Raw genomic sequence first — 57,671 nt, 5'->3', positions numbered from 1 at the left:
AAAAGGATATACCGTAAAACCCTTATTATCAAAAGCGACGTCTAAGGGTAAAAAGCTGAAACTTAAATTTGAACAAAAAAAACGTCAAAACGAATACAGCTCTTATGGTCCTGAAGACGATTTTTTCAGTATAGACCTGCCTAATAAGTTATATCCGATTTCTGATATTGGTAAAACCACCTATGTTTCACCTGACTTAGCAAACGGTAGTTTTGTAGTTATTAACCGGATTCCTACTTACTCTTTTTTAAAGAACGATGCCCTGTTTTCGTTAGAAGAAATAGACAAACTCCTTTTTGAAAACATTCCCGGTAAAATATTGGAAAAAAAGTCGATTAAAAACGGTCAGTTCAGAGGGCTTGATATTAAAAACTTGCTGAAAAATGGAGACCACCAACGGTATCAAATCTTTGAAACTCCTTTGGAGCTTGTCATCATAAAAATGGGCGGCGAAGGTGATTATGTTACCAAATTTTCAGGCAACGTTTTCAATAGTTTAAAGTTTAGAACGGATTCTGTTCAGGGATCTAAAGTAATTTCTTCTATATATGAAGATTTTGAGGTTCAGATGCCCGCACTTTATAGCTTTACAAATCGCAGTAGAAGCGGTAATCGTTGGGTTGAAGGTTATGATTCAATTACTGATAATTATTACTTTCTTCGCAGATCTGTTTTGAATGACTTTAATTTTATTGAAGTTGATACTTTTGAATTGAAACAAATACAGAAGCGTTTTTATCAGGATTTAAAACTGAAGCCAGAATATGACTTTTATAAAGGCAGGAGCCTTACCTCATCTGCTGTAATTGACCACAAGACCAAAAAACGTCTATACCTTATGACCACGTTGCGCAGAGGAGAATACTTTCTGTTAGGTATGGTAGGGGAAAACGAAAAAGAGGCATCCTTGTTTTTTGAATCTTTCAAAATAAAGGATAGTAAAGCACAGAAACTTTTTGAAACTGTTGTTGATACTGCTTTGTACTTCACCACCAAAAGCACCGTGAAACCTCCAAAATTTGTGGAAAGCAGCACTAGTTATTACAATGGTGCTCCAAAAACAAAACCATACGACGCGTTTCATAAAAAAACCATTTACAAAAACGACAACGGCGAAGCTGTATCTGTAGAACTAAACAAATCTCATGATTTTTTGATGTTCAGAAATTTAGATTCAGCTTGGGCTTTACGCAAGAAACTATACGCCCATAAAAAGTATGTCATAATTAACGAGGAGACTAAAAGCTCTCCAAAAGGGTATCACGAATTACAAATGACACTTGCCGATACAGCCAGTACACGAGGTGTTTTAGTGAAGAATATTTTGAAAAATGGACTTCTTTACGAATTAAAAGCCGTAGTTGACACCATTGAAAAACCGAGCACCTTCATTACTGAATTCTTTACCAATTTTGTGCCGAAGGATACTGTGATAGGTCGAGATTTGTTTGAAGATAAAGTGCCTGAATTCTTCAAAGCATTAGACACTAATGATAGCATTGCCCTTGATGGATATAGATTTATAAAATTCGAAACCAAACATGCCAATGCTCTTAAGAAGCATATTTCAGAGTTTGATTTAAGTAATGGTGAACGGCAAATTCAGCTACACCTTATACGGGAATTAGCGGAATTAAAAGATATTGACATTACCGAATTCTATAAAAGTTTTTACGCCAAAGCTTATAACAACTCCACCGCACAGGCAGTATTGCTTCAAGAAATTGCCAAAAAATCTGATGAAGCCTCAACAAAGCTATTATTAGAATTAATGGAAACCGATCTACCTCTGCTTTCCAATACGTTTAACATCAGCCTTATTTTTAAACCCTATCGCAAGAACTTAGAATTAGCAAAAAAACTATATCCAAAACTATTGGATTACAGTTCTATTCCCGAATACAAGGAACCTATTTTCTCGTTACTCTCTGAATTGTTGACAAGCAACACTATAAAACCTAAACTATATAAAAAGTATAAAACACAGATTTTAAACGATGCTAAAACGCTCATCAAAAGACAACTTAGCAGAGACCTATCAAATACGCACAATGACTTCTATAACCCTCGTACCAGTAGAACCAACACCTCTTTATTAGAAGACTATGTTACGCTCCTCTACCCTTACATTACGGATAAATCCGTAGAACAATTTTTTAATCAAATTTCACTAGTTGAAGACCCAGGTGTGCAAGCTACTTACCTATCCCAACTTCTGAAAAACGGAAAACCTGTTTCACAACAAAAGTTGACTGCTTTGGCTTCGGATATAAACGGCAGACTACCACTATTCAATAAATTGAAAAAAGCTAATGTTTTAAATCATTTTCCAACAGCATATAATTCACAACAATATTTAGCAGAGGCTCTTCTTTTTGAAGGTTCAAAATATAATGGCCTTAAAGACTCTGTTGTTTTTGCAGCTCAAAAATCGTTACAACTTAAAGAGAAGCAGTACACCGGATACTACTTCAAAAAGCGTAATAAAGAGGATTATGACAAGAATTTCTCTATGTATGTATTGATATTTGAAAATGAAAAGGGATTGCAAACTCACCCTTTTTATGAGAGTGACGCTATGCGTATTGAAGATACGGATAGAGATAAAGATGTTATTGAATACCTCACCGAAGCCTTTGAACTTAAAGACAGAAAACGAGCAGATATTTACAGACCTCATGGCTATGGCATGTATGGCCATCATGGGTTATAAAATTGTATTAAAAAAAAATTAAAGCTAACCCTCACTTTTATGAAACTCAAATACATGTTACTTTTCTTTACAGCGATTTGCTTTTTAATAAGCTGTACAGAAGAAACAGAAATAGAAGAATCTATTGCTAAAGAAAAACCAATTCCTGAAGAACCTAAAGAAGAAGTTTACCTAACGTATAGATTAAATGAACATTCGGACACAACCGAAATAGAATATTGGGTAATTGTTCATAATCAGGATGGCGAACTACTAGATTATAAAAGTATTAAAGAAGATAGCACTTTAACTTTTAGCGCCATTGATACAGCCTTAGTAAATACAGAAAAATTAGTTGTAACAACTTTATCGGTAGCTGAATATGACAACCTATCATCTCACAATTTATACACTTATACAGATATACCAAAAGGATTTAAATGGAATTCTTCAGAGCCTGCGGAAGCAAGCTCAATTTTTATTGAAAAACTGAATACCTACAAATCAAATGAATCAACAAACAATTTGACTTACAAGGCCGGAAACTCCAGTATTACCGTGAACTCGGCTCCTACAATTCTAAAATACCAAGTTTACTCTCCAAAAAGTGGTGTTGTCGATAGTAATTATAACATAATTAATGAAGAGACCTTTTCCATTGAAAACATAGAGTTACTATCTGGTATAAGATATTTATTTTTCATTGGTGATGCTGAGGAATCATTAAAATATCATTTTTTTGAACTAGGCTCAGATTCTCAAGATGTGATTCTGGACTATAATCAATTTAAAGACTATGAATATGTATTAGAAACAACACTACCTGAAAATGCTTATCAATTTAGTACCTCAAACGGATTTGGCACCCCAATAAATCCAAAAATAGCATATGAAACGTCGGTAGAACTTAATTTTGATAACCCTACAGTTTCAAGAATAGGGTATATATCCGGATTTGATAGTTACTCAACTTCTTTCTCTATTAAGTTAGAAAATGATTACATCTATTTCTATTCTAAAAACTTACATCAACTACCTCCAGAGGAAATAAAAATCTTGGAGAGACCCAGTTTTAACATTATTCAAGATGCCTTATATAATTTTGAATTTAATACAGATAGCAATTACATTAGCTCATCAAGTATTTGGAACTCAGAAACACTTTCAACTGAAAATAGACGTAGTACCACCACCTGGAAAATATTTTCTTCAAATAAATCGTCTCATACGGTAGGAAGCTTGCCTGGGGAGGTAAATACTTTATATCCAAATTTGGATTTAGATAATTTAAAGTACTCACAAACTCATCTTATTATACAAGGAAAAACTTATGAATCTACTTTAAAAAACTTATCTAACCCAAATAATTCAACCTCTCCAAAAATTAATGAATCTTTAGTTCTCTACCCTGAACAGGATTAGACTAAGCAATAGTGAAATCTGCAAAAGTCAAGGAATTATTATGTAATTTTATTTATCAATCCAAACCTATACGAATGCTAAAAAGCATCTTATTTATTTTTGTGTTAACCCTTTCGCAATACACTTCTGCCCAGCAAATTACTTGCTCACCAGCAGATAAACAAGCTGTAGAAAACAAGTTGATTACTATTGATGGCTTATTAGAGAATGACTTTGGAAAAACCATAGTGGCTATTGGGAAAACGTTTTTGGATACGCCCTATGTTGCCAAAACTTTAGAGATTGGCGATACAGAAACTTTGGTAATCAACTTACAAGGTTTAGACTGCACAACCTACTTAGAAAATGTCTTGGCTTTTGGGATTATGCTGAAAAATGAAAAGTCAAGCTTTGATGATTTCACGGAGATTCTAGAAAGCATTCGTTATAAAGACGGTGAGCTTGATGGATATGCGTCTCGTCTACATTACTTTTCAGAATGGATTGCCAACAATGAGAAGAAAGGGTTATTAAAAGATATTACTGCTGAAATTGGGGGTAAGGAAATTACCAAGCCCATCAATTTTATGAGTACGCATCGTGACCTTTATCCTTTTTTAAAGGATGACAAGAATTTTGAAAAAGTAAAGGCTTCTGAAAACTACCTCAACAATCAACCCATTTGTATATTAGCTCAAGATGAGATTGCAGCCAATGAACATTTAATTCAAACAGGAGATATCATAGCTTTGACTACATCAATTAACGGATTGGACATAACCCACACCGGAATTGCCACAAGAGAGAAAGATGGCCGCATTCATTTGCTACATGCTTCAACAGGTTCTATGAAAGTAGAAGTCTCCAAAAAACCCCTTGCTGAATACCTAAAGAAAATTAAGAAAAATACGGGTATTATGGTGGCTAGGCCAGTGTAAAAAATATTTCGTTTTATGTTCACACTACCTTCATAGGATTTACGTTATAACCTCTATATAAAGTTAAACAAGATCTATGAAACGTTCTACTCTTCTATCATTTATAATCTGCATTTTATGTTTGAGTTCTTGTAATAATGAAGAAACAACTTCAATTTTAGATGAACCCGAAGATATAAAGCCTAAAAATAATGAAGAAGACATACTCGTCACTTATTTTACTTTAAATGGGGCCGGCTATTCCGCCTATGAAAAAAATTGGTTGCTTATATATAACCAAAATGGAGAACTATTGGACTATCAACAATATAATGCAGGTGACTCAATAACTTTTGAAACTGAAGAATCTAAGCTAAATAACACCACTTCACTGACCATTACTACTTTGAGATATAACGGTGATGGGACAAGTAGCCATTTCAAAATAAGCACCCTTACGGATATTGAGTTGCAAACAGAATGGGATCAAAAGAACGTACCGATGTCAAATAATTCAACATATCTAAACAATTTATCTGGCTACAATAAAACACAGTTAAGTGAATCCAATAAAAGTCAAAATATTAACATATCGATTAACGGATTATTAGGAGTTGAAAGATATTCATTGACATCTAAGGAAAACTATATAATTAAAAGCGAAGATATTTTTCAAGATACTGATAACATAACCATAAATAATGTTCTTCTCAGTACCGATATTGAATATCTATTATCAATTGAAGACGGAGAAGGTGTTTTGAAATATTATAAATTTAGTCCGCAAGAAAACAGTAATTCCATCAATATTAGCTGGGACAACTTTCTTGACTATGATGAAATCCTTACTGTATCATTACCAGACCATAACTTCTTGCATGCAAGCGTTGCAGCCTACGAAACAGAAACATTTGCAGACACGCCTTTACTTTTAACAAATCAATCAAGCGGTGGCCCTTTAGATTCATTGGCTCGTTTTGGGTACATAGATAGTTACCCTTCTTTTGATACGTATTTTACTATTAGAATATCAGAAAATTATGAATACGGATACGAGGAATTGGGTAGTATTCCAAAAACTATTTCTATTTTGGAAAAGCCTGAATTGATTTTTAAAAACACCACCCTAGAAGGTTTTGAATTCCATACAGACATCACCTATTTGAGTCAAATTAATTCATGGGGTTACGTGAAGGTCATACCTGATATCTCAATCAACGACGTTTCCTGGGTCATTCAACAACCTTTTGGATCGAACAGTAAAATCGGAGCTATTCCTCAAGAAATTCTCGAACAATATCCCAGTCTTGATTTAAAAAACCTAACCTTTAAAAGCACCACCCTATACCTTCAAGGTAAAAATTATCAGGAAGTTTTAGATAGTAGTTTGAACAGTAATAATGTTTTCGGTAATGGGGCCTTAAAGTATGAGTGGCTTATTTTTTACAATTCTAAAAGTTAACTGCTCCAAGGAAGAAACAAATACGAATGAATCCATTATGCAAGAATAACTTGAGCAACAAACGTATAAGACTGAAAAACAAACTGCCCAGTTTGTTCTAATCAAAACCTTGCTCCCAACAACAGTTATTCCGTTTTTCACCGAAAGTTTCATAACACTCGCCTACTCCATGATAACTGGTACTTTCAATAACGCTTCATTAGACTGACTACTCGGTCGGTTTTATAGACATTGGCCGATTACAAAATTATCGCCCTAAACAATACATTAACCCACCCAATAAATGGTCTCTAAAATCCGGTTCGTCATAAGATGCGTTGGAATGCCCTCCTCCCGTGTAGAAAGCTCTTCCACCATCATAGGTATGATACCATGAGAATGGATGACTTGCGCCATTTGTTCCGCCGTTGTATGTAGATTCATCCAAAAGTATTAACGGATTGATACCTCTATAGATAGCTTTAAAATTATACCACTCTTCTGTACGCACCCAATTTAATGGTAAGTGAGAAGTAGAACTATGATTGCTATCTATCACATTTAATGTTGCTTCCTGTATATTTGGGTGACCATCAAAATAAGCTCCTACAAGTTCACCGTACCAAGACCAATTATATTCAGTATCTGTTGCGGCATGTACGCCCATGTAACTACCTCCAGATTGAATGTACCTCTCAAAAGCAATTTGCTGAGTCGCATTTAAGACATCACCCGTAGTATTTAGAAATACCACAGTTTTGTATCGACTTAAATTATTAAAAGTGAAATCGGTTGCATCTTCGGTTTGGTCAACTTCAAAATTATTGGCCGCACCTAATGAATTGAAAGTAGATATTCCTTTTTCAATAGAACCATGACGAAATTCAGCAGTTTTGGTGAATATCAGAATCTTATCTACCGTTTGCTCTTCCTCTAATGTAGAGATAGTAAGCGTTTCACTCTGTTGCGATTCGTTTTGAGCGGCGTCCGTAGCTGAAATACTAAAACTATACTCCGTATTTGATTCTAATCCATTTACAACAGAGCTTGTGGCGGTAGCAGCCTTAACTCTTTGTCCGTTTTGGTAAATAATATATTCGGTCACACCTATATTATCCGTTGCGGCACCCCATTGTAAATTGATACTATTTTCTGTAACCTCTCCTGCCATCAAACTAGCTGGAGTAGATGGTGGGAGATCATCTACATACACCTCTGCTTCGGTTGTTAATTCCAAAAGAGGGCTTTGTTTTGATTCATTTTCAGCTTCATCTATAGCAGAAACAGAAAAAGTATATTCCGTTCCAGGTTCTAAGTTTACTGCCTGATATGCAGTTTTAGTTGCCATAGCCAGAAACACGCCGTTCTGTAATACTCGATACCCAGAGACTCCAACATTATCTGTGGATGCTTCCCAATTTAAATCTACAGTAGTTTGGGTAACCTCTCCCACCATTAAACTAGTTGGAATAGATGGTGCGACATCATCTACATACACCTCTGCTTCGGTTGTCAATTCCAAAAGAGCGCTTTGTTTTGATTCATTTTCAGCTTCATCTATAGCAGAAACAGAAAATGCATATTCCATTCCAGGTTCTAAGTTTACTGCCTGATAAGCAGTTTTAGTTGCTATTGCCAGAAACACGCCATTCTGAAATACTCGATACCCAGAGACTCCAACGCTATCCGTGGATGCCTCCCAATTTAAATCGATTGTAGTTTGAGTTATTTCCTCTGAAACCAATTTCTGAGGCACAGTAGGCGCTGTTATGTCCGTGGCTTTTTGTTCTGCTATTTCCACTTCGGTTCTAACCAAAACAGCTTCGCTTTGCTGAGATTCATTTTGAGCTTCATCCGTTGCTGAAACAGAAAATGTATACTCCGTATCGGCCGAAAGATTTTCTACTGAATAGTTCGTTCCTATAGAAGTATCTATTAATTTTTCATCTTGAAAAATCTGATAGTCAACTACGCCTATACTATCAACTGAAGCTTCCCAAGTCAATTTTATGGAAGATGAAGTAAGCGTATCAATCGTTATGCTTTTAGGTACAGTAGGCGCTATGGTATCTTTAAAAACTACCCTTTCACCTAAAGTTGTAAAATTTAAGGGATCGCTCTTATTCGACTTGTTCCCCAAATCATCTGTTACCGTAACCGAGAAACTATATGCTGTATTGGGAGTCAAATTCTCCGCTATATACTCTGGTTTAGTGGTATTTGCTACCAGAACGGTATCTATATAAACAGTATACTCCGAAGCCTGAACGCTATCATTCTCCGCAGACCAAGTAAAACTGGCCATAATAGAACCTAATTCAGCAATCTGTAAATTTTTAGGAGCTCCAAGCGCAATACTATCTGTCTCTACCTCTTCAATAGTGCTAACAAAAAGTGCCTCGCTGCGGATTGATTCGTTTTCGGCTGCGTCTGAAGCGCTCACTCGGAAACCATATTCAGTACCTGCTTCCAAATTTTCTAACAAGTACAACGTATCGGTAACTTTGGCTATGCGTGTAGTATCATTATAAATGGTATATCCCGTGACCCCAACACTATCAGCAGCAGCATTCCAGGCCAACTTTATACTGTTAATCTGAATGTCATTAGCTTTTAAACCTGTAGGTACCGTTGGTGCAATGGTGTCCTGTTCTTGTATATTCACAAGTGGCGTTTCAACTTCTAAAACATTACTTGGTTTTGACTCCTTCCCCGTTAAATCTACTGCTGCAACACTAAATTTATAGCCTTTACCCGCAATCAGGTCAGTTACTTTATATGACTTGGTATTGACATTACCAATCTGAAGAGTATCTTGAAATATCCTATATTCTTTAACTACCGATGCATTGATTTCCAATTGCCATTTTAGTTCAACAGAATTTGTCAAAATCTTACCCAAGGACAACAACGGTGATCGTAAAATTGAACTAAAACCGCCAATACTATCATTTTTGACTATCGTATCCTCTACTATAATTGCTTCTGTAAGGACTTTTATTTGCTCACTGAATTTAGAATTATTCCCAGCAGCATCTGCAGCACGAACTGCGAAAGTATATTCCGTAGCTGGTTTCAAATTCTTTGCCTCATATGTAATAATAGAATCTCTTGCTACCTCTACGCTATCTTGATAAACCGCATATTGCACAACTTTTACGTTGTCTTTTGAAGCTTTCCAAGTAACGGTTATAGATGAATCCGTAACCTGAACGGTTTCTAATTTTTCTGGAGGAAGAGGAGCCTCAACATCTGGCGCAATGGCAACAGTGTCGTCGCTCTTGTCCTTATCACAGGCAATAAAAAATAATAAAATGCACATAAAAAGTGCGGAAAGTGTACCGATAATGGGTCTTTCTTTCATTTTCTAGGGGGACGCTTTAAGTAAATTTCTAATTATAGTTTCTCATCAACAAAATTCAGAAAATTTGTTGATGAAAATCAGCCTTAACACTAAGGTTATTAACAAAATAGCACACATGATAAATCGGTTTATCCAAACTGATAAACTCCATATAATTTAAGCGGAAGAATGATTAATTGTTTGCTAGTGCCATTAGGTACTTTTTAGGAGTCGTACCATATTTCTTCTTAAAAGCAGAAATAAAATGGCTGGCCGTACTATAACCAACTCTTAGACCCACTTCATTTACATTATGCTTTCCTGTTTCCAACATCTTTCGGGCATATTCCATCTTATAATCAAATAAGAAACTAAATACAGAATCGCCATAAATCTGCTTAAAACCTTCTTTTAATTTTTTCAAAGACAGGCCAATTTCCTCAGATAGCTCCGTAAGTGTTGGAGGTTCTGCCATACGAGAAATAATAATTTCCTTAGCCTTACGTATACGGCGTACATTGTCTTCATCTACCAAGAAAGGACATTGCTCTACATCTGCATCATCACTCTTATTGAAATACAAAGAGATGAGTTCATACACTTTACCTTTTATATATAATTCTTTTATAGATGGATGAAGGTTGTAATTCATCATCTGACTTAAAACAACCGCAATTCCTGGGTTCACCCCTTCTTGGGCGTAGTACTTCTTATCTTTATTATCTGCACTCAAAAAAGGAATGTAGTCTGCCTCCCGAGAAAAAAGGGAATGAAATTTACGAATGGTCATAACTACGGAGACCAACCATGAATTTGGCTCTAACTCCAAGTTCATTGGTAAATCTATTTGCGTGTTATAAAGCAACAAAGAATTTTCTTCGGAGACCTCAAGGTTATAACGCCCTTCATTAAAGATAAACTTGGCTTGCCCTTTTAAACAAAAGTGGAATTGTATGTAACTACTATCAATATCACGCACCACATGTTGGGTTTCTAACGTGTCATTTTGAATTTTGAGCACATAAAATCCGTCTTCTATAAGCACCTCTTGAAATGAACCTTGAGCGATATTTTTACCTTCCATACAAAACACGAATTGGTTTGTTTTTATTTAGAAACGTTCTAAATAGATATGCCGTAAAGCGTAGTATTTCCTACAAAAATACTGGTTTTCAACGGATTTACATTCATATGCAACCAAAAAACCCCTCATCGACACTTATTGTTCCTCTAGCGTTATTTTTATTGCCTCAGGCCTCTTATTTTTGCCTGCGCTTGAAAAGCTTTCATGAAAGATTACCACATTTCAAAAAACAACTCATTCTACACCATTGGTCTTAGCTACTTAAAAGCTGACGCCGAAGTACGTGGCAAATTCAGTTTAGATGATGCCGCCATGGAACGTATCATGGTTAAATCTGTAGAATTGGGAATTGACGGTCTTTTAGTGACCTCAACATGCAACCGTACAGAACTGAATGGTTTTGCACAACACCCATTTCAACTCATAAAATTACTTTGCGATAACACATCGGGCTCTGTAGAGGAGTTTCAAGAAGTAGCTTACGTATATAAGAACAATGATGCTATTAGTCATCTTTTTCGCGTAGGCACAGGATTGGATAGTCAGATTTTAGGAGATTTTGAAATCATCAGTCAGTTAAGGGCAAGTTTCAATCGCTCTAAAAGACACGGTATTGCAAATCCATTTATTGAGCGTCTTTGCAATTCTGTAATACAGGCAAGTAAACGTATCAAGAACGAAACGGAAATTTCTTCCGGTGCTACATCAGTGTCTTTTGCTTCTGTACGTTACATTATGGAAAATGTTGCTAATATTTCTGATAAGAACATTTTGTTGTTCGGTACCGGAAAAATTGGTAGAAACACTTGCGAGAACCTTATTAAGCATACCAAGAACACACATATAACCCTTATTAATCGTACGAAGAATAAGGCAGAAAAAATTGCTGGTAAGTTTCATTTGGTGGTTAAAGATTACGGCGACCTTCAAACAGAGATTCGTTCTACAGATGTTTTGATTGTGGCTACAGGTGCACAATCACCTACCATTTCAAAAGAGCTTATCCATACCAAAAAGCCACTTTTAATCTTAGACCTTTCTATACCAAAAAATGTTTCGGAAACGGTAGAGGAACTTGACAATGTTACTTTAGTACATTTAGATCAGCTTTCCAGAATTACCGATGATACATTAGAGCGAAGGAAACAATATATTCCTGAAGCCGAAGTAATTATAGATGAAGTAAAAGGTGATTTCATCCAATGGCTTGAAACTCGTAAATTTGCACCCGTCATTAAAGCTTTAAAAAAGAAGCTTAAAACGATGAAAGACGAAGAAATAGATTATCAATCTAAAAAACTATCGGACTTCAACGAAGAACAGGCAGACGTAATATCAAATAGAATAATTCAAAAAATAACAAAGCAGTTCGCAAATCATCTTAAAGACGACAATGTCGATTCTGACACTAGTCTAGAACTCATTCAAAAAGTCTTTCAACTCGAACTCGACACTCCATGAGCAAGGTCATACGAATTGGTACACGCGATAGCGAATTAGCGCTATGGCAGGCGAACACCGTCAAAAATAAATTAAAAGCTTTAGGTCATAAAGTAAAGGTAATCTCTGTAAAATCTACGGGAGACCTTATTCTTGACAAACCGCTCTACGAAATGGGTATTACCGGTATTTTCACCAAAACCCTAGACGTAGCTATGTTAAACGACGATATTGATATTGCCGTGCATAGTATGAAAGATGTGCCTACTGCCTTACCGCAAGGTATAGTTCAAGCGGCAGTACTTGAGCGAGCCAATTTTCTTGATATTTTGGCTTTCAAAAAGAACGAAGAATTCATGGGTGAAAAGGATGCTGTTATAGCTACAGGAAGCCTTAGAAGAAAAGCACAATGGCTTAATCGTTACCCAACACACACGGTAGTAGATCTTCGTGGCAATATTAATAGCCGCTACCAGAAATTATTGGACAATGATTGGAACGGCGCCATTTTTGCCGCTGCAGGTCTTGAACGCATAGAACTTGAACCTGAAGAAACCGTTGGACTAACTTGGATGGTACCTGCACCTGCACAAGGCGCTATAATGGTTGTTGCCAAAGAAGATGATGAATTTATTCGTGAAGCTTGCGCAGAGCTAAACCACGAGCCAACAGACATATGTACTAAACTAGAACGAGAATTTCTTCGTATTCTAGAAGGAGGTTGTTCAGCACCCATAGGAGCCATAGCTACTATAGATAAAGAGAATGAAGTGACTCTTAAAGGAGTGCTTTTAACTGTAGATGGCAAGAAAAAATTAGAAGCAGAATTTACCGCTCCGTTAGGCAAACACACCTATTTGGCAAAAGACTGTGCAAACAGTATTCTTAGCCGTGGTGGCAAACTTCTTATGACCTACAAAGAAGGTACTTTAGAAAATACCAAAATATTTTCCACTAAGAACCTGACCCCAACTCAAGAAGAACTTTTTGATTCGGAAATTAAGGTGAAATCGGAAGACTTTATTAAAATAAGCTCTAACCGAATTTCTACTATTATCTTGAAGAAAGAAATTCAAAATGTGGTCCTTACCAGCCAAAATGCCGTGGAATCGCTTATTAAAAGCATTTCACCAGAAGAATTAAAATTTACCAATATTTATTGTGTAGGCGGGAAGACCAAGCGCATGATTAAAAAGTATATAGGCCCTGTGAAGCATCAGGAAAAAGATGCTAAAAATTTGGCTAATTATTTGGTTGAGTATATGGAAGGTGCCGAGGTTACTTATTTCTCTAGCAACCTTAGACTGGATGATCTGCCAAACATCTTGGAAGAGAACAAAATTAAGGTTAACGAGATTGAGGCTTATACCACAAAACTTGCACCTGCAGAAGTTGAAGATAGTGTTGAGGGTGTTTTATTTTTCAGCCCATCAACGGTTACCAGCTATTTGCTAAAAAACACACCTAACAAAGTAGCTTATTGTATTGGCGAAACCACTGCAACGGAAGCAAAGAAACATTTTGAAACGGTTCATGTAGCAAAAATGCCAACGGTAGAGAGCGTTATTGAACTTGTTAACCAAACCTACAGTAAGAATTAATTATTTTTACGGTAGAATAATGAACGGACTTCCCTCTTCATGGGAATCAAATTATACCTATGTCACTAAAGAACGACCTTTTTCTTAGAGCCCTAAAGGGCGAAACTGTTGATCGTCCACCCGTTTGGATGATGCGCCAAGCCGGAAGATACCTTCCTGAGTTTATGGAAATCAAAAAGAAATATGATTTCTTTACGCGTTGTCAGACACCGGAATTGGCTTCTGAGATTACGGTTCAACCTATCCGTAGATACGGTATGGATGCCGCAATCCTTTTTAGTGATATACTAGTTATACCTCAAGCGATGAATATTGAGGTACAGATGAAACCTGATTTCGGTCCTTATTTACCGAATCCTATCCGCACGCAGAAAGACCTTGACAGTGTAATTGTTCCTGATGTAGATGTGGCTTTGGGTTATGTTATGGAAGCTATAAAAGCTACCAAAGAAAAGCTGAACGATGAAGTTCCGCTTATTGGTTTTGCCGGTTCTCCATGGACTATTTTATGTTACTGTGTACAAGGGCAAGGCAGCAAGACTTTTGATAAGGCTAAAGAACTTTGCTTTACCCAACCCGTTGTTGCTCACGAACTTTTACAGAAGATTACAGATACTACTATTGCTTATTTAAAAGCAAAGGTAAAAGCAGGCGTGAACGCTATACAAGTTTTTGATTCTTGGGGCGGTATGCTTTCACCAACAGATTACAACGAATTTTCTTGGCAATATATTCAACAAATTATTGATGCCCTTAAGGAGGAAACTCCTGTTATCGTATTCGGTAAAGGTTGTTGGTTTGCTCTAGGTGACATGGCCAAATCAGGTGCCGCTGCTCTTGGTGTAGATTGGACATGTTCAGCAAGAAATGCGCGTTACCTAACCGGCGGAAAAATTACTTTACAAGGTAACTTTGACCCAGCTAGATTATTATCCCCTCCATCGGAAATAAAAAAGATGGTTACCCAAATGATTAATGAATTTGGAAAAGACAGTTATATTGTAAACTTGGGCCACGGTATTCTACCCAACGTTCCGGTTGAAAACGCCAAAGCTTTTATTGACGCGGTTAAAGAATGGAAGCCCGTAAGTTAAACTAAGAAAGTCATGGAAAAGGAAAACAGCTCAATTGCCCGTTTCGAAAACTTTTCCATAGAACCCATACAGGAAAAATACGCTTGGCGCATTTGCGATTTTGTAACTGTAAATGCTGAACGTTTACAGCGCTATTTCCCTAAAACCTTAGCCGATAATCTAACACCTACCCTTTCTCAAATTTTTGTTGAGAAAAAAGTCCGTGAATACCAGAAAAGAGAAGAGTTTCTTTTTGTCCTGAAGGACTATGAAAGTCGCACCGTTATTGGCCTAGCTTATATTAAAGAGCTAGATTGGAACAAAAAACAGGCAGAACTGGCTTATTGTATCGGCTATCAATATGAAGGCAAAGGCATCACCTCATTGGCAATAGATACTTTATCTAAATTTGCTATCCTTGATTTAGGACTTCAAACCCTTCAAATTATTGTTCATAAAACCAATATTGGAAGTGTAAGAATAGCTGAAAAATCTGGATACACCTGGCAAAAAACCCTCCTTAACGAACACACTCCGCCAAATGAAGCTCCTTTAGACATGGAGTTATATGAGCTTTACGCTTAACAAATAGTTATATCCCTAAATAAAATCTAGCAAAAAGGTTTTTGTAGTCCCTATCTCTTCATACCTTCCTTTGTATATCGTAAATTTACAGACTATTTGCACAAAACCATTTCTTTTAATGAAAGACAAATTCTTTAGTTACATAGAAAACCTTCAAGATACTATCACTTCTAAACTCCAAGAGATAGACGGTAAAGCCAAATTTCACGAAGATTTATGGAAAAGACCTGAAGGTGGCGGCGGCCGCACCAGAGTAATAGAAAACGGTGCTGTTTTTGAAAAAGGTGGTGTAAATATATCTGGTGTGCACGGAGCTTTACCAAAAAGTATGCAGACTTATTTTGGTGTTGAAGATGCAGATTTTTATGCCTGCGGCCTAAGTTTGGTTCTTCATCCTAAAAATCCAATGGTACCTACAGTTCATGCCAATTGGCGTTATTTTGAAATGTATGATAAAGAAGGAAACATTGTAGACCAATGGTTTGGCGGTGGTCAAGACCTTACTCCTTATTATTTATTTGATGAAGATGCTACTCATTTTCATACCGTTTGCAAAGCAGCCTGTGACCCACACAATTCAGAATTCTACTCTACCTATAAGAAGAGATGCGATGATTACTTCTGGAACGCTCATAGAAATGAAGCTCGCGGTATAGGCGGACTCTTCTTTGACTATTGCAAGGCTACCGAAGAGATGACCATGCAAAACTGGTATGACTTTGTAACCGAGGTAGGAAACAGCTTTTTAGAGAGTTATGTACCGATTGTTTTAAAAAGAAAAGATTTAAAATACACAAAAGAACAACGAGATTGGCAGGAAGTCCGACGAGGACGCTATGTTGAGTTTAATCTTGTTCATGATAAAGGCACTTTATTCGGTTTGAAAACAAACGGTAGAATTGAGAGTATTCTAATGAGCCTACCGCCCCATGTGCAGTGGCATTACGACCATCACCCCGAAAAAGATACTGAAGAATACCGATTGGTAGAAATTTTAGAAAACCCTAAGAATTGGGTTCAGGCCTTTTAAAGTCCAATTATGTCTAAAAAAGGAAAAGCAAAGAATACGGTCAACAAAGCCAAACATACCAAGCTTTTAAACCGAAAGAAAAATAAATTAAAGTCGGAACAAGAAATGCGCAAATTGCGCTTAAAAGAAATTATAAAACAAAGTCAAAAAACCCCGGACCTACCCCGTGATAATGATTAACACCTCTTTTGCCGTGAATTTGAAAAACCACCTCATATTTAAGTTGGTTTTCGCCCTTGCAATTCTTGCTTTAAGCACTTCTTGTGATTCTAAACGCGCAAAAAGTGATCTAGATATTACCTTTGTCCAAGATACTTTAAACGTAGGCTATACGTATTGGTGGGAAGAATCTGGTCCTTTTATTGGGTATTGCGGTAAAGAATATGCCCTTGTCTTTTCAGGTACCGTCGTAAACTTAGATAAAGCTAACCACGATGCTGCCCCTTTATACATCTCTCAAAAAGGAACTATAGCTCTTGACGAGGTTTACAAAATAAAAGATATGGGTAACAACAGTTACGCAAATCAGAAATATTTTTCCACCGATTGTTTTAGTAATATGGATATTAATGTGGGAGACAAGGTTTTGGTCTTCTGCTATGATTATGAAGGAGGATTGACCATACCGGGAAACAGTTCTATTATAAAAATAAAAAGTTTAGACCATCCTCTAGTAGGCGCTACCAAACGATTTATAGATGCCGATGAAAATCCTGTAGAAATTAAGGAAGACTCTACCTTATGGTCTGCCTATGGCTATCGCAAACAATTAGATCAATTAATTCGTTGCAAAGAAAACAACGAGCGTATCACCTCCAAGTAATTGCTTTTTCAAACACTTCTTTTACCAGATTTGTAATAAGCCGGTAATCCTCAAAATTATCAAGAAAATTCTGCTGATAACTGCGCCACTCAAACCTAAATTTTAGGTTGTGCATTAGTTGAGTCAAGAGTTGGTCTGTTTTCTGTTTTTTAGGAGGATAATAAGTAACTTTGTTTATTCAAAAATAGGCAAAACATGTACCCACTTAAAAGAAACCGCAGATTAAGAACAAATGAGTCCATTAGAGATTTAGTACGTGAAACTATTATATCTCCTAAGGATTTTCTGGTGCCCCTTTTCGTAACAGAAGGCAAGGGTATTAAAGAAGAGATTGCCTCTATGCCTGATTACTATAGGCTAAGCCTTGACTATCTTGGAGCCGAGGTTAAGGAGCTTTGGAATATGGGGTTACATGCCGTACTACTTTTTGTAAAAGTTCCTGAGAACTTAAAAGACAACAAGGGTACCGAAGCTTTAAACGATGATGGATTAATGCAACGCGCCATTAAAACCGTTAAAGATGCCTGTCCCGGAATGTTGGTTATGACAGATGTTGCCATGGACCCTTATTCATCTTTTGGCCATGATGGTATTGTGGAAAACGGACAAATACTTAATGATGAAACTTCGGAATTTTTGGCAGAAATGAGCGTATCTCATGCTTTAGCCGGAGCAGATTTTGTTGCACCAAGCGATATGATGGATGGCCGTATTCTTTCCATCCGTGAAGCATTGGAAGATGAAGGCCTTATAAACACAGGTATCATGAGCTATAGCGCTAAATATGCTAGTGCTTTTTATGGTCCTTTTAGAGATGCTTTGGATTCCGCTCCTGTAGACGTCAAAAATGTACCGAAAGATAAAAAGACCTATCAAATGGATTATGCCAACCGTTTCGAAGCTCTAAAGGAGACCGAAATGGACATTGATGAAGGTGCTGATATTGTTATGGTAAAACCCGGACTTTGTTATTTAGACATCGTACGTGAAATTCGTAATGAAGTTGATGTTCCCGTTGCCGTATATCAAGTAAGTGGAGAATATGCCATGGTTAAGGCTGCTGCCGAGAAAGGATGGTTAGACCATGATGCAGTAGTTATGGAACAACTAACTGCAATGAAGCGCGCGGGCGCCAATATCATCGCTAGTTATTTTGCCAAAGATGCGGTTAGGTTGTTAGGGTAAACAAATTTAAAGAGTTTGCTTGTGAAAATAATTCAACTGTTAATCTTTGTATTTATAGTCCAGCTTGCACAAGCTCAGGAAGGAACTCCATTACCCTTAAATATTGAAGTTAGCGATGCATTAGTTTATGGCAATCCGTTTGAAGTTGGCTTAGATTCGGTTTATATCAAGACTAATGTTGAAGACATAATAACAAACGGTATAAAAAATAATGCTTTTCCTGGAGCACAGGTTTTAGTTGCCAAAAGCGGTAAAATAATATTTCACAAAGCCTATGGATATCACACCTACGACAGTATTCAACCCGTAGCTTTAGAAGATATTTATGACTTAGCTTCAGTAACCAAAGTTACGGCGGCCCTTCCCGCAATAATGAAACTTGTTGACGAAGGAAAACTTAGTTTAGATGTTCCTTTCAGTACCTACTGGAAACCTTGGAAAAGTAAAAAAGACAAACGAGATATTACCCTTCGCGAAATTCTGACGCATCAAGCCGGACTTGAACCCTACATCGTTTTTTTAAATGAGATTTTTAAAAAGAACAAAAAACTTAAAAAGCGTTTTATCAGAACCTCGCCAAACAGACGATTTCAAAATCAGGCATACGACCAGTTATTTGTCAAAAACAAGTTCAATCGAAAAATGTACCGTCTGATTAAACGCTCAGAAGTATCAACTGAAAAAAAATATAAATATTCAGGTCTCGCATTTTTGATTTTTCCTGAACTTATTGAACAACTCACCGGTGATTCTTATGAGTTTTATCTAGAGAAAAATTTCTATTTACCGTTGAATGCACCCACAATGGGTTTCAAGCCTAAAACAAAAGGTTTTTCTAATGCAATCGTACCTACAGAAATGGACACGCTGTTTCGTCACACCTTGACCCAAGGTTGGGTTCATGATGAAAATGCAGCACTTTTAGGTGGTGTATCCGGTAATTCCGGTCTCTTTGCTACCGCAACAGATTTAGCAAAATTGATGCAGATGTACATGCAATTCGGTGTTTACGACGGTAAACGCTACATTTCTGAAGCTACTCTAAAAGAATTTACACGGGTACAGTTTCCCCAAAATGATAACCGCAGGGGCATAGGATTTGATAAACCCTGTTTAGATAATGCAGAGCAACCTTTACCTAAGGCATACCCTGCGCCAGAAGTAGGGGCAAATAGCTTTGGACACAGTGGTTTTACAGGCACCTTCGTTTGGGCAGACCCTAAAAACCAAATGGTATATATTTTTCTTTCAAACCGAGTGAATCCTACTAGGGAAAACAGAAATCTCTATAACCTGAATATTCGACCTGCGGTGCAACAAATATTTTATAAAGCCACATTACCAAGCAAATAAGACCTTAGGATTACACTTTAATTGGTATCTTCGTTTTACTAAAACTCCTACATGGGCTTATTAATTTTTTACGCTTTAATATCAATTTTCATTTCATTTCTCTGTTCTATCTTAGAAGCGGTTCTGCTAAGTATTAGTCCAACTTTCGTGAATCTAAAGAAGAAGGAAGGAAAACCCTATGCTTTAGCCCTTGAGGAACTGAAGAACGATGTAGACAAACCTCTCATCGCTATTTTAACATTGAACACCATTGCCCATACGGTAGGTGCTATTTTGGTAGGGGTACAAGCTAAGGTTGCCTATGCAGAAATGTATGGCTCAACCACCAGTAGTATATTTGGAATCACTTTCACAGCAGATTTAATGGTAGGCGTAGTATCCACCATAATGACCATTCTTATTTTAGTGGCCTCAGAAATTATTCCTAAAACAATTGGAGCTACCTATTGGAGACAATTGGCCAATTTTACGGCAAAAGCCTTAAAAATAATGGTCATTGCTCTAAAATACACTGGACTACTTTGGATTTTACAACTTTTTACAAAATTGGTAGGTGGTAAAGGTCACCATGGTAGCGTCTTAAGTCGTGAAGATTTTACTGCTATGACAGATATTGCCCGTGAGGAAGGCGTTTTTGAAAAATCCGAATCTACTATTATAAAGAATTTATTGCGTTTTGACCAAGTTTTGGTAAAGGATGTAATGACGCCACGAGCAGTGATGAAAATTGCTTCAGAAGGTATAACTATTGCCGAGTTTTTTGCAGCCAATCCTAAAATGCGGTTTTCACGTATTCCAGTTTATGGGGATAAGATGGACCATATTGACGGTTTTGTATTAAAAGATAATATTCTAGAGGAAATGGTGAATAACAATGGAAACATTCCTCTTTCTCAAATAAAACGGGAAATTCTGATTACCGAAAGAAATACGCCAATACCGCGTCTTTTTGATATATTCATTGCCAAAAGAATACACATTGCTCTTGTTGTAGATGAGTATGGATCAGTTAGTGGGTTAGTGACCATGGAAGATGTTATAGAAACTCTTCTAGGGCTCGAAATAATGGATGAGAGCGACAATGTTGCCGATTTACAAGACCTAGCTAGGAAAAATTGGGAAACACGCGCAAAGCGCTCCGGAATACTTGATAAATAGATTTTGAAGAAACGGTTAGTTTCCGAATAGTCTATTAAACGCATTACCTATGGAAACGGCATTTATTCATACACCTCTTGGCGTAGCCAAACTTATAGGAGATAGCAATGGTTTATCTGAAATTAAGGTAACCGATGCTGAAGAAACGATAACTACCAAAATTCCACAAAATCTTAAAATTGCAGCAGAACAATTGCAACAATACTTTGCTGGCACCCGAAATAATTTTGATTTTAATCTAAATCCAAAAGGCACTGATTTTCAAAAACGTGTTTGGGAAGCCTTGCTACTTATTCCTTATGGAAAAACAGTATCCTACATGGACCTTTCCAAAACCTTGGGCGATGTAAAAGCTATTCGTGCCGTTGCAGCAGCAAATGGAAAAAATCCGTTATGGATTGTAGTTCCTTGTCACCGTGTTATTGGAAGTGACGGTTCTTTAACCGGTTATGCAGGTGGTTTACATCGTAAGAAGTGGCTGCTCGACCATGAAAATCCTGTAAAACAGCAATCGCTCTTTTAAAGATTAAAGACTACTTAGTTTGTATGTTTGATTAAAGTTGATTGAAACCCCAATTTTTCTGCGGTTCATCGGTGAAAGTAATTCGTTTAATCGTATTCTATCACCCCGCATTTCATACTGCTAAGAAAGCAACATACGCGTTGGTCGGTTTTGTTTAAACTTTAAAAAATAGACTTTACGTTAGTTGTGGGCACTTTAGATTAAACCAGTATCCTCTAAAATCATATCTACTTGGAGATTTTGAGTATCAAAAAGAACAATTTTTTTTCATATTCTAACTAAGTTCTTTTAGAAACAGAACCACAATTCATCATTAAGAAGAACCGTCTCCTTCGGGTTACCGAAACTATGAGCAAGTGAACGAGGTAATTGCTTCAAGTACACCTATCTATAGGATAAGTTCGTATATTTCAGTAGCTATTAAACTACAATACACTGTGTTATACAAAATTAACCTTGAGCATATTCTTTTTTTGGATATTGAAACCGTTCCTGAAGAAGCGGACTTTGATACATTAAACGATGAAAAGAAAGAACTGTGGGAACAGAAGACACGATACCAGCGTAAGGATGAATTTACTCCTGAAGAGTTTTATGAGCGCGCGGGTATTTGGGCAGAATTTGGTAAGATTGTTTGTATTTCTGTAGGCTACTTCCGAATTAATGGGGAAACGAAAACCTTTAGAACTACCTCCTTTCATGGTGATGAAGCTACACTTTTAAAAGAGTTCAAAAATTTATTAGATGGCCATTTTGGTTCTCCTAAGCATTTACTTTGTGGACATAATGCAAAAGAATTTGATTTTCCCTATATCGCACGTAGAATGATTATTCACGGCATTCAACTACCAAATAAACTCAATCTTTTTGGTAAAAAGCCTTGGGAGATTATGCATTTGGACACGATGGAACTCTGGAAATTTGGTGACTACAAGAATTTTACTTCGCTTAAACTATTAGCAAATATTTTGGGCATTCCTTCCCCCAAACAAGATATTGATGGCAGTATGGTACGCGAGGTCTATTATAAAGAAAATGACCTGGACAGAATTGTAACGTATTGTGAGCTTGATGTAGTTACAACGGCACAAGTATTTTTACGCTTGCGCGGAGATGAGCTATTAGATGATAGAAACATCAAAAGTATCTAGAAGAAATCAAGTATTATATTTCAATTGAATATACACTGGAAAATGATCACTGTATCCACCAATATACTTATTACCAACATATGTTCTGAATGGAGAACCCCTATGTTTGCCTTCAAATTCAGTCAAAAAATGTTCATCAAAAATATTGGCGTGGGCAAAACTATGGGTGCCCTTTTCAAAGTTGAGAAAACTATGGGAAACCATAATCTGATCAAAAAGCATCCATGATCTTTTATAGTTTGCACTACCACGGTTGGGTGTAAGTAATTTTTCCATGGGATTGTACAACGTCTTGGTTTCAATTAAAGAACGTACACTTTTAGATTTTGGCCCGTCATTAAAATCGCCCATAATAATATAATTGGGATTAGGTACCTCCTCTTCAATCTGACCCATAAACTTAATTATAGTCTCCGCCGCAACCATACGCTTATGCTCTGTTGTTGCATTGCCGCTTCTACGCGATGGCCAATGATTTACAAAAATATGTATCTCTTCTTTATTGAGCTTACCCTTTACATATAGAATATCTCGTGTAGTATCCCTTCTCCCATTCTCTTCATAAAGTAGTAGTGCAATTGGCTCTGAATGTAAAACCTCAAAATGCTCTTTATGATAGATTAATCCACAATCTATACCTCTTTCATCAGGAGAATCGTAGTGTACATAATCATATTTGATATTGGCAAGAGGCTCCGTAGCAAGAAGATCTTCCATAACCTGTTGGTTTTCAATCTCTGCCACACCCACAAGTACGGGTGGATTTTGCGTTTCGGAATTCCCGATTTCGGCTATAGTCTTACCCAGTTTGTACAACTTTTTTTTGTACCTTCTTAAGGACCACTTTTTACGTCCTTTTGGAGTAAAATCATCGTCAAGAGTATTTGGGTCGTCTATAGTATCGAATAGATTTTCTAGGTTGTAGAAGCTAATTGTATTTAAACGGCTTCCCTTTTTTTTTCTGAAAAATGAAAAAATCATAAATTTCTCGATTGCGATCTTAAAATTACGAAAATAGCTCGGTCAGTATTGCTTAAATTTGCAATTTAGTTTAGATATGTTAGAAAAGAAGACCATAGAACACGAAAAGGCCGTATTAATCGGTATTATAAACCGTGAACAAAACGAGAACAAAGTTACCGAGTATCTTGATGAGCTTGAGTTTTTGACTTTCACCGCAGGTGGAGAAGTTCTAAAACGCTTTGTACAAAGAATGGATGTTACCAATCCAAAAACGCTTATCGGTTCCGGTAAGATGGAGGAAGTGGAAGCATTCGTAAGAGATAATGATATAGGTTCAGTAATCTTTGATGATGAACTTACACCTGCTCAACAGCGTAATATAGAAAAGATTCTGCGCTGTAAAATCGTAGACCGTACCAGCCTTATTTTGGACATTTTTGCCCAACGCGCCCAGACTAGCTATGCTAGAACGCAAGTAGAATTGGCGCAATATGAGTATTTACTACCTCGCCTAACCGGTTTATGGACTCACCTTGAGCGCCAACGTGGTGGTATTGGTATGCGTGGGCCAGGTGAAACCGAAATTGAAACGGATAGACGTATTGTACGCGATCGTATTTCTCTATTAAAAAAGAAATTACTTAAAATAGACAGGCAAATGGAAACCCAACGCGGCAACCGTGGTGCCTTAGTACGCGTAGCTTTGGTAGGATATACCAACGTAGGCAAGTCTACTTTAATGAATGTTATTAGTAAAAGTGAGGTGTTTGCTGAGAATAAGCTGTTTGCCACACTAGACACAACGGTGCGTAAGGTTGTTATAGGGAATTTACCTTTCCTATTGAGTGACACTGTTGGTTTCATCCGCAAACTTCCTACTCAGTTAGTAGAAAGCTTTAAAAGTACTTTGGATGAAGTCCGCGAAGCAGATTTGTTACTTCACGTAGTTGACATTTCGCATCCTCAGTTTGAAGAGCACATAGAATCAGTAAATAAGATTTTAGGTGAAATAGGTAGTGCTGACAAGAACACTATAATGGTATTCAATAAAATTGACAAATACGAACATGCTGAAATAGACGATGACGATTTAACAACCGAAAGAACCGGAAGACATTTTACCATTGCAGATTGGAAACAGACTTGGATGCAGCGTGTAGGAGATAAAGCACTCTTCATATCTGCATTGAATAAAGAAAACTTAGATGAATTTAGAAAAAGAGTTTATGATGAAGTTAGGGATATTCATGTAACCCGCTTTCCGTACAACAACTTTTTATATCCAGAAAATTTAGACGAGTATTAGTCAATATATTGATGTAGACTTACCGTTCATCGGAGATACCGGACGACTTGTATTTTTCACAACAGACTTGGCTAGATTCACAACAATAATTTAGACGAACGAGTAAACCAATGTAAGTTTACAGTGTAATTAAGTAATAGTCTTGACCCCAAATCGAATCTTGAACTTAACCGAAACAAGTAATGAACCCAAACCCGTTACTTGACTAAAAAAATATTACCAAATTGACCAAACCTACTTGATAAAAAAACCCTCTTACCAGAGGGTTTTTTTATGCTTCATATTTCCCCAAACATCTTTCTTACTGCACTAGATAAACCGTTCATCGGAGATACCGGACCACTTGTATTTTTCACAACAGACTTAGATAGATTCACAACAATTATTTAGACGGACGAGTAAACGAACGTAAGTTTACAGTGTAATTAAGTGATAGTAATGACCCCAAATCGAATCTTGAACTTAACCGAAACAAGTACGAATCCCAAATCCGAACTTGACCTACGAAAAGCTTAAAATTGCGACCCCAAATTGCAATCAAAATTTTACTAGTAAACCTACTTAACAAAAAAGCCCGTTCACACGGGCTTTTTTGTTTTTTTTAAAATCTCACTTCCTTCATAGATTACTTTTTAGAGTGTAGTTCATCGGATATATGTTCGTTTTAACGAGTTACACCACAAATTGAGACAGGTTCACAACAAAAGTTTAGCAATTATATAGTTGCCATCTACATTCGTCTTGTATTTGAAATTTTGTGTTAGTCCCAGAAAATTACTTAATCAAAGGTTTGATTTATTATTTGACTGTATAACCAAGCTTAACGTATCCTACTTAACTAAAAAACGCCCCGATTAATATCGGGGCGTTTTCATTATATAAAGTTTAATTTCTTTCTTAGAAAGCGTAGTTCAGACCAAAAAGGTAAAAACTTTGTAAGCTATTATCCGTGTTATCAAAAGTTGGAATTGGAGTAATTGCAGGAACTGCAGCTAATGCATTAGCTAAAGTTTCTTGGTTGTTGTTTCTCAATCCAAATTCAAAACCTACACCAATTCCTTTCCAAAGTGTGTACCCAAAAGAGTTGGTCCACGTCCAGTTAGACAAGTCACCGCTTTTGTAACTCTGAAAAGTAGAGAAGTTGGTCTTAAAATTAACAGCACCTAATTGCTTTGTATAATCTACTACAATTTTAGCACCTAAAGATGATTCGTAAGCAGCATCATTATCTGCAAATACAAAGTTGTAGTTTAGTGGGTGAATAACAACTACCATATCAGGAATAGGAGTCCAAGTAGCACCAATACCTAAATCCAAATAACCTGGATCATTAAAGTTATTAGCAATAGATGATCTATATTCTCCCAAGGCTGAAATCGCAAAATTTTTGTTCAACTTATAACCATAAAGAGAGTTGATTGTGAAAACATCTGTAGTATTACCAAATCCTTCTTCGTCTGATGGGTTATTTTTGTCATCTAGTTTAACCCATTGCAAATTAACATTAGCAGAGTTTCTCCAGAAGAACTTCTCTCTATCTAAATTAGCAATAGCGTTGATTGTAACCCCAATATTTCCTGCAGAGTTATCTGGCGTTCCTTGTGAATACCAATTGTTGAATTTTGAAAGATTAGCACCAATAGTACCAAAAGCATTTATTTTCCAACCTGGAAAAGCATCAATTTGACCTTGTAGCGCATCAACTCTTCCTTGAATTGCAGCAATAGAATCTTTCTTTGTTGCTTGTTCAGTTTTTAAATCATCTATTGTCTGTCCAAAACTCACCGAGAAGGTAAGTATAGCCAAAGATGTAAGCAGTAATTTTCTCATGGTTATGTGTGTTTATTAATTAGAACCACAAAAGTACTAATTGTCACTTATTTTGAGAATAAAAGTCTACTTTCTTTTATAGAGAGGTACAGAAGAACATGCCTCACCATACATGAGAGATTTTACAACAGGTTGTAACTTTCCTATTATCAATACGTAAGCATTGGGAGGTACCGGTTTATTGCTACATCCTTTAACAATAACCATTTTGTCTTTTAATTCAGAAACATCTAAATCTTTTAGGGTTTCTGTGTATAACAGCGTCTCTAATTGCTCCAAAGAGCCCTGAACACACTTCTTTGCGAAAGGTTGAAGTTTAGTAGCCAATAACATATAAGCCCAACCTGGCACTATAGCCCCAGTGGAACAATGCAAGGCTACATAAGCATCTTCATATTGAGACCAATCATGTTCTGTAGCTTTAGCTCTAAAATCCTTCTCTTTTAGTAAAAAACCCTCTACCAGCCATTCTGAAATATCAAAAAGCACACGCTTTCCTGGAAGATAGTAATCTTCTAAGTTAAATGTAATGAGTTTGCTCTCAGCTACCTTATTAACGATTTCGTCTGACATATTTGGTTTTATAGCAACCCTAATTCTAGTTTGGCTTCTTCGCTCATCAAATCTTGCGTCCATGGTGGGTCAAAAGTAATTTCAACCTCGGCATCTTTCACTAAATCTAAAGACTTCACCTTTTCTTCTACTTCGGCAGGAAGAGATTCCGCCACAGGACAATTTGGAGATGTAAGTGTCATTAAAATTTTGACCTCATTATCTTCGTTTACAAATACGTCGTAAATCAACCCCAATTCATAGATGTCAACAGGGATTTCTGGATCGTAAATTGTCTTAAGTACTATTACTATTTTTTCTCCCAATTCTTGGGTATCTACTACTGTTTCTTCGCTCATGTTCTTGGAATTAATTCTTTAATAATTTAGGACCACCTCAATTACAGGCAATGTCCTAATTTAATTGTGTTTGGTATGCTACCGCATATAATTTCAATTGCTTGATCATGCTTACCAAACCATTTGCACGCGTAGGAGAAAGATGCTCTTTCAAGCCAATTTCATCAATAAAATCGGTGTCTGCATCAATAATATCTTGTGGTTTCTGGTTGCTAAAAGCGCGTATTAAAATAGCAATTATACCTTTCGTTATAATTGCATCGCTATCGGCTGTAAAAACTAACTTATCTTCTTCTAGCTCAGCATGAACCCATACTTTACTTTGGCAACCTTTGATAATATTATCTGCAGTCTTATATTTCTCATTGATGAGCGGGAGACTCTTGCCCAAATCAATCATATATTCATAACGCTGCATCCAATCATCGAACATTGAAAATTCATCTACTATTTCGTCCTGTATTTCCTTTATCTGCATTGTCGCTGTTTTGGGTAAAAATACAATAAGTATCTATGGATTTCAATTCTTTAAGAGAATCATAACGCTTATGGCTATTCTAGCATACCCTTAGCTCTAAGAACGGCCTTAACCAGCACATCTACCTCATCCATAGTGTTATAAAAGCTAAAACTAGCTCTTACCGTACCTGGAATTTTGTAGAAATCCATAATTGGTTGTGCGCAATGGTGACCGGTTCGTACGGCAACACCAAGCTTGTCTAAGATAGAACCTATATCATAAGGGTGAAGCCCCTCTATATTGAAAGAAATAACTGAAGTTTTGTTTTTTGCAGTACCATAAATTTTAAGTCCTTCTATTTTTAGAAGTTCTTGCGTAGCATACTCAAGCAATTCGTGCTCGTATGCTGCAATTGCTTCAAAACCTATTGCGTTCATATAGTCTAGAGCAGCCCCAAAGGCAATACCCCCGCAAATATTTGGCGTACCTGCTTCAAATTTATGAGGAAGATCGGCATAAGTCGTTTTTTCGAAAGTAACCTCAGCAATCATTTCACCACCACCTTGATAAGGAGGTAATTTATTAAGCCACTCTTCTTTTCCGTATAACATACCTTCTCCGGTAGGTCCACACATTTTATGAGCAGACACGGTATAAAAATCTACATCTAGTTTCTGCACATCTGCTTTGATATGAGGCGCAGCTTGTGCACCATCAATTAAAACAGCAGCGCCTACAGCATGTGCTTTATCTATTATTTCTTTGATAGGGTTAATGGTCCCCAATGCATTTGAGATATGATTACAGAATACCAGTTTTGTTTTATTGGAAAGCAACTCATCATAAACATCCATTAACAACTCACCGGCAAGGTTCATTGGAATAACCTTTAAAACAGCACCTGTTCTCTCGGCCAACATTTGCCAAGGCACAATATTGGAATGGTGTTCCATAGCGGAAACCAAAATCTCATCACCTTTTTCAAGCAACGTTGTAAATCCGTTAGCAACGATGTTTATACTGTGGGTTGTTCCAGAAGTAAATATGATTTCATACGAATTTTTCGCATTAAAGTGCTTCTGAATCTTTTGCCGTGCTACCTCATATTTATCAGTTGCTTCTTGGGAAAGCGCATGCACACCACGATGTATATTGGCATTATAGTTTTGATAGTAGTCTACTATAACATCAATAACCTGTTGTGGGGTTTGCGATGTAGCAGCATTGTCTAAGTATACCAAGGGCTTTCCATTAACTTCTCTTTTGAGAATTGGAAAATCTTTACGAATTTCAGTAACGTCTATCATAGTAATATTATTGACTGCAAAGATACCGACTATGCCCTAAATTATAGTAAAAACAAGAAGCTTTCTAAGTAGACCGTATTCTTATTAAAAAAACAAAATCCAAGAGATTTTCTTGGATTTTGTTTTACAGATTGACAACTCACATTAGAACCTAAAACCAACTCCGAATTTTAAATAGCCCAAATTTTGCTTAAACTTATATTTCTGTCCTTCAAACTCTCTATTATCAGTAATCCTTGTATAGTCATACTGAGCTTGAATAAAGAAACGTTTAGTGATGTCGTAAGAAAGCCCTAGATTTAAACTTACACCTCCTAAATTGGTAGATGTTTTATCTGGAGCACCAGGGAAAATTCCCTTATACTTAGATTGAAGAAATGTATAACCTAATCCCACGCTAGGGTGTAGTTTTTGTATTCCTGGAATAGTAAACTCTGCAAATACTTTAGGCTGAATTAACCAATGGGTTTCTTTGATGTCGACTACGGGCTCGGAGTAGTTTTGAGTTTCTTCTTTAAAAATTCCTGCATTAATCCCCGCTCCTATTTTAACAATATTAAAATCTAAAAACCGATACTTTACTCCAACGTCTAAAATACCAGGAGCATCATTTCCCAGCTCATCACCAACGGTTAAGGGGTAGTTTGCTTCCACACTCCATTTCTGGTCTTGGGCAAACAGACCTACAGTTAAGAAGAAGAAGAGAGAAACTGATAAAAAGTAGATTTTTTTCATACGAACATTTATTAATGGGTTATAATTAGTTACAAAACACACTTGCTCCTTATAAGCGATAAATATGGAATCTTAATATTCTATCTTTTTCTAGAACCTGAATCCAACTCCTACTTTTAAGAGACTGATGTGCTCAATGTTTTTTAAAGTTTCTCCTTCTACCTTTATTTTATCAGCAACATTCCTGGTAACGTCCAATTGAGTCTGTACAAAGAATCGTTTAGTTATATCATAGGAAAGTCCCAAATTCAAACTTATTCCCCCTTCTGATTCTGTAATTTTATGAGCACCAGGAAATGGAGGTTCTTGTGGGCCGTAATCAAATAAGCCATCATATTTAGATTGAACAAACGTATACCCTAACCCTATAGAAGGATGCAGCCTTTTTACTCCCGGTATAGCAAATTCTGCAAATACCTTAGGTTGAATTAACCAGTGAGTACCAGTAAAATCATACGATGAAGGGTCACGATAGTCCTTAGTGTCTTCCGTATAAACTCCCGCATTAATACCTGCGCCGATTTTTACAATATTAAAATCTAAAAACCGATATTTTACTCCAAAGTCAATGACACCAGAAGCATCATTTCCTAACCCGACACCGATGGAAATCGGGTAATTCGCTTCCACACTCCATTTCTGGTCTTGGGCAAACAGGCCTACACTTAAGAAGAAGAAGAAGAGAGAAACTGATAAAAAGTAGATTTTTTTCATTTGAATATTTATTAATGGGTTATAATTAGTTACAAAACACACTTGCTACTTGTATGCGAGAAATATGAAATCTTAAGGGTTAATTTTATTTAGAATCGAAAACCAACTCCGAATTTTAAATAGCCCAAATTTCGTTTTACTTTAAGGTCCTGCCCTTCATAATTATAAGTATCTTTTTCCCTTATATAATCATATTGCGCTTGCAAAAAGAAGCGTTTAGTTATATCATATGAAAGTCCTACATTTAAATTTATACCTCCCGAGGATTCGGTATTATCAAAAGACCCTAAATTAAAACTTTCCCCCTCAAATTTAGATTCAATAAACGTGTAGCCCAATCCTACGCTAGGATGAAGTTTTTGTATTCCTGGTATAGTAAACTCAGCAAATACTTTTGGTTGAATTAACCAATTGGTTTCGTCAAAATCCGTGAACACCGGCTTAAAGTCATCACTTATATTCTTTTTGAAAACACCGGCATTTATACCTGCTCCTATTTTTACAATTTTTAAGTCTAAAAATCGATATTTTATTCCAAAATCTAGAAGACCAGGGGCATCATTTCCAATTTCATCACCAACGGAAATAGGATAATTTGCCTCTACACTCCATTTGTAATCTTGAGAAAATAAGCCGGCACTTAAGAAGAAGGCTAAAACTGTTAAAAAGTAATTTTTTTTCATACGAACAACTAATTAATGGTTTATAATTAGTTCGCAAATCTATAGGAAAATTCGGGCAAAAAAATAACGGCACTATTAAAGTGCCGTTAAATAAATTCTATATTTTAAGATAATGTCTTGTTAAAAAAGAGCTTACAATCGCTTATAAATCAAACCCAAGATTAACCCCTAATTTCTTAGCAATCAATTTGTTAATACGTGTTTTTAATTCAGGTATACGTACACTTTCTAAAACGTTATTAGCAAAAGCGTACATTAACAAAGCACGAGCTTCTTTTTTAGGAATCCCACGAGATTGTAGGTAAAATAAAGCATCTTCATCTAACTGACCAATAGTACAACCGTGAGAACATTTTACATCATCTGCAAAAATCTCTAACTGAGGTTTTGAATTGATGCTTGCTTTATCACTAATTAGAATATTATTATTCTTTTGGAAAGCATTTGTCTTTTGAGCAATTTTATCTACGATAATTTTGCCATTAAAAACACCTATAGAGCTATCGCCATAAATTCCTTTATAATCTTGATGACTTTCACAATTTGGCTGCATATGATGCACCAATGTGTAATGATCCACATGCTGTTTTTCCCCTAGAATAGTAACACCATTCATAGTAGAGTCTATATACTCACCGTTTTGATAAAAGTTAAGATTGTTACGTGTCAATTTACCCCCAAAAGAGAAGGTATGAACGTTAACAACACTTTTATCTTTTTGGTCAACGTAGGTGTTATCAATTAATGAAGCTGTAGCCGCATCGTTCTGAATTTTATAAAAATCAACAATAGCACTTTTTGCAGCGAATATTTCGGTTACTGCATTAGTAAGTGTGTCGTTTGATGTTAAACTCTGGTGACGCTCAATAATTTGAACCTCAGCATTTTCTTCTACAACTACCAAACTTCTTGGCTGCAACAAGATTGATGCCTCATTACCCGTAGCGAAATGTATAATTTCGATAGGCTTTTTAGGCATTTTGTTTTTAGGAATGTAAATATACGCTCCTTCTCTACTGAATGCCGTATTCAATGTGGTAAGTGACTCATCTTTTGACGCCACTTTGTTGAAGTAGACATCTATAACAGGCTTATACATTGGTTTTGTAAGCGCTGCGCTCATCAAACATATATCAACACCATCATGAGTGGTTTCCGAAAGATACGAGCTATAAATACCGTCTACAAAAACAATTTTATATGAGTCTATCTCGTGTAAAAAATATTTTTTGACATCTTTATACTCAAGGGTATTTTCTTCCCTAGGAAAAATGCTGAAATCTATTTTTTGTAAACTATTTAACGAAGTATATTTCCAAGCTTCTTCCTTTTTAGAAGGAAATCCTTTTTCCTCAAAGTTTTTTATAGCTGCCATACGAACGTCGTGTACCGGATGTTCAACATCCACGTTGTTCTCAAACGCCATAAAAGAGGAAATCAATTTATCTTTTAAATCCATATATTTTTAGTATTAAGTAGTTAGTACAAAGTATTAAGTACTCTTTACTAACAACTACGTACTCTGTACTATTTTTAAACCGCTGTTTCTTGCTTTAACCAGTCGTATCCTTTTTCTTCAAGCTCTAGAGCAAGTTCTTTACCACCAGATTTTACAATTTTACCGTTGTGTAGTACATGAACAAAATCAGGTACGATATACTCCAATAAGCGTTGGTAGTGTGTAATTAATATTACAGCGTTATCCTTACTTTTTAGTTTGTTAACTCCGCTAGCAACGATACGTAAAGCATCGATATCTAATCCAGAATCGGTTTCATCTAATATGGCAATCTTTGGCTCTAACATTGCCATTTGAAAAATCTCGTTTCTCTTTTTCTCACCACCAGAAAAACCTTCGTTCAATGATCTAGACAAAAATTTACGGTCAATTTCTAATAACTCGGATTTTTCACGAATCAACTTCAACATATCCTTGGCAGGCATATCTTCAAGACCTTTAGCCTTACGAGATTCGTTAATAGCCGTTTTCATAAAGTTGGTTACAGAAACACCCGGGATCTCAACTGGATATTGAAAAGAAAGAAAAACACCTTTATGTGCTCTTTCTTCTGGAGAAACTTCTTCTAAATCTTCACCACTTAATTCAATTGAACCTTGAGTAACCTCAAAACGCTCGTTTCCGGCAATTACAGAAGCTAATGTACTTTTACCAGAACCGTTAGGTCCCATAATAGCATGTACTTCACCTGCTTTAACCTCTAGGTTTATTCCTCTTAATATCTCCTTATCATCTACGCTAGCATGTAGATCTTTAATTTTCAACATAATATGTTACTTTAAATATTGTGGCGCCAATGGCGTTTTACTAAAATCTTAAATACTTTTTATCCTACAGAACCTTCTAAACTAATTTCCAATAATTTTTGTGCCTCAACAGCAAATTCCATTGGTAATTTATTTAATACTTCTTTACTGAAACCGTTTACAATTAATGCAATTGCTTTCTCTGTTGGAATACCTCTTTGGTTACAATAGAAAATTTGGTCTTCACCAATTTTACTAGTCGTAGCCTCATGCTCTATCATTGCCGTTTTATTCTTTGCTTCGATATACGGGAAGGTATGTGCACCACATTCGTTACCCATTAACAAAGAATCGCATTGAGAGAAGTTACGCGCACCATCGGCACGGCTACTCACTTGTACAAGTCCTCTATAGCTATTCTGTGATTTACCAGCAGAAATACCTTTTGAAATGATAGTACTACGGGTATTTTTACCCAAATGTATCATTTTGGTACCTGTATCTGCTTGCTGATAATTGTTAGTAACTGCAATAGAGTAAAATTCTCCAATTGAATTATCTCCTTTAAGTATACATGAAGGGTATTTCCAAGTAACGGCAGAACCTGTTTCTACCTGTGTCCAAGAAATTTTTGCATTTTTCTCACACAAACCTCTTTTGGTTACGAAATTGTAAACACCACCTTTACCCTCTTTATTCCCAGGGAACCAATTTTGTACCGTTGAGTATTTTATCTCAGCACCATCTAAAGCAATTAGCTCAACTACGGCAGCGTGTAATTGATTTTCATCTCTTGATGGAGCAGTACAGCCTTCTAAGTAACTTACATAGCTATCTTCATCTGCAATAAGCAACGTACGCTCAAATTGACCTGTACCTGCTTGATTAATTCTAAAATACGTAGAAAGCTCCATTGGGCATCTTACACCTTTTGGGATATAACAAAAAGAACCGTCAGTAAAAACAGCAGAATTTAATGCAGCGTAAAAATTATCAGTTTTTGGCACTACTGTACCCATATACTTTTTCACTAATTCCGGATGCTCTTTTATCGCTTCTGAAATAGGCATAAAAATAATACCCTTTTCTGCTAGTGTCTTTTTGAAAGTTGTTGCTACAGAAACAGAATCGACAACAATATCAACAGCTACATTTTGTAATTTCTTTTGTTCATCAACAGAAATACCAAGCTTACGATACATTTCTAACAAATCTGGATCTACATCATCTAACGTTTTGTTAGGATCAGCAGATTTTGGCGCAGAATAATAACTGATTTTCTGAAAATCTGGTTTTTCATAATGCACATTTGCCCATTTAGGCTCCTCCATCTCTTTCCAAATTTTAAAAGCTTCCAAACGCCAAAGCGTCATCCACTCTGGTTCCTCCTTCTTTTTAGAAATAGCGATGACGATTTCCTCATTCAAGCCAATTGGAAAAGTATCAGATTCAATATCTGTATAGAAACCGTACTCGTACTCTTTAGTTTCGAGTTCCTTTTTTAGTTCTTCTTCTGTGTATGCCATTTTTTCCTTTTATACCAATTACACTAGGGTAACTGAATAATTAGTTCTTTTACTATTCTCCGTTTATAACGAAAAACTTTCCCCACACCCACAGGTGCGTTGCGCATTAGGATTATTGAAAACAAAACCCTTTCCGTTTAGTCCACCAGAATACTCCAGTGTTGTACCAACTAAGTATAGAAAACTCTTTTTATCTACAATAATACGCACATCATTATCTTCAAAAACCTTATCGGCTTCGTCTTTTTCTTTGTCAAAATCGAGTTTATACGATAAGCCGCTACACCCACCACTCTCAACACCTACGCGAACATAGTCCGTAGAGGCATCAAAACCCCCTTCGGTCATTAAGTCTATGACTTTCTTTTTCGCAGTTTCAGATACTTGAATCATAAGCATTTGGATTTATTCTAAATAGTTCACAAATATATGGCATTAGTAGGGTTTTACCATAAGAACTAACATTATTATAACGTATATTCCAATAAGCTTTTTCTATGACCAAACGGTATATTATGCTTGACCAAAGCAAGAGCTTGTAATCTAATAGCAATCTTTCTGTTCAAGCGATGTTACTATCTATTTTTAGAAATGATTTGTTTTGATGGAACGAGATAATTTAAAAAATGCTAAGTTGTAGCTTTAGCCCAAAATTTTAATAGTTTTGGAAATAAATCAAAGTCGATTTTCTTATGAAGGTAACCGGTTTTTCTTTCGTTAAAAATGCCGTTCGTTTCGAGTATCCAGTGATAGAATCCATTCATTCTATTTTACCTCTCTGTGACGAGTTTGTTATAGCCATTGGCAAATGCGATGATGGTACACTAGAATTGATTCAGAGTATCAATGATAAAAAAATAAAAATTATTGAAACGGAATGGGACGATAATTTAAGAGAAGGCGGAAAAGTCTTAGCTGCAGAAACTAATAAAGCCTTAGAACATATATCGGATGATACAGATTGGGCTTTTTACATTCAGGCCGATGAAGTTATTCATGAAAAGGATTTGAAAACCATTAAAAATGCCATGTTAAAGTATAAAGATAACAAGCAAATAGATGGACTTCTATTCAAGTACTTACATTTTTATGGTTCTTTTGATTATATCGGAGCATCTTCAAATTGGTACTGTAACGAAATCAGAGTAATTAAAAACAATGCCAACATTTACTCTTATAAGGACGCACAAGGCTTTCGTAAAAATGAAGACGAGAAACTTAATGTAAAAGCAATTGATGCTTACGTTTACCATTACGGATGGGTCCGTGAACCTGAAGCTATGCAAAGGAAGCAATCAAATTTCGGCTCGCTATATAGAGGCAAAGAAGAGCTCGAAAAAGCCAAGACCGCGCCAAAGAAATATTGCTATGAAGACAGTATACACAAAATAGCACCATTTACGGGAGACCACCCTCAAGTTATTATTCCACGAATAAGCAGGAAAAATTGGGTATTTGATTATGACATCTCTATGAGTCGGATAAGTCTTAAAGACCGAACCAAAAAAGTTCTGAAAAATTATTTTGGCGTTGACCTGTCTTACAAAAATTACAAGATCACTAAATAATAACTTTCCTAATTACTCAAAGCAAACACCCTAAAAAGTAAACCTCATTTTTCCATTAACATCTTCTCTCAAATAAAAAACCAACCCCAAATCCGCTTAAGGCTTAATTACATTAATATTGAACGCTATTAGCAGAAAACTAGGGCTATAAGGATTATCATTCTTACTTTTGCAAAATGCTAGAAGATAAAAACCAAGAACGTACGTCTCTGGAAAAATTGGGCGAATTTGGACTCATTGACCATTTGACAGAAAATTTCGAAATAAAACATACATCAACCATAAAAGGTATTGGGGATGATGCCGCTGTATTTGATCATACAGAAAAAACTGTACTAACCACAGATTTACTAATAGAAGGTGTACACTTTGACCTCAGCTATATGCCCTTAAAGCATTTGGGTTACAAGGCAGTAATGGTAAACCTTTCTGATGTATATGCCATGAATGCAACCGCAACTTCAATTACGGTTTCATTGGCTGTTTCCAACCGTTTTCCTTTAGAAGCATTAGAAGAACTTTATGCAGGTATTGCCCTTGCTGCAAAGGTTTTTAATGTAGATCTTATTGGTGGAGATACCACCTCATCAACTTCAGGAATGCTTATTAGTATTACAGCAATTGGCGAGGCAAAAGAAGAAGAAATTACGTATCGTAGTGGCGCTAAGCCAAACGACCTGCTTGTTGTAAGTGGTGATTTAGGTGCGGCTTATATGGGCTTACAGGTTTTAGACCGAGAAAAAGAAGTTTTTAAGGTGAACCCGAACAACCAGCCCGATCTTTCTCCATATTCATATATTGTTGAAAGACAATTGAAGCCGGAGGCAAGAAAAGATATTGTTGAACTTTTGAAAGAGATGGAAGTCTTGCCTACTTCTATGATAGATATAAGTGACGGACTTTCTTCGGAAATTCTTCACCTATGTAAAAGCAGTAAAGTAGGGTGTAATTTATTTGAGGAGAAAATTCCTTTAGACCCAACAGTAATTTCGGCTTGTGAGGAGTTTAATGTAGACAGTACTATGGTTGCTCTTAGTGGAGGAGAGGATTACGAGCTTCTTTTTACCATTTCACAAAACGATTTTGATAAAATAAAAGGAAACCCTAGTTTAACCGTAATAGGCCACATGACAGACGAAAGGGAAGGTGCCTATTTGGTTACAAGAGGTAATACCAAAATAGAACTAACCGCTCAAGGCTGGAATTCTTTCAATTCGGACAACTAGTTTTTTTTGATATGGAAAAGCATAAAAGAGGAAGAAAAGTAGCTTTGCGATTAACAGTTTTTGCTATAATTTCCCTTCTCTTTTATGCTTGTGCATCAGTACCTAAACTATCCGACAAAACGGAATTACTTATCAAAACGGTAATGCACGAGCCCATACCCGAAATGGTAACGGGCAAAACCGGGTTTGCCATTTCCAATGGCTGGAAAGTTTGGTACGAGCGTATTCCACCTAAAACATCTAAAAAAGGTGCTATTGTTTTAGTAATGGGCGCAGCCAATGATGCCCTGAGTTGGCCACCAGATTTCATTTCAAAATTTACGGATGCCGGTTACGAAGTAATACGATACGATCATAGAGGCACGGGTTTGACCCAACGTCTTAAAAAGACGGATAAAGCGTATACGCTTGCCAATATGGCAAATGACCCTATTGCAATTCTTGACAGTTTAAATATTGAGAAAGCCCACATCATAGGTGTTTCTATGGGAGGCATGATTTCACAGCTTGCTACAATTGAACATGAAGAGCGATTCGAAAGCCTTACTTCCATTATGTCATCGGCAGATATTTTTGATTCCTCTTTACCAACTCCTTCACCGGAAGTCTTACCACAAATGATAAGTGCGGTAATTAAATACGGGATTTTTGGAGGAAAGAAAAGTCAAATTAAACTACAGTTTGTACATAAGAGAATTTTGATGGGTAAAGCCACGGGAGATATTGCAAGCAAACCTCTTGCAGAAGCAGCCCTATACAACTTAAAGAAACGGGATGGGTATCATTTTATAGCTGGTAGACAACACCAAAAAGCAATGGAATCGGCTAAACCCAGATATGACCAACTTTCAAAACTAAAAATACCGGTATTAGTAATTCACGGAAAACAAGATCCTGTTATACCTTTTGAACACGGTAAAAAAATGGCGGCGGTTATTCCGAATGTAGATAGTTTATGGGTAGATAATATGGGGCATGATTTACCCGATGCAGAAATAGACCTAATCAGTGCTAAAATTCTGAAAAAAATAGAAGAAAATAATGTTCAATATACTGAATAACAAATACTTAAATATGTTTTTCGGAAGTAGAAAAACAAAAAATTCCCGAAAACAAAGGACATACCTAACTAATACTGTTGTGGGGCGAACGACAGTGGAGAACGAGGTTGTTTCCTAAATTTCCGGAAATAAGTTTAAAATTCCAAGACCTTTAACGGCTCAGAATTTCGGTGCCAAAGCATAGTTAGGCGGCATGCTCTGCTGCCCTATGTCTCTTCTGAAATATATTTTCTAGTGTTTTATTTATATCCTGCAGTTCTGGAGTCAAGGTTGAAAGGTTTCCACTTACATCTGTTGTCACTTGCTTTTGACAATGAATACATTTATACTCTTTGATGTGGAGGGTAACTTTTTTAGATACTGTGTAGTGATGTCCGAATAAACTGCAAAAAAACTTCTTCATGGTTGTAGGTTTAAAACGCATAATCGGTCTTTGGGAAACCGCTTATTGCAAAAATTTGGGTCTGATGTTTAGAATGTTTTTATTCACTCTTTTACTTGAACGCCATCGTATCTTTGTTTATTGGATGCCCTTCTATCATTGTCCTGTTTTTTCGATGAAATACATTTTATTCGATGAACAACACTTTTAAATCGGTCTTTCCCATCATTTGTTATCAATTGAATTTACGGTATCTTGCCGCGGTTTTCTCTCAATAAGAATAACATGTGCATTTTTGGGTTGCCGTTCATCGATCTGGATGAATAACCTCCCTTTTTTTCGATGAAGTACAGAAACCATATAGATAGGTAGAACTAATTTCCATTAATATTATTAAACCATGTTTATCCTAAAAAAGGAAACCAGAGAAGTCTTAGTTACTGCTTTTGCCCTGTTCTCCTTATTCTTTGGAGCAGGTAACCTTATACTACCTCCATTACTAGGTAACAAGTCTGGTGACATGTGGTGGCTCGTTACATTGGGTTTCTGCGCATCGGCTGTACTTATTCCTATAATGGGTATTATGGCACACGCCAAACTCCAGGGCACCATATTCGATTTTGGAAAAAAGGTTTCACCCACGTTTAGTCTTGTCTATTCTTTACTTATTTATGCCATATCAATTAGCTTACCTTCTCCAAGGACAGCAGCGGTTACTCATGAAATGGCAATCCAACCATTTTTTGATTCGCCGCCTCTGCTCACTAGTATTATATATTTCTCCCTGGTATTCGTATTCGTCATCAACCGTTCGCAGATTCTGAATATTCTCGGAAAGCTTTTGACACCCGCTATTATTCTTATTTTGTTCCTTATAATAGGTACGGCACTATTTTCTTATGATTTTACTTTTAGCGAAACCGTATTTCACAATCCGTTATCAGAAGGTATTCTTGAAGGCTATCAGACTTTTGATGCCATTGGTGCTGTTGTAGTAGGTGGTGTAATTATTATTTCGATCAATCTGAAGAAAAAGGAGGCTACGTACGAGGAAAAAAAGATTTTAATACGACGCTCTGGTTGGTTAGCGGGTCTTAGCCTCTTTCTTATTTATGCCGGACTTATTGTTACCGGTGCAATTATGCACGGTGAGTTTACTGCAGACATTTCACGAACAGCCTTACTTAGTGGTATTAGCACAAAAACATTGGGAGGAACGGCTAATCTATTCTTAAGTATTTTGGTAAGCCTTGCGTGCTTTACTACCGCTGTGGGTATAGTAACCGGCACGGCAGATTTTATAAAATATAGATTTCATGATTCCCAACCTGTATATTTAACTACAGCTATATTGGGTTGTATTTTAGGGATAGTGATGGGGCAATTTAACGTGGGGTACATTATTGCTGTAGCCCTGCCCGCTCTAATGTTTATTTACCCGATTACGATTGTACTTATTCTTCTGAATATCGTACCGGATAAGTATGCTTCTGAAAAAGTGTTCAGAGCTGTGGTTATCACCACCATTATTTTTAGCATACCTGATTTCTTAGGAAGCATCGGTTTTACCGAGACGCTATCTAATGTTCAATTTTTTATTCCATTAAGTCCTTATAGCTTAGGATGGGTATTGCCGGCAGGAATAGTTTTTATAATCACTAATTTGCTTCATAAAAAGAAATCCTAAAACTACCTCTGCCAGCTAATCCATTTAAAAAATTATTCTACTATTTCTGGGGATAATGCTTTGTACACAAGTCCTGCCAAAACAGCTCCTGCAATTGGTGCTGCCCAAAACAACCATAATTCTCCTAATGCCCAATCGCCAACAAATAAAGCTTGACTAGTACTACGAGCTGGGTTAACAGAAGTATTTGTTACCGGAATACTAATTAAGTGTATTAAAGTTAAACAAAGACCTATGGCCACACCAGCAAAACCTCCTGGTGCCTTAGTGTATGTAGACCCAAGAATTACAAACAAAAAGATAAAGGTCATAACTAATTCACAAACCAATGCCGCCATCATACTATAGCCGCCTGGCGAGTGTTCACCATAACCGTTAGCTGCGAAGCCTCCTAATTCAAATCCTGGTTGACCAGAAGCAATGACATACAAAATACCTGCACCGGCTATACCTCCTAAAACTTGAGCTATAATATAAGGAACCAATTCCTTGCCATCAAAACGGCCACCAACCCAAAGACCAATAGATACTGCGGGGTTTAAATGACAACCAGAAATATGACCAATGGCATAGGCCATAGTAATAACTGTTAGACCAAATGCGAGGGCCACGCCTACGAAGCCAATTCCTAATTCTGGGAAGCCTGCAGCTAATACCGCGCTTCCACAACCCCCTAGAACTAGCCAAAGGGTACCAATAAATTCTGCTACTAATTTCTTCATTTTGAAATATTTAGTTAATGGTTATACAAATGTATATCCGTAAGGTAGCAAAATTTTAAGGTTTATTTTGTAGGTAACTACCTACTTATTCATTAGCTGTTCTATTTCTTCAACTTCAATTGGGATATTTGCCATCAAATTAAACGGTTCTCCTTTTGCTTGAATAACCACATCATCTTCTATGCGAATGCCCATTTTTTCTTCCGGAATATAGATTCCCGGTTCAACTGTGAAGACCATATTAGCCTCCATTGCTTTCTTCAATTCTCCGTAATCGTGGGTATTTAATCCAATATGGTGACTAGTACCATGCATAAAGTACTTTTTATAGGCTGGCCAATCTTTTCTTTCGTTTTGAACATCGGCTTTATCCAACAAGCCCAGACCTAACAGTTCCGAAGTCATTAGCTTTCCGCATTCTACGTGATAGTCTGCCCAGATTGTACCTGGTACTAGCATTTTAGTCGCTTCGTTTTTCACGCGAAGAACAGCTTCGTAAACTTCTTTTTGTCTAGGAGTAAATTTTCCGTTTACGGGAATAGTCCTAGTTAAGTCAGATGAGTAATTCGCGTATTCCGCAGCGGTATCCATCAAAATTAAATCACCGCTTTTACACTGTTGGTTGTTTTCAACATAATGCAATACATTGGCGTTATTGCCGGATGCGATAATAGGTGAGTACGCAAAACCTTTAGAGCGGTTGCTAATGAATTCGTGCATTAACTCCGCCTCTATTTCATATTCCCAAACACCGGGTTTTGTAAAACTTAGTACACGACGGAATCCCTTATCGGTAATATCACAAGCCGTTTGCATTAACTCTATCTCTTCGGGCTCTTTTACACCTCGTATCTTTTGTAAAATTGGATTGCTCTTCGCTACTTTATGTGCAGGGAATTTATGCTTACAATCTATTATAAAACGGTCTTCACGTGTTTGCGTTTCAACTGCCTGTCTGTAATGCTCATTTGTATTGAAGTAGATAGTTTCCGCCTCTGTCATCAAGTCGAAGAAAACCTTATTAAAATCCTGTAACCAGTAGACTGTCTCAATACCTGAAACTTCAGTTGCTTTCTCTTTGGTTAGTTTTTCTCCTTCCCAAACTGCAATATGGTCATTGGTTTCCCTTACGAACAATACTTCGCGATGCTTTTTTGCTAACGCATCCGGAAATAATATGAGAATGGTTTCCTCCTGATCGGCACCACTTAAATAGAATAAGTCCCTATGTTGTTCAAAAGGTAACGTACTGTCTGCCCCTATGGGGTAAATATCATTAGAATTGAAGACCGCAATGCTTTTTGGCTGCATCGCTGCCATAAATTTCTTTCTATTTTTTATAAATAGACTGCTCTTGATTTGCTCGTACTTCATATCAATCTTGAATTTCATCAAAATTAATGATTTACGACAACCCACAAATGGTAAGACCCCAAAGGTTTGTTAAAACCTTTGGGGTCTCTAATTAAAGTTGGTTATGTTACTTGTAAAGTGTTCGCACCTTTTAAAATTATGAACGAACAATGTCTTTTTTAGTACAACATCTTAGTTTATAAAGATGCTTTACAGTTTTTCATATAAATAAATTAACAAAATTTTAAGTTAAGTCACAATATAATCCGCCATTATTAACTCTTTTCACGTCAACTGTTCTCTTATTGCCATTAAACTGTAAGTTTAATCTGTAATTTACAGGCTGTTGCCCATAAATTATAATTCAGTTTTGCTAACTTTCATTTACAAAGTAAACCGATTTTCATGAAATCTTTTATCCTTCCTTGCCTTTTGCTTTTTTGTTTAATTGCCTTTGGTCAAATAGAATCTACATCTCAATTGGACATTCAAAGGGCGCTTCAACTTAAAGAACAGATGACCACAAAGTCTTTGGTCAAGCATCTAAAGTTTAAAAGTATTGGTCCCTCGGTAATGAGCGGAAGAGTTGTGGATTTAGATGTCAACCCAGATAACCCAATTGAATTTTACGTAGCCTACGCCAGTGGAGGATTATGGTACACCAATAACAACGGAACCTCACTCACTCCAATTATGGATAGTTCAGAAACGCAGAATATTGGAGATATAGCTGTGCATTGGAAAACGGGCACTATTTGGGTTGGTACCGGAGAAAATAATGCCTCTAGATCTTCATATGCAGGCATCGGTATTTTAAAATCTACCGACCATGGCAGAACTTGGCAGAATATGGGGTTACAAGATTCACACCATATTGGTCGCATCCTTATAAACAATGATAATCCCAATGAAGTAGTAATAGGTATAACAGGACATCTATATTCTGCGAATACTGAACGGGGCATCTACAAAACAATTGATGGTGGAAAAACTTGGAAAAAAACCTTGTTTATTAGCGATACCGCTGGAATAATTGATGTTGCTCAAGCTCCTGAAAACTTTAATATACTATATGCTGCGGCTTGGGAGAAGGATAGAAAAGCATGGGATTTTCTAGGCAATGGGAATGACTCTGGCATCTATAAGAGTACGGACGGAGGAGGTTCTTGGAAGAAAATATCTAATGATGGAAGTGGTTTCCCTACTGGTTATGGTGTAGGCAGAATTGGTTTAGCTGTCTTTGATGAAAATACCGTATATGCTCTTCTTGATAATCAAGAGCATCGTGAGAAAATTGAAGAGCCCGAAGAGAAATCCAATGAATTATCAAAAGAAGATTTTAAAGCGATGTCCGAAGCTGATTTTCTTAAACTTAATGACAAGAAGCTTAATGCTTTTCTCAAAACCAATAATTTTCAAGAAAAGTATCGTGCCGAAAATATAAAGCAAATGATACGCAGTGGTGTGGCCAAACCCATTGATATTACCAAATATCTAGAGAATGCAAATACCTCATTATTCAATACTCCGGTTATTGGAGCCGAAGTTTACCGAAGTAACGATGGTGGCAAAACATGGCAAAAACAAAATCAAAATTATATTGATGGTTTACTCTATAGTTATGGTTATTATTTTGGCGAAATACGAGTAGACCCCAATGATGTAAATAAAATATACTTAGGTGGTGTACCTATTATTAAATCAGCAGATGGCGGTAAAACCTATACTTCTATAAATGGAGACAACGTTCATGCAGACCATCATGCGTTATGGGTAAATTCAAAAATGCCAGGTCATTTAATAAATGGAAATGACGGTGGAGTCAACATCTCTTATGACGACGGTGCCAACTGGATTAAAAACAACTCGCCTACCGTTGGTCAGTTTTATGCTATAAATGTAGATAACCAAGAACCGTATCATGTCTATGGAGGTCTTCAAGACAATGGCGTTTGGGAAGGACCTCATAATGCCGAAGAAAATAGTAAATGGCACCAAACTGGCGATTACCCATGGAAATCATTAATGGGCGGTGACGGAATGCAAATAGAAATAGATAATCGTAATCATAATACCGTCTATACAGGGTATCAATTTGGAAACTATTATCGCATTGACAAAAACACGGGGAAGCGATATTACATTCAACCGAAACATGAGTTAGGGGAAGATCCATATAGATTCAATTGGCAGACACCTATTCTATTGTCCCCGCATAACCAAGATATTCTGTATTTAGGTGGTAATAAACTACACCGTTCCATGAACCAAGGTGATGATTGGGAAGTCATTTCTCCAGACCTAACTTATGGCGGGCAAAAAGGCAACGTAGCTTACGGAACACTAACAACCCTATCAGAATCTCCATTTACCTTTGGTTTATTATATACGGGTAGTGATGATGGCCTCGTAAATATTTCCAAAGATGGAGGGGCTCATTGGGAAAACATTTCTAAGAATATTGATCTGTCTCAATTTGAAACTCTTAAGAAAGTTCAAAAAGATACGAATCTTTGGGTGAGTAGAATTGTAGCTTCCAAACACAAAAAAGAACGCGTTTATCTTGCTTTGAACGGTTACCGTTGGGATGATTTTACACCTTATATTTTTAAGAGCGAGGATTATGGTAAAACCTGGACAACCATTTCTACAGGCATTCCTGCATCGCCTGTCAATGTAATTATTGAGGACCCCGAAAACGAAAATCTCCTTTTTGCCGGAACGGATAATGGTCTTTACACCTCTTTTGACCAAGGAGTTTCTTGGGAAAGTTTTCAAAACGGAATGCCAAATGTAGCCGTTCATGATTTGGTTATTCAACCTGAAGCCAAACACCTTTTAGTGGGCACCCATGGAAGAAGCATTTACAAAGCTGACATTTCCGTTCTGCAAAAGATGACTCCTGAACTTCTCAAAAAGGAATTAGTTGTTTTTGAGCTAGATGATATAAAACATTCCAAAAATTGGGGCAACCCACCTGATACATGGGCAAAAGCCAATACTCCTGGTCTTGATATCACTTTTTATAGTGCCCAACCAAATTCTTATGAAGCCGTCATTAAATCGGACGAGGGTATTATAGTAAGTGAGACCGAACTCAAAGCCGATAAAGGTTTAAACGTACTTTCATATGACCTAACCTTTACAGATAGTGGAAAAACTACTTATGAAAAAAAGAATAAAACTGATTTAAAATCAGCAAAAAATGGGAAGACCTATTTACCCAAAGGGAAGTACACGGTTCAATTGAAAGGCAAAGGAAACCAATCTGAAGTATCTTTTACTATTGACTAATTAAGACAATAGTAAACAAAAAGAAAGCCCCTAATTGGGGCTTTTCTTTTTAAGTAGGTTTTTTTGATTTTCCGGTGGGGACCGGTGTGTTTTTGTAAGCTTCAGTAGGTTAAGTAGCGGACTTGGGATTCGTTACTTGTTTCGGTTAAGTTCTAGAGTAGATTTGGGGTCAAGACTATTACTTAATTACACTGTAAACTTATGACCGTTTTAGCTCTTCTCTAAAATATTGTTGTGAACTAACCCAACTCTGTTGTGAAAAATATGAGCGGTTCATTTCATCGATAAAATGCGATGTTTTTAAAATAAAAAAGCCCTCGCAAACTGCAAAGGCTTCAAATTAATCTCCATGTATTCCGCAATGTATCTTATGCGTGCTGCTCTTCATGCTTACCTTCTTTGATTTCTTCAATCAATTTAGAATTAAAGGCCGGTAAGTCATCCGGGTTCCTACTTGTTACAAAACCTTGGTCTACTACCACTTCTTCATCTACCCAGTTTGCTCCGGCATTTACCAAATCATCCTTAATAGAATTAAAGCTAGTCATTTTACGGTCTTTTACCACGCCTGCACTAATGAGCGTCCACGACGCGTGACATATTGCCGCTACGGGCTTCTCTTGCTTAAAAAAGTCCCTTACAAAGGTCAATACTTTCTCTTCTCTTCTTAATTTATCGGGATTGATAACTCCTCCTGGTAACATTAGTGCATTATAATCTTCTGCAGTTACTTGATCTATGGTTTTATCCACTTTGTATGAGTTAGACCAATTACCATCGGCCCATCCTTTTATCTCTCCTGATTCCAGACTTACGACATCTACTTTAAAGCCTTCATTTTCCATGGCTTCCTTTGGAGATTTTAATTCGCATTCTTCAAATCCATTTGTAGCTAAAATTGCTATCCTCTTCATATGTATAATTTTTAATGATTATTAAATTACTATACTGCAAGATACCAGCTATACCCAGCTTAGGTTGACGGAAAACAAATAGATATTTGCTCTATTGATAGGATTCTAAATGTTGGATGACTTCGGCCAGACACCTATCTAATTCTTTCTTTATTTCGGTCTCCCAAAATCGAAATACTTTATACTCCAAAAGGTCTAGCTCTCTATTTACTTCTTGATCACGCTGTATGTTTCTTTCTATTTTAGCTATCCAGAATTCTCGGTTGGTCTTCACTTTGGGCTTACGTTCTTCCCAATTATAGCCATGCCAATATTCCCCATCTATAAATATGACTGTCTTATACTTTTTTAAGACGATATCTGGTTTACCAATAAGTTTTTTGTAATCTATACGATACCTATACCCCGCTGCATAGAGAGCCTTTCTAAAAGCAAGTTCTGGCTTCGTATTCTTCCCCTTAATTTTGCTCATAATTTTAGAGCGCTGGGGAGTCGTGTAGAAACCCGATTCTTCATTGAACCGAGGTACTTTTATACGTTCTATGGAATAGTCTTTGGGCATACCTTAAAATAACAAAAAATCCCAAACTCCATAAAGAGGAGTTTGGGATTTTTAATATCTATAGAAGTGCATTATGCACTCTTATGCTTATTATCCTTTTGTAGTCGCGCTTAAATACTCACGGTTCAAACGGGCAATGTTCTCTAAAGATATTCCTTTAGGACATTCTACTTCACATGCTCCAGTGTTGGTACAGTTTCCGAATCCTTCCAAATCCATCTGGCGTACCATATTTTGAACACGGTCTACTGCTTCTACTTGCCCTTGAGGCAACAAAGCAAACTGCGATACTTTTGCTGAAGTAAACAACATAGCACTTGCATTCTTACAAGCAGCTACACATGCTCCACAACCAATACAGGTAGCAGCATCCATAGCTTCATCTGCATCGTGTTTGTTAATAGGAATAGCATTTGCATCTACCGTATTACCAGAAGTGTTTACAGAGATATAACCACCTGCCTGCTGAATTCTATCAAAAGAACTTCTATCAACAATCAAATCTGTTATTACCGGAAACGCCGTAGCACGGAATGGTTCAATAACGATAGTATCACCATCGTTAAACTTACGCATGTGCAATTGACACGTGGTTACCAAACGGTCAGGACCATGAGGTTCACCATTTATCTGCAATGAACAAGAACCACAAATACCTTCACGGCAATCATGATCAAATTGTACAGGCTCATCTCCTTTATTGATTAACTCTTCGTTAAGAACGTCCATCATTTCAAGAAAAGACATATCACCTTCTATACCTTTAATAGGATAGTCTACTATCTGACCTTGGGACTTAGCATCTTTTTGACGCCATATTTTTAAATTAAGCTTCATAGTTACTTATTTATAACTTCTTGTCTTCAACTCAATATTCTCGTACTTCAACTCCTCCTTATGCAAAACTGCATCTTTAGGCTCACCTTTATACTCCCATGCGGAGACAAACTTAAAGTTCTCATCATCACGTAAAGCTTCACCTTCAGGAGTCTGATACTCTTCACGGAAGTGACCTCCACAAGATTCGTTTCTTGTAAGTGCATCTTTAGCGAACAGTTCGCCAAGCTCTAGAAAATCTGCAACACGACCTGCTTTTTCCAATTCTTGGTTCATACCATCTGCTTTTCCTGGAATTTTTACATTCGCCCAGAAATCAGTTCGTAAAGCAGAAATCTCATCGATTGCATCTTGTAAATCTTTAGCATTCCTTGCCATACCACATTTATCCCACATGATTTTACCCAATTTCTTGTGATAAAAATCAACTGAATTCTGACCGCTACCGGCCATTAACTTATCCAATCTATCTTGAACAGTTTTCTCAGCATCATCAAATTCTGGCAAATCTGTTGGGATAGCACCAGTTCTAATATCTTTAGAAAGGTAATCACCTATAGTATAAGGCAAAACAAAATAACCATCGGCCAAACCTTGCATCAATGCCGAAGCACCTAAACGGTTAGCACCGTGATCACTAAAGTTAGCTTCACCTGCACAGTAACATCCTTCTATAGTTGTCTGTAGGTTATAATCAACCCAAAGACCACCCATTGTATAGTGTACCGCCGGATATATCATCATTGGCGTTTCATACGGATTCTCATCTACGATTTTCTCGTACATCTGAAAAAGGTTTCCGTACTTAGCTTCGATAACACCTTTACCTAAACGAGTAATTTCTTTCTCATCTGGATTTTTAATACCGTGTGTAAGTGCTTCTTCTGCACCGTAACGTTGAATTGCCGAAGCAAAATCTAAATAAACGGCTTCACCAGTTTTATTTACACCAAAACCAGCATCACAACGTTCCTTAGCAGCACGTGATGCAACATCACGAGGTACCAAGTTACCAAATGCAGGATATCTTCTTTCTAAGTAATAATCACGATCTTCTTCTTTAAGCTGAATAGGTTTCAACTTACCTTCTCTAATTGCGATAGCATCATCCATACGTTTTGGAACCCAAATACGTCCGTCATTACGAAGCGACTCTGACATTAATGTCAGTTTAGATTGATGATCTCCAGAAACTGGAATACAAGTAGGGTGAATTTGTGTAAAACATGGGTTAGCAAAGAAAGCTCCTCTACGGTGTGCTCTCCAAGCTGCCATTACATTACTACCCATTGCATTGGTAGATAAGAAAAATACGTTTCCGTAACCTCCAGTAGCCAAAACAACAGCGTGTGCAGAGTGACGTTCAATTTTACCCGAAACCAAGTCACGTGCAATGATACCTCTTGCTTTTCCATCAACAAGAACCATATCCATCATTTCATGACGGTTGAACGATTGGATTTTTCCACGATTAATTTGCCTGTTCATAGCAGAATAAGCACCTAATAAAAGCTGCTGTCCTGTTTGTCCTTTAGCATAAAAAGTACGTGACACTAATACACCACCAAAAGAACGGTTATCCAATAACCCACCATATTCTCTTGCAAAAGGAACCCCTTGTGCAACACATTGGTCAATAATATTAGCCGATTCTTCTGCCAAACGATAAACGTTTGCTTCACGAGAACGATAATCGCCCCCTTTTATAGTATCATAAAAAAGGCGGTAGGCACTATCGCCATCACCTTGATAATTTTTTGCTGCGTTAATACCACCTTGAGCTGCAATAGAGTGCGCTCTACGTGGTGAATCTTGATAGCAAAATGTTTTTACGTTATAGCCCAATTCTGCTAAAGTAGCAGCGGCAGAACCACCTGCAAGTCCAGTACCAACAACGATAATATCAATATTACGTTTGTTAGCAGGGTTTACAAGGTTAATATCATTTTTATGTTGAGTCCATTTAGCCGCCAACGGGCCTTTTGGAACTTTTGAATCCATTATGCCCATAATTAATGTGTTAGTGGGTTAAAATGATGGTAAAGAGCGATAAATATAAATCCTAAAGGAATGGCAATAGAATATATTTTTGTGAACGTTTGAATACCCGCAGAATACTTGTTGTTCACACCTACCGTCTGAAAAGACGAAGCGAAACCGTGCCATAAGTGCAATGCTAGCAAAACAAAAGAAATCACATAAATAATTGTACGCCAGAAAGGCTCAAATTTATGAACCGTTTCCTCAAGATAACGGGTTGGGTCTTCTGGGTTCATTGCAATGTACTTATAGGATATTTCTTGTATCCAAAAGTCATACATGTGCAGACCAAGGAAAGCAAGAACCACCAAACCGGTAATAATCATGTTCCTAGACATCCAAGAAGCATTGGCGCCCCCGTTATACTGTTTGTACTTTACTGCTCGTGCTTTATTGTTCTTTAGCTCAAGTACAATACCCATAGCAAAGTGAACAATTACACCAGCTATAAGTACAGGCTGCAAAAGATATTGCACCAAAACGTTATAGCCCATAAAATGCGACCACTCATTAAAAGTATCGGGCGCAATTACAGATGTAATGTTAATCACAAAGTGCTGCCCAAGGAAAAAGACCAAAAAAAGACCCGATAGGGCCATGACCACTTTTCGGGCAATCGAAGATTTTATCAATCCGCTCATTTTATAATACGTTGGAGTTAATTAAAAAACTTCTACGAAATTAGGGCATAAGCTTGGCTTTAACAAACTTTGTGACGGTTTAGTAAAGTATTTAGAAACGTTTTAAGCAAGCACTAAAACTTCAGGGCACTAATTATTAGTTATTAAAAATTTTTAACCAAAGAATTAGATGCTTCAATTTTTAGACTCTAGTTTCGACATCTGCATTTTTTGACCGATATTCAAGTCTTAAAACAACCTCAAACCTATACTCTTATAATGAATATTGGACTTCTTTCCGTAAGCATGAATGTCTATTCAACCCAAAGAATAGCTGATGAAGCCAAAAAATTAGGACATAACATAGAATGGGTAGACCATACCAAATGTTCTATAAAAATAGGCACTAACAAACCTGAAGTAATCTTTAAACAAGAAAACATTCTAGATGTATTTGATGCTATCATACCACGTATTGGCACTAAAGTAACGCGCCATGGCGCTTCTGTTGTCAAACAATTTGAAATGAACCAGGTTTTTAGCACTGCTAAATCCGGTAGTATTTCTAAGGCTAGAAACAAAGCAAAAACCCTTCAACTCATGTCAAACTGGGGAATTCCAATTCCGGAAACCTTATTTTCTATAGACCCAGATGATATTGAGCAACAAATAGATTTATTAGGCGGTGCACCCTTGATTATTAAAATTCAAGAAGGCACACATGGATTAGGTGTTATTCTTGCGGAAACCAAAAAATCTGCTAAATCTATAATAGATACTTTTTATAAAATGGACACCAATATCCTTTTGCAAGAGTTCATTGAGGAAAGCAATGGCGAAGATATTCGTGTATTTGTAATTGGCGATAAGGTGGTAGCGAGTATGAAACGTACCAGCGGAAATGACGAGTTTCGTTCAAATGTACACCGTGGAGGAAGTACCGCAGCAGTAAAACTAACTTCCAAAGAAGAATTTATGGCAATAAATGCCGCAAAACACATTGGATTAGGAGTAGCTGGCGTAGATTTGATCCGTTCAAAAAAAGGCCCTTTGTTGATAGAGATAAATGCATCTCCAGGACTTCAGGGTATTGAAGCAGCTACAGGTGTAAACGTTGCCAAGAAAATAATACAGTTTGTAGAACGAAACTGCAGTAAAAAATAAAATAACCCCTTAATAAACAGGGAAAAGAGAACATCCAAGTAGTATATGGAAACTAACAAAACCATCACCATAGAAGGTGAAACTGTAAAACCAGGAGAGTCCAAGCTTTTAAATATTAGTATTGACAGACTTCCTACGGGAACGCTAATTGACATTCCTGTATATGTTTTTAACTCCAAAAAACCTGGACCGACACTTTTAGTACAAGCGGGTCTGCATGGTGACGAAATAAACGGTATAGAAATCGTACGTCGTATGTTGACCGAAAAACGCCTTAACGTTACCAGTGGCGCCGTGATCGCAGTTCCCATTCTAAATATCTTTGGGTTTATTCATTATTCCAGAGATGTTCCTGACGGAAAAGATGTTAACCGAAGTTTCCCTGGTTCAAAAATAGGTTCCATGGCAGGCCGTATTGCCTATCACTACACCTCAGCAATTCTTTCTCAAGTAGATTTTGGAATAGACCTGCACACTGGCGGAGGACAACGGCACAACTTTCCGCAAATTAGATATACGGATAATGATGAACGAAGTGAACAACTGGCCAAAGTATTTAATGCGCCTATTTCCTTTTCATCAAAACTGATAAAAGGGTCTTTTAGAAACGCAGCACATCAATTAAAAATACCTACAGTGGTTTTTGAAGCAGGCGAAAGCATGCGGTTTGATGATTACTCTATTATAGAAGGTATGCAAGGCGTGTTAAATGTAATGAAGCACTTTGGCATGATTGAAACAATAGAGCCAAAATACATTGAACGAAACAATACGGTACACCTTAAAGACAGAAAGTGGCTGCGCGCACCTACTGCCGGCATGTTCATTCCTAAAATAGAAAATGGCAGTGAAATTAAAAAAGGTCAGGTTCTAGGTATCGTATCCGGTCCTTATGCTAAACGAAGCAAAATTGTCAAAGCACCTATGGACGGATTGGTCTTCTGCATTAATCACCAAGCGGTGGTAAATAGAGGGGATGCACTTTTTCATATTGGCGTACCAACTAACGAAGGTGTCATACAAGCGGATAGATGAGAATGATTTTATCTGATATCCGCTAAGTTTTATCGAATAAGGATATAAGACTTAATCTTAAACTTTCAAAAAGAGGTTTCACTTAACCGACTAAGTGGTTTGTAAATTCTTTTATTCTTAGGTGAGCATCATATAATAAAGCAGTTCATCGACGATTGACATACGGATAACGGAGGCTTACCCAGAGAGCATCTAACTACTATATGACCACAACAAACTGCATAGTCTGTTTTCCGAATTTAAGTGTTTAGGTCTAAAAAACTAGTTTTCCATATCCTCTAGCTGAATTTCAAGTGCTTTTGTAGACAATTGAACCTCTACTAATGACAACATTAAAGAAACCATAAGTGCCAAAAGGCTAACGCCAAAAACGAGATTGGCCCAAAAACTGAATTCAACATAAATTAAAGTCATCGTAATCACCGCTAATAAGAAACTAAAAATAGCTGACGCCTGCATGTTCTTGATAATGGTTAAACGTTTACGCAACTTTTTTACCTGCAAAGCAATGGCGGGCGATGATGTTTCTTCATATTTCTGATGAAGTTGCCTAATCAATGCTGCAATAGCCAAGTATCTTGCATTATAGGCTAACATGGTCAATGAAATAGCAGGGAAAAGTAGCGCAGGTATACTTAAGGTCAGCTCCATCTACTTTTTGAACTTTCTTGAGCTTGTTTCATCAGCTGTTGGAAAATCATCCGGTATCGTTTGAGTTACCTTTCCAGTAGCAGCCCATTCCGCTCCTCTAAGCATACTGGTCATAAAACCAACACACTCAACTGAATAATCTACATGCCCCATAATATTATGAAAAATACGGCCTTTTCCATACTCTAAAGCCATAAGCGCTGGCTCATGTCTACCAGAACCTTTGTTTTCAGGGTCTGAATATGCAGTAGCCAAAACCACCATATTTTCTGCAGGACCACGAAGGCTGTTATAAAGTTCATCTTTGGTATGTAACCACACTTCTGGCATTCCCTTCGTAATTGGGTGCTCTTCTCTTATTTGAATCTGATACTCGCTTTGTGGACCGTGAGCACCTGCGTTACCAGCAGAATCATCTCTTATAAGCTCACCAGCATCATTATAATATACATATGGACCATCTTTTTCGGTACGGTCTCCCCAACCACCTAAACCAATCATTTGGTTGTAAGCTTCCCATTCAGGGAACGAATTATCGGCTGCATGAAAAACAACTAACCCACCTCCCTTTTTGATAAACTTTTCAAATTTTTTCTGCGTTTCTTCTGGCCATGGAGCCGCATTCCATCCGAAATTACAAATGACCAAATCGTACTTCGAAAAATCTGGACTGTAATTTGGATCCGCTTGTGGCTTTTCCTTTGCTTCAGTTTTTGGAAGGTTTTCTATAGGAAATTCAGAAATGAACTTATCTCCTTTCCACGTAAATGCAGAACGCGCCACCTCTACAGTAAACAAACCTGTGTTCTCCATATCGGTTTTCAAAATATAAGTAAGCTTCGGCCACTCATCATGATTGTTTTGACCATCAACAATAAGTGTTTTAATTTTTTTAGATGGAGAGGTTTGAGAGAAAAGACCATTTGAGACAAAAGTCATGGAAAGCACTAAAATTAAACTTCGGAAATTACGCATATCAAATATTTTGGATGTATAAATATAAGTGATTGCAGCTAATTTTATTAAAAAAACAAAAAGTATATGCCCTATAAAGTTGTAAATTGAAATCTTAACAGAATACTACAAATGGCATCTTCTAACATAAAATTTGCTTCCAAACTTCCAAATGCAAAAACCACAATTTTTACAACGGTAGGCAATTTAGCCCGCAAGCATAACGCGGTAGATTTATCTCAGGGCTTTCCTAATTTTGAAGTTGATGAGAAACTTAAAAGCCTTGTTACAGATGCCATGCAAAACGGACACAACCAATATGCTGCCATGCAGGGTTATTATGGCCTTCGGGAAATAATTTCACAAAAAATTGAAAAACTCCACAATAGAGTTTATAATCCCGAAACTGAAATTATGGTTACTGTGGGCGCAACACAGGCTATTTTTACAGCCATTACCGCATTCGTCAACAAAGGTGACGAAGTTATTGTACTTAAACCTGCCTATGACTGCTACGAACCGGCCATTACGCTCAACGGAGGAATTCCTATATATGTACAGTTAGATGCCGATGGTTACCAAGTGAATTGGGAAATCTTCAAAAGCAAAATTTCCGAGAGGACCCGAATGGTTATCATAAACACACCTCATAACCCAAGCGGTCGTGTTTTTTCCAAAGAAGATATGCTTCAGTTACAAGAAATTCTAAGACCTACTAACTGTATTGTTTTAAGTGATGAAGTATATGAACACATTATTTTTGATGGCAACGAGCACCAAAGTGCATCCCGGTTTAAAGATTTAGCGCAACGTAGTTTTGTATGTGCTTCTTTTGGAAAAACCTTTCATGTTACCGGATGGAAAATGGGCTATTGCGCCGCACCTGCAGAGTTAATGCAAGAATTTAGAAAGACCCACCAGTTTGCCGTGTTCTGTGTAGACCATCCTGTACAAAGAGCCATGGCGGCCTATCTTAAGAATGAGGAAAACTATCTAAGCTTACCTTCATTCTATCAAGAAAAAAGAGATTTGTTTTTGGAGGGATTAAAAGATTCTAGATTTAAATTTAAACCTTCAGAAGGAACCTATTTTCAGCTTTTAGACTATACTGAAATCACAAAAGAAAATGATGAAGATTTTGCAAAACGCTTGATAGTTGATTACAAATTGGCAAGTATACCTATATCTTCATTTAATGACGACCACCGTCAAGATGGAGTTTTACGGTTTTGTTTTGCTAAGAAAAATGAAACTTTAGAACAAGCTTTAAAAATCCTAAAATCACTTTAATTCTTTGCTAAAAAAACCTAAAAATAAAGGCACAAAAAAAAGCGGCCTTTGGGTGAGCCACTTTCTTTTAATTTCTTTTTCAAAGAATTTTAAAGCATAAACAATTTTCTAGCCAGCATTACTATTCCGCTGAAAAAATCATTTTTGTACACTTGAATTTCTTCTGATGATTGGTTAATTTGGGCTTCCATAGGTTTTAGTTTTGGACAAAATCGAATTTGGGACGCGACTTTCAATTAATAATACTATAAAAATAGTACCTAATCCTTAACTAAAAAAAATCTTGTTGTGAAGCAGCATTAATCTGTTGTGAAGAACCAAATTGATGATTTTCTCACAAAAATTACACTAAAAATATATGTGGATTTTACTTACAAAGTCATCTCAGGCACCTCACCGTCAACAATCAAAGTGCCCTCCGTAGCCTCCTTAATTTCATCTACAGAAACTCCCGGAGCACGCTCAAGAAGTTTAAAGCCTTTTGGAGTTACTTCTATTACTGCTAGATTAGTAACTATTTTGGTTACACAACCCACTCCAGTAAGGGGTAAACTACATTTTTTCAAAAGCTTGGACTCACCAGCGCGATTGGTATGCATCATGGCCACAATTATGTTCTCGGCAGAAGCAACTAAATCCATTGCACCACCCATACCTTTAACCATTTTACCCGGAATTTTCCAATTAGCGATGTCGCCGGTCTCAGAAACTTCCATTGCTCCCAAAATAGTTAAGTCTACGTGTTTCCCGCGGATCATTCCAAAACTCGTAGCCGAATCAAAGAAAGAAGCTCCATTAAGCGTTGTTATAG

General features: G+C 36.8%; 51 protein-coding genes (2 of these 51 running past the window's edge). 25 read left to right on the top strand and 26 right to left on the bottom strand.

Annotated elements, in window-relative coordinates:
* The 4 genes from HW347_RS04195 to HW347_RS04180 form a co-directional block, all read left to right on the top strand.
* A protein-coding gene (locus HW347_RS04195) for a TraB/GumN family protein (RefSeq protein WP_214610664.1) crosses the window boundary here: on the top strand, positions 1 to 2,713 show its 3' portion. 812 nt of this gene lie to the left of the window's left edge; 2,713 of the gene's 3,525 nt are visible here — the last part of the coding sequence; its start codon lies beyond the left edge, outside the window; it ends in the stop codon at positions 2,711 to 2,713.
* 39 nt (positions 2,714 to 2,752) lie between these two features.
* A complete protein-coding gene (locus tag HW347_RS04190; RefSeq protein ID WP_214610663.1) occupies positions 2,753 to 4,114 on the top strand; it encodes a hypothetical protein in 1,362 nt (453 codons plus the stop codon).
* A 74-nt stretch (positions 4,115 to 4,188) separates the two neighbouring features.
* Entirely contained in the window at positions 4,189 to 5,031 is an 843-nt protein-coding gene (locus HW347_RS04185) for an N-acetylmuramoyl-L-alanine amidase-like domain-containing protein (RefSeq protein WP_214610662.1), read from the top strand.
* Positions 5,032 to 5,107: 76 nt separating this feature from the next.
* On the top strand, positions 5,108 to 6,472 hold the full coding sequence (locus HW347_RS04180) for a hypothetical protein (protein ID WP_214610661.1): 1,365 nt from the start codon (positions 5,108 to 5,110) through the stop codon (positions 6,470 to 6,472).
* Between the two features lie 247 nt (positions 6,473 to 6,719).
* Here HW347_RS04180 and HW347_RS04175 read toward each other — a convergent pair whose 3' ends face one another.
* Complete coding sequence (locus tag HW347_RS04175) at positions 6,720 to 9,815, bottom strand: ThuA domain-containing protein (protein WP_214610660.1); 3,096 nt, start codon at positions 9,813 to 9,815, stop codon at positions 6,720 to 6,722.
* A gap of 172 nt (positions 9,816 to 9,987) precedes the next feature.
* Complete coding sequence (locus HW347_RS04170) at positions 9,988 to 10,878, bottom strand: AraC family transcriptional regulator (RefSeq protein WP_155595191.1); 891 nt, start codon at positions 10,876 to 10,878, stop codon at positions 9,988 to 9,990.
* A gap of 204 nt (positions 10,879 to 11,082) precedes the next feature.
* On the opposite strand from HW347_RS04170, the gene hemA reads away from it, so the two are divergent.
* From hemA to HW347_RS04110, 12 genes are all read left to right on the top strand, one after another.
* Positions 11,083 to 12,339, top strand: a complete 1,257-nt coding sequence (gene hemA, locus HW347_RS04165) for a glutamyl-tRNA reductase (RefSeq protein WP_194533030.1) — start codon at positions 11,083 to 11,085, stop codon at positions 12,337 to 12,339.
* On the top strand, positions 12,336 to 13,919 hold the full coding sequence (hemC, locus tag HW347_RS04160) for a hydroxymethylbilane synthase (protein ID WP_214610659.1): 1,584 nt from the start codon (positions 12,336 to 12,338) through the stop codon (positions 13,917 to 13,919). The genes hemA and hemC overlap by 4 nt, the downstream gene beginning before the upstream one ends.
* Positions 13,920 to 13,978: 59 nt before the next feature.
* Positions 13,979 to 15,013 (top strand): uroporphyrinogen decarboxylase, encoded by a 1,035-nt coding sequence (gene hemE / locus HW347_RS04155; protein WP_214610658.1) that lies wholly within the window; start codon positions 13,979 to 13,981, stop codon positions 15,011 to 15,013.
* A gap of 12 nt (positions 15,014 to 15,025) precedes the next feature.
* Positions 15,026 to 15,577 (top strand): GNAT family N-acetyltransferase, encoded by a 552-nt coding sequence (locus HW347_RS04150; protein WP_214610657.1) that lies wholly within the window; start codon positions 15,026 to 15,028, stop codon positions 15,575 to 15,577.
* Between the two features lie 118 nt (positions 15,578 to 15,695).
* Complete coding sequence (gene hemF, locus HW347_RS04145) at positions 15,696 to 16,607, top strand: oxygen-dependent coproporphyrinogen oxidase (protein ID WP_214610656.1); 912 nt, start codon at positions 15,696 to 15,698, stop codon at positions 16,605 to 16,607.
* A 9-nt stretch (positions 16,608 to 16,616) separates the two neighbouring features.
* Positions 16,617 to 16,787 carry a hypothetical protein gene (locus HW347_RS04140; RefSeq protein ID WP_162857225.1) on the top strand — a complete coding sequence of 57 codons (171 nt, stop codon included), beginning with the start codon at positions 16,617 to 16,619 and terminating at the stop codon, positions 16,785 to 16,787.
* Positions 16,780 to 17,430, top strand: coding sequence for a hypothetical protein (locus HW347_RS04135; RefSeq protein WP_214610655.1), 651 nt, complete (start codon positions 16,780 to 16,782; stop codon positions 17,428 to 17,430). The genes HW347_RS04140 and HW347_RS04135 overlap by 8 nt, the downstream gene beginning before the upstream one ends.
* Positions 17,431 to 17,625: 195 nt before the next feature.
* Positions 17,626 to 18,615 (top strand): porphobilinogen synthase, encoded by a 990-nt coding sequence (hemB, locus tag HW347_RS04130; protein ID WP_214610654.1) that lies wholly within the window; start codon positions 17,626 to 17,628, stop codon positions 18,613 to 18,615.
* Between the two features lie 21 nt (positions 18,616 to 18,636).
* Complete coding sequence (locus HW347_RS04125) at positions 18,637 to 19,968, top strand: serine hydrolase domain-containing protein (protein ID WP_214610653.1); 1,332 nt, start codon at positions 18,637 to 18,639, stop codon at positions 19,966 to 19,968.
* A gap of 51 nt (positions 19,969 to 20,019) precedes the next feature.
* Positions 20,020 to 21,126: a CNNM domain-containing protein gene (locus HW347_RS04120; RefSeq protein ID WP_214610652.1), complete on the top strand. Its 1,107-nt coding sequence runs from the start codon at positions 20,020 to 20,022 to the stop codon at positions 21,124 to 21,126.
* A 49-nt stretch (positions 21,127 to 21,175) separates the two neighbouring features.
* A complete protein-coding gene (locus tag HW347_RS04115) occupies positions 21,176 to 21,649 on the top strand; it encodes a methylated-DNA--[protein]-cysteine S-methyltransferase (protein WP_214610651.1) in 474 nt (157 codons plus the stop codon).
* Positions 21,650 to 22,086: 437 nt separating this feature from the next.
* A complete protein-coding gene (locus HW347_RS04110) occupies positions 22,087 to 22,800 on the top strand; it encodes a 3'-5' exonuclease (protein WP_214610740.1) in 714 nt (237 codons plus the stop codon).
* 6 nt (positions 22,801 to 22,806) lie between these two features.
* Here the strand turns inward: HW347_RS04110 and HW347_RS04105 are convergent, their stop codons facing one another.
* Positions 22,807 to 23,781 carry an endonuclease/exonuclease/phosphatase family protein gene (locus HW347_RS04105; RefSeq protein WP_214610650.1) on the bottom strand — a complete coding sequence of 325 codons (975 nt, stop codon included), beginning with the start codon at positions 23,779 to 23,781 and terminating at the stop codon, positions 22,807 to 22,809.
* Positions 23,782 to 23,857: 76 nt separating this feature from the next.
* Between HW347_RS04105 and hflX the strand changes: the two genes are divergently transcribed.
* Positions 23,858 to 25,069 carry a GTPase HflX gene (gene hflX, locus HW347_RS04100; RefSeq protein WP_214610649.1) on the top strand — a complete coding sequence of 404 codons (1,212 nt, stop codon included), beginning with the start codon at positions 23,858 to 23,860 and terminating at the stop codon, positions 25,067 to 25,069.
* Between the two features lie 897 nt (positions 25,070 to 25,966).
* Here the strand turns inward: hflX and HW347_RS04095 are convergent.
* From HW347_RS04095 to HW347_RS04040, 12 genes are all read right to left on the bottom strand, one after another.
* Complete coding sequence (locus HW347_RS04095; RefSeq protein WP_214610648.1) at positions 25,967 to 26,899, bottom strand: DUF3078 domain-containing protein; 933 nt, start codon at positions 26,897 to 26,899, stop codon at positions 25,967 to 25,969.
* Positions 26,900 to 26,965: 66 nt separating this feature from the next.
* Positions 26,966 to 27,472: a DUF2480 family protein gene (locus tag HW347_RS04090; protein WP_214610647.1), complete on the bottom strand. Its 507-nt coding sequence runs from the start codon at positions 27,470 to 27,472 to the stop codon at positions 26,966 to 26,968.
* An 8-nt stretch (positions 27,473 to 27,480) separates the two neighbouring features.
* Entirely contained in the window at positions 27,481 to 27,810 is a 330-nt protein-coding gene (locus tag HW347_RS04085; protein WP_155595205.1) for a DUF59 domain-containing protein, read from the bottom strand.
* A gap of 55 nt (positions 27,811 to 27,865) precedes the next feature.
* The gene (locus HW347_RS04080) at positions 27,866 to 28,288 is read right to left on the bottom strand and encodes a SufE family protein (RefSeq protein ID WP_214610646.1); all 423 of its coding nucleotides are present in this window, start codon (positions 28,286 to 28,288) and stop codon (positions 27,866 to 27,868) included.
* A 74-nt stretch (positions 28,289 to 28,362) separates the two neighbouring features.
* Positions 28,363 to 29,577 (bottom strand): aminotransferase class V-fold PLP-dependent enzyme, encoded by a 1,215-nt coding sequence (locus HW347_RS04075; protein WP_225901804.1) that lies wholly within the window; start codon positions 29,575 to 29,577, stop codon positions 28,363 to 28,365.
* A 144-nt stretch (positions 29,578 to 29,721) separates the two neighbouring features.
* Positions 29,722 to 30,312 (bottom strand): outer membrane protein, encoded by a 591-nt coding sequence (locus HW347_RS04070; RefSeq protein ID WP_214610645.1) that lies wholly within the window; start codon positions 30,310 to 30,312, stop codon positions 29,722 to 29,724.
* 90 nt (positions 30,313 to 30,402) lie between these two features.
* On the bottom strand, positions 30,403 to 31,026 hold the full coding sequence (locus HW347_RS04065; RefSeq protein WP_214610644.1) for an outer membrane beta-barrel protein: 624 nt from the start codon (positions 31,024 to 31,026) through the stop codon (positions 30,403 to 30,405).
* A gap of 89 nt (positions 31,027 to 31,115) precedes the next feature.
* Complete coding sequence (locus HW347_RS04060) at positions 31,116 to 31,709, bottom strand: outer membrane protein (protein ID WP_214610643.1); 594 nt, start codon at positions 31,707 to 31,709, stop codon at positions 31,116 to 31,118.
* Positions 31,710 to 31,851: 142 nt separating this feature from the next.
* Positions 31,852 to 33,168 (bottom strand): Fe-S cluster assembly protein SufD, encoded by a 1,317-nt coding sequence (gene sufD / locus HW347_RS04055; protein WP_214610642.1) that lies wholly within the window; start codon positions 33,166 to 33,168, stop codon positions 31,852 to 31,854.
* 74 nt (positions 33,169 to 33,242) lie between these two features.
* Positions 33,243 to 33,995: a Fe-S cluster assembly ATPase SufC gene (gene sufC / locus HW347_RS04050; RefSeq protein WP_214610641.1), complete on the bottom strand. Its 753-nt coding sequence runs from the start codon at positions 33,993 to 33,995 to the stop codon at positions 33,243 to 33,245.
* Between the two features lie 59 nt (positions 33,996 to 34,054).
* On the bottom strand, positions 34,055 to 35,500 hold the full coding sequence (gene sufB / locus HW347_RS04045; RefSeq protein WP_155595212.1) for a Fe-S cluster assembly protein SufB: 1,446 nt from the start codon (positions 35,498 to 35,500) through the stop codon (positions 34,055 to 34,057).
* Positions 35,501 to 35,563: 63 nt separating this feature from the next.
* The gene (locus HW347_RS04040; RefSeq protein WP_155595213.1) at positions 35,564 to 35,893 is read right to left on the bottom strand and encodes a HesB/IscA family protein; all 330 of its coding nucleotides are present in this window, start codon (positions 35,891 to 35,893) and stop codon (positions 35,564 to 35,566) included.
* A gap of 299 nt (positions 35,894 to 36,192) precedes the next feature.
* On the opposite strand from HW347_RS04040, the gene HW347_RS04035 reads away from it, so the two are divergent.
* The 3 genes from HW347_RS04035 to HW347_RS04025 all read left to right on the top strand — a co-directional run bounded on the left by HW347_RS04035 (position 36,193) and on the right by HW347_RS04025 (position 39,355).
* The gene (locus HW347_RS04035; RefSeq protein ID WP_214610640.1) at positions 36,193 to 37,068 is read left to right on the top strand and encodes a glycosyltransferase family protein; all 876 of its coding nucleotides are present in this window, start codon (positions 36,193 to 36,195) and stop codon (positions 37,066 to 37,068) included.
* 176 nt (positions 37,069 to 37,244) lie between these two features.
* Positions 37,245 to 38,294 (top strand): thiamine-phosphate kinase, encoded by a 1,050-nt coding sequence (gene thiL, locus HW347_RS04030; RefSeq protein ID WP_214610639.1) that lies wholly within the window; start codon positions 37,245 to 37,247, stop codon positions 38,292 to 38,294.
* An 11-nt stretch (positions 38,295 to 38,305) separates the two neighbouring features.
* Positions 38,306 to 39,355 carry an alpha/beta fold hydrolase gene (locus tag HW347_RS04025; protein WP_214610638.1) on the top strand — a complete coding sequence of 350 codons (1,050 nt, stop codon included), beginning with the start codon at positions 38,306 to 38,308 and terminating at the stop codon, positions 39,353 to 39,355.
* Positions 39,356 to 39,539: 184 nt separating this feature from the next.
* Here the strand turns inward: HW347_RS04025 and HW347_RS04020 are convergent, their stop codons facing one another.
* Positions 39,540 to 39,758 carry a hypothetical protein gene (locus tag HW347_RS04020; protein WP_214610637.1) on the bottom strand — a complete coding sequence of 73 codons (219 nt, stop codon included), beginning with the start codon at positions 39,756 to 39,758 and terminating at the stop codon, positions 39,540 to 39,542.
* Between the two features lie 379 nt (positions 39,759 to 40,137).
* Between HW347_RS04020 and brnQ the strand changes: the two genes are divergently transcribed.
* Entirely contained in the window at positions 40,138 to 41,424 is a 1,287-nt protein-coding gene (gene brnQ, locus HW347_RS04015) for a branched-chain amino acid transport system II carrier protein (RefSeq protein WP_214610636.1), read from the top strand.
* 32 nt (positions 41,425 to 41,456) lie between these two features.
* Here brnQ and aqpZ read toward each other — a convergent pair whose 3' ends face one another.
* Together aqpZ and HW347_RS04005 are read right to left on the bottom strand one after the other, a co-directional pair.
* Positions 41,457 to 42,146: an aquaporin Z gene (aqpZ, locus tag HW347_RS04010; RefSeq protein ID WP_155595218.1), complete on the bottom strand. Its 690-nt coding sequence runs from the start codon at positions 42,144 to 42,146 to the stop codon at positions 41,457 to 41,459.
* Positions 42,147 to 42,227: 81 nt separating this feature from the next.
* Positions 42,228 to 43,520: an aminopeptidase P family protein gene (locus HW347_RS04005; RefSeq protein WP_214610738.1), complete on the bottom strand. Its 1,293-nt coding sequence runs from the start codon at positions 43,518 to 43,520 to the stop codon at positions 42,228 to 42,230.
* Between the two features lie 384 nt (positions 43,521 to 43,904).
* On the opposite strand from HW347_RS04005, the gene HW347_RS04000 reads away from it, so the two are divergent.
* Positions 43,905 to 46,793, top strand: a complete 2,889-nt coding sequence (locus HW347_RS04000) for a VPS10 domain-containing protein (protein ID WP_214610635.1) — start codon at positions 43,905 to 43,907, stop codon at positions 46,791 to 46,793.
* A gap of 368 nt (positions 46,794 to 47,161) precedes the next feature.
* Here the strand turns inward: HW347_RS04000 and HW347_RS03995 are convergent, their stop codons facing one another.
* The 5 genes from HW347_RS03995 to HW347_RS03975 form a co-directional block, all read right to left on the bottom strand.
* The gene (locus tag HW347_RS03995; RefSeq protein ID WP_214610634.1) at positions 47,162 to 47,707 is read right to left on the bottom strand and encodes a type 1 glutamine amidotransferase domain-containing protein; all 546 of its coding nucleotides are present in this window, start codon (positions 47,705 to 47,707) and stop codon (positions 47,162 to 47,164) included.
* Between the two features lie 91 nt (positions 47,708 to 47,798).
* The gene (locus HW347_RS03990) at positions 47,799 to 48,269 is read right to left on the bottom strand and encodes a very short patch repair endonuclease (protein ID WP_214610633.1); all 471 of its coding nucleotides are present in this window, start codon (positions 48,267 to 48,269) and stop codon (positions 47,799 to 47,801) included.
* A gap of 90 nt (positions 48,270 to 48,359) precedes the next feature.
* Complete coding sequence (locus HW347_RS03985; protein ID WP_214610632.1) at positions 48,360 to 49,106, bottom strand: succinate dehydrogenase/fumarate reductase iron-sulfur subunit; 747 nt, start codon at positions 49,104 to 49,106, stop codon at positions 48,360 to 48,362.
* 6 nt (positions 49,107 to 49,112) lie between these two features.
* Positions 49,113 to 51,116 (bottom strand): fumarate reductase/succinate dehydrogenase flavoprotein subunit, encoded by a 2,004-nt coding sequence (locus HW347_RS03980; protein WP_214610631.1) that lies wholly within the window; start codon positions 51,114 to 51,116, stop codon positions 49,113 to 49,115.
* Between the two features lie 2 nt (positions 51,117 to 51,118).
* Positions 51,119 to 51,787 carry a succinate dehydrogenase cytochrome b subunit gene (locus HW347_RS03975; protein ID WP_214610630.1) on the bottom strand — a complete coding sequence of 223 codons (669 nt, stop codon included), beginning with the start codon at positions 51,785 to 51,787 and terminating at the stop codon, positions 51,119 to 51,121.
* 258 nt (positions 51,788 to 52,045) lie between these two features.
* Between HW347_RS03975 and HW347_RS03970 the strand changes: the two genes are divergently transcribed.
* Both HW347_RS03970 and HW347_RS03965 read left to right on the top strand, forming a co-directional pair.
* Complete coding sequence (locus HW347_RS03970) at positions 52,046 to 52,930, top strand: RimK family alpha-L-glutamate ligase (protein ID WP_214610629.1); 885 nt, start codon at positions 52,046 to 52,048, stop codon at positions 52,928 to 52,930.
* A 45-nt stretch (positions 52,931 to 52,975) separates the two neighbouring features.
* On the top strand, positions 52,976 to 53,965 hold the full coding sequence (locus HW347_RS03965; protein WP_214610628.1) for a succinylglutamate desuccinylase/aspartoacylase family protein: 990 nt from the start codon (positions 52,976 to 52,978) through the stop codon (positions 53,963 to 53,965).
* Positions 53,966 to 54,226: 261 nt separating this feature from the next.
* On the opposite strand, the gene HW347_RS03960 is transcribed toward HW347_RS03965, so the two are convergent.
* Positions 54,227 to 54,616, bottom strand: a complete 390-nt coding sequence (locus HW347_RS03960; protein WP_155595227.1) for a DUF2721 domain-containing protein — start codon at positions 54,614 to 54,616, stop codon at positions 54,227 to 54,229.
* Positions 54,617 to 55,591 carry a ThuA domain-containing protein gene (locus tag HW347_RS03955; protein WP_214610627.1) on the bottom strand — a complete coding sequence of 325 codons (975 nt, stop codon included), beginning with the start codon at positions 55,589 to 55,591 and terminating at the stop codon, positions 54,617 to 54,619.
* Between the two features lie 111 nt (positions 55,592 to 55,702).
* Here HW347_RS03955 and HW347_RS03950 point away from each other — a divergent pair, with 111 nt between their 5' ends.
* Entirely contained in the window at positions 55,703 to 56,860 is a 1,158-nt protein-coding gene (locus HW347_RS03950; RefSeq protein WP_225901803.1) for a methionine aminotransferase, read from the top strand.
* A 371-nt stretch (positions 56,861 to 57,231) separates the two neighbouring features.
* Here the strand turns inward: HW347_RS03950 and HW347_RS03945 are convergent, their stop codons facing one another.
* Positions 57,232 to 57,671, bottom strand: the 3' portion of a protein-coding gene (locus tag HW347_RS03945; protein ID WP_214610626.1) for a CoA transferase subunit B. 214 nt of this gene lie beyond the right edge of the window; the window shows 440 of its 654 coding nt (coding positions 215-654); its start codon lies beyond the right edge, outside the window; its stop codon occupies positions 57,232 to 57,234.

The sequence above is a fragment of the Zobellia barbeyronii genome (assembly GCF_018603515.1).
GTDB lineage: Bacteria > Bacteroidota > Bacteroidia > Flavobacteriales > Flavobacteriaceae > Zobellia > Zobellia barbeyronii.
This window is presented reverse-complemented; position numbering and strand designations above follow the sequence as displayed.

Excerpts from the sequence above, each read along its gene's own strand:
- HW347_RS04065 (WP_214610644.1), bottom strand. The coding sequence starts at position 31,026 with ATGAAAAAAATCTACTTTTTATCAGTTTCTCTCTTCTTCTTCTTCTTA.
- HW347_RS04075 (WP_225901804.1), bottom strand. The coding sequence starts at position 29,577 with ATGATAGACGTTACTGAAATTCGTAAAGATTTTCCAATTCTCAAAAGA.
- sufD (WP_214610642.1), bottom strand. The coding sequence starts at position 33,168 with ATGGATTTAAAAGATAAATTGATTTCCTCTTTTATGGCGTTTGAGAAC.
- HW347_RS04060 (WP_214610643.1), bottom strand. The coding sequence starts at position 31,709 with ATGAAAAAAAATTACTTTTTAACAGTTTTAGCCTTCTTCTTAAGTGCC.
- hflX (WP_214610649.1), top strand. The coding sequence starts at position 23,858 with ATGTTAGAAAAGAAGACCATAGAACACGAAAAGGCCGTATTAATCGGT.
- HW347_RS03995 (WP_214610634.1), bottom strand. The coding sequence starts at position 47,707 with ATGAAGAGGATAGCAATTTTAGCTACAAATGGATTTGAAGAATGCGAA.
- HW347_RS04035 (WP_214610640.1), top strand. The coding sequence starts at position 36,193 with ATGAAGGTAACCGGTTTTTCTTTCGTTAAAAATGCCGTTCGTTTCGAG.
- hemB (WP_214610654.1), top strand. The coding sequence starts at position 17,626 with ATGTACCCACTTAAAAGAAACCGCAGATTAAGAACAAATGAGTCCATT.
- HW347_RS03960 (WP_155595227.1), bottom strand. The coding sequence starts at position 54,616 with ATGGAGCTGACCTTAAGTATACCTGCGCTACTTTTCCCTGCTATTTCA.
- HW347_RS04120 (WP_214610652.1), top strand. The coding sequence starts at position 20,020 with ATGGGCTTATTAATTTTTTACGCTTTAATATCAATTTTCATTTCATTT.
- hemA (WP_194533030.1), top strand. The coding sequence starts at position 11,083 with ATGAAAGATTACCACATTTCAAAAAACAACTCATTCTACACCATTGGT.
- HW347_RS03990 (WP_214610633.1), bottom strand. The coding sequence starts at position 48,269 with ATGCCCAAAGACTATTCCATAGAACGTATAAAAGTACCTCGGTTCAAT.
- HW347_RS03985 (WP_214610632.1), bottom strand. The coding sequence starts at position 49,106 with ATGAAGCTTAATTTAAAAATATGGCGTCAAAAAGATGCTAAGTCCCAA.
- HW347_RS03965 (WP_214610628.1), top strand. The coding sequence starts at position 52,976 with ATGGAAACTAACAAAACCATCACCATAGAAGGTGAAACTGTAAAACCA.
- brnQ (WP_214610636.1), top strand. The coding sequence starts at position 40,138 with ATGTTTATCCTAAAAAAGGAAACCAGAGAAGTCTTAGTTACTGCTTTT.
- HW347_RS04140 (WP_162857225.1), top strand. The coding sequence starts at position 16,617 with ATGTCTAAAAAAGGAAAAGCAAAGAATACGGTCAACAAAGCCAAACAT.
- HW347_RS04175 (WP_214610660.1), bottom strand. The coding sequence starts at position 9,815 with ATGAAAGAAAGACCCATTATCGGTACACTTTCCGCACTTTTTATGTGC.
- sufB (WP_155595212.1), bottom strand. The coding sequence starts at position 35,500 with ATGGCATACACAGAAGAAGAACTAAAAAAGGAACTCGAAACTAAAGAG.
- HW347_RS04005 (WP_214610738.1), bottom strand. The coding sequence starts at position 43,520 with ATGAAGTACGAGCAAATCAAGAGCAGTCTATTTATAAAAAATAGAAAG.
- thiL (WP_214610639.1), top strand. The coding sequence starts at position 37,245 with ATGCTAGAAGATAAAAACCAAGAACGTACGTCTCTGGAAAAATTGGGC.
- HW347_RS04180 (WP_214610661.1), top strand. The coding sequence starts at position 5,108 with ATGAAACGTTCTACTCTTCTATCATTTATAATCTGCATTTTATGTTTG.
- HW347_RS04170 (WP_155595191.1), bottom strand. The coding sequence starts at position 10,878 with ATGGAAGGTAAAAATATCGCTCAAGGTTCATTTCAAGAGGTGCTTATA.
- HW347_RS04190 (WP_214610663.1), top strand. The coding sequence starts at position 2,753 with ATGAAACTCAAATACATGTTACTTTTCTTTACAGCGATTTGCTTTTTA.
- HW347_RS03975 (WP_214610630.1), bottom strand. The coding sequence starts at position 51,787 with ATGAGCGGATTGATAAAATCTTCGATTGCCCGAAAAGTGGTCATGGCC.
- HW347_RS04000 (WP_214610635.1), top strand. The coding sequence starts at position 43,905 with ATGAAATCTTTTATCCTTCCTTGCCTTTTGCTTTTTTGTTTAATTGCC.
- HW347_RS03980 (WP_214610631.1), bottom strand. The coding sequence starts at position 51,116 with ATGGGCATAATGGATTCAAAAGTTCCAAAAGGCCCGTTGGCGGCTAAA.
- HW347_RS03950 (WP_225901803.1), top strand. The coding sequence starts at position 55,703 with ATGGCATCTTCTAACATAAAATTTGCTTCCAAACTTCCAAATGCAAAA.
- HW347_RS04090 (WP_214610647.1), bottom strand. The coding sequence starts at position 27,472 with ATGTCAGACGAAATCGTTAATAAGGTAGCTGAGAGCAAACTCATTACA.
- HW347_RS04040 (WP_155595213.1), bottom strand. The coding sequence starts at position 35,893 with ATGATTCAAGTATCTGAAACTGCGAAAAAGAAAGTCATAGACTTAATG.
- HW347_RS04185 (WP_214610662.1), top strand. The coding sequence starts at position 4,189 with ATGCTAAAAAGCATCTTATTTATTTTTGTGTTAACCCTTTCGCAATAC.
- HW347_RS04135 (WP_214610655.1), top strand. The coding sequence starts at position 16,780 with ATGATTAACACCTCTTTTGCCGTGAATTTGAAAAACCACCTCATATTT.
- HW347_RS03970 (WP_214610629.1), top strand. The coding sequence starts at position 52,046 with ATGAATATTGGACTTCTTTCCGTAAGCATGAATGTCTATTCAACCCAA.
- HW347_RS04105 (WP_214610650.1), bottom strand. The coding sequence starts at position 23,781 with ATGATTTTTTCATTTTTCAGAAAAAAAAAGGGAAGCCGTTTAAATACA.
- HW347_RS04020 (WP_214610637.1), bottom strand. The coding sequence starts at position 39,758 with ATGAAGAAGTTTTTTTGCAGTTTATTCGGACATCACTACACAGTATCT.
- HW347_RS04095 (WP_214610648.1), bottom strand. The coding sequence starts at position 26,899 with ATGAGAAAATTACTGCTTACATCTTTGGCTATACTTACCTTCTCGGTG.
- HW347_RS04085 (WP_155595205.1), bottom strand. The coding sequence starts at position 27,810 with ATGAGCGAAGAAACAGTAGTAGATACCCAAGAATTGGGAGAAAAAATA.
- HW347_RS04025 (WP_214610638.1), top strand. The coding sequence starts at position 38,306 with ATGGAAAAGCATAAAAGAGGAAGAAAAGTAGCTTTGCGATTAACAGTT.
- HW347_RS04115 (WP_214610651.1), top strand. The coding sequence starts at position 21,176 with ATGGAAACGGCATTTATTCATACACCTCTTGGCGTAGCCAAACTTATA.
- aqpZ (WP_155595218.1), bottom strand. The coding sequence starts at position 42,146 with ATGAAGAAATTAGTAGCAGAATTTATTGGTACCCTTTGGCTAGTTCTA.
- HW347_RS03955 (WP_214610627.1), bottom strand. The coding sequence starts at position 55,591 with ATGCGTAATTTCCGAAGTTTAATTTTAGTGCTTTCCATGACTTTTGTC.
- HW347_RS04070 (WP_214610645.1), bottom strand. The coding sequence starts at position 30,312 with ATGAAAAAAATCTACTTTTTATCAGTTTCTCTCTTCTTCTTCTTAACT.
- hemF (WP_214610656.1), top strand. The coding sequence starts at position 15,696 with ATGAAAGACAAATTCTTTAGTTACATAGAAAACCTTCAAGATACTATC.
- HW347_RS04150 (WP_214610657.1), top strand. The coding sequence starts at position 15,026 with ATGGAAAAGGAAAACAGCTCAATTGCCCGTTTCGAAAACTTTTCCATA.
- sufC (WP_214610641.1), bottom strand. The coding sequence starts at position 33,995 with ATGTTGAAAATTAAAGATCTACATGCTAGCGTAGATGATAAGGAGATA.
- hemE (WP_214610658.1), top strand. The coding sequence starts at position 13,979 with ATGTCACTAAAGAACGACCTTTTTCTTAGAGCCCTAAAGGGCGAAACT.
- hemC (WP_214610659.1), top strand. The coding sequence starts at position 12,336 with ATGAGCAAGGTCATACGAATTGGTACACGCGATAGCGAATTAGCGCTA.
- HW347_RS04080 (WP_214610646.1), bottom strand. The coding sequence starts at position 28,288 with ATGCAGATAAAGGAAATACAGGACGAAATAGTAGATGAATTTTCAATG.